The sequence below is a fragment of the Kitasatospora sp. NPDC101176 genome (genome assembly GCF_044768035.1).
GTDB lineage: Bacteria > Actinomycetota > Actinomycetes > Streptomycetales > Streptomycetaceae > Kitasatospora.
The window spans coordinates 17,710-74,088 of record NZ_JBIWPA010000042.1; the positions used below are offsets into that span (position 1 = coordinate 17,710).

Consider the following 56,379-nt stretch of genomic DNA (forward strand, 5'->3'; position numbering starts at 1 on the left):
CCCGGCCCGGGGGCCCCCGGCCGCGGCCGGGGGGGCCCCGCCCGGGGGGGCCCCCCCCCCCGGGGGGCGGCCCCCCGGGGGGGGGGGCGGCGCGGGGGCGGGGGGCCCCGCCGCGCCCGCGCCTCGGTCCGGGCCCGTCGTCCACGGTCGCCCGCCCTGCGCCCGCCACCGCGAGAGCGTCGACAGGAATATGCAGACCGGTCTATTGTTTTCCGCATGGGAGTCAAGGGAGAAGAGACCCGGGCCCGGCTGATCGCCGGTACCCGGACGCTGATCGAGGCACAGGGCTACTTCGGGACCGGCCTCAACCAGATCGTCGCCGCGACCGGCGCACCGCGCGGGTCGCTCTACTTCCACTTCCCCGAGGGGAAGGACCAGTTGGTCACCGCCGCCCTCGTCCAGGCCGGCCAGGAGGTCGAGGACCTGCTCGCCGCCCTGACCGCCGAGGGCGCCGACAGCGGAGCGCTCACCCGCCGCCTCACCGAGGTCTTCGCCGAGCGGCTGGCCGGCTCCGACTACACCAAGGGCTGCCCGATCGCGACCGTCGCCCTGGAGGTCGCGGGCACCAACGAGGCACTGCGCGCCGTCTGCGCCGAGGTGTACGAGGGCTGGCAGCGGGTGCTGGCCGACCGGCTGGAGGCCGAGGGCTTCGAGCCCGCCGCGGCCGCCACGGCCGCCGGGCAGGCGCTCGCCCTGCTGGAGGGCGCCGTCCTGCTGGCGTCCGTCCGGCGCAGCCGCGAACCGCTGGACCACGCCCAGCACGCGGTCCTCCACCTGCTCGGCGCGCGGAATGCGCCCGCGGCGTAGGTCGATCCGGGGTGGAGCCGCCCCCTCGCAGGGTGGCTCCACCCCTCCTTCTCGCCCAAAAAATATGCAGACCGGTCTACAGATTACGGAGCACCCCATGCCGCCCGCCCCGCCACCGCCCCGCACTCTCGTCCTCGGCGCCGGCGGCTTCCTCGGCCGCTGGCTCGTCCTCGAACTCCTCACCCGCGGCGAGCCCGTCGCGGCCGCCGTCCGCGAGCCCGACCGCGGCGGCGAGCTGCGCCGGTGGCTGCGCACCCACGACGCCGACGACGCCGCACTCACCACCGTCACCGCCGACGTCACCCGCCCCGGCCTCGGTCTCTCCCCCGAGGACGACGCCCGGCTCGCCGAGGTCCGCGACGTCCACAACCTCGCCGCCCGCTACCGGTTCGGGCTGACCCGCGCCCAGGCCGAACCCGCCAACCTGCAAGGCGCCCTGCACGCCCTCCACTGGTCCGCCACCCGGCCGCGGCTGCGCCGCCTGGTCCACCTCTCCGGCTACCGCGTCGGCCGCGACCCGCAGCCCCGCTACCCGCTCGACGCCCGCACCACCGCGGCCCGCTACGCCCGCCTCGGCGCCTACGAGGCGTCCAAGCTGCTCGGCGACGCCGCCGTGCGCGTCGCCGCCCCGCGCCTCGGCGTACCGCTCACCACCGTCAACCCCAGCAGCGTCATCGGCCACTCGCTGACCGGCGAGGCCGGGCAGTACCTCGGACTCGCCCAGCTCGTCCGGCAGCTCCACCGCGGCCGGCTCCCGTTGCTGCCCGGCACCCGCCGCACCTTCCTGCCCGTCGTCACGGTCGACCACCTGGCCCGTTTCCTCGCCGCGGCCCCGGCCCACGACGACGCGCCCGTCCGGGCACACACCGTCCTCGACCCGGCGACGCCCGTCCTCCCCGACCTGATCGCCCTCCTCGCCGACCACCTCGACGTCCGCCCGCCGCGCGGCCTGATCCCCGTCCCCCTGGTCCGCCACCTCCCCCGCGCCCTCACCGGGGCGGATCCGGAGACCCTCACCTTCCTCTCCGAGGACCGCTACGACACCGACTCCGCCGACCGCCTCGCCACCGCCGCCGGCCTCGCCCACCCACCCCTCCTCCCCGCCCTGCGCCACTGGTCCACCCGCCTCGTCGCCGAAGGCTTCGGCACCGCCTGACCCCGCACGGGAAGTCGACCCGCCCGACTTCCTTCGCAGGCACGAGAGCTGACGACGACTCGGGTCCGGACGATGGGGCGACACGGGTGGGACCCGGGTCTGTCAGACCCCACCCCTAGCATCCCGCCACGGGGCGGCGGCCCCGGGCGAAACGGGGCCGCGGACGGGCCCTTCCGACCCCGAGGGAGTCAGTGTGGAGACATCGCGGCGGCTTCCGCCCAGGTCCCAGCAGTCCTGGGACACCTTCCGGGCCCGCGTGGCCGAACTCGGGGGCGAGGTCCTGGAGACGAGATGGCTCGGCAGTCACCGCCCGCACCGCATCCGCTGCCGGGAGGGGCACGAGGGGAGTCCCTGGCCGCTGGGCGTGCTGAGGGGGCAGGGGATCTGCCGGGCCTGCGCGGGCCGCGATCCGCGCGGGGCCGAGACGTCGTTCCGGGCCCGCGTCGCCGAGTTGGGCGGGGAGGTCCTGGAACCGGCCTGGCTCGGTGTCCACCGGCCGCACCGTATTCGCTGCGGAGCGGGGCACGAGGGCACGCCTCGTCCCGCTGGCGTGTCGCAGGGGCAGGGGATCTGCCGGACGTGCGCGGGGAACGACCCCCGCGCCGCCGAGACCGCCTTCCGGGCCCGGGTCGCCGAACTCGGCGGAGAGGTCCTGGAACCGGCCTGGACCAACACCAAGACGCCCCACCGGGTCCGCTGCCGGGAGGGGCACGTGAACGCGCCGCGCCCCGACGGCGTCCTGCAGGGGCAGGGAATCTGTCGCACCTGCGCGGGGAACGACCCCCGCGCCGCCGAGACCGCCTTCCGGGCCCGGGTCGCCGAACTCGGCGGAGAGGTCCTGGAACCGGCCTGGCTCGGCTCCGCCACGCCCCACCGGATCCGCTGCAAGGAAGGGCACCACAGCTCGCCCCGCCCCCGGGACGTGGCGAGCGGGCAGGGGATCTGCCGGGCCTGCGCCGGCCGGGACCCGCGCGTGGCGGAGGCCGCCTTCCGGGCCCGGGTCGCCGAACTCGGCGGAGAGGTCCTGGAACCGGCCTGGCTCGGCGCGGACTCCCCGCACCGCATCCGGTGCGGGGAGGGACACGAGAACGCGCCGCACCCCAACGCCGTGGCGAACGGGCAGGGGATCTGTCGCACCTGCGCGGGGCGCGATCCGCGCGCCGCCGAGGCCGCCTTCCGGGCCCGGACCGCCGAGTTGGGCGGGGAGGTCCTGGAACCGGCCTGGCTCGGCTCCGCCACGCCCCACCGGATCCGCTGCAAGGAAGGGCACCACAGCTCGCCCCGCCCCAACGACGTGACGAGGGGGAGAGGGATCTGCCGCATCTGCGCGGGGCGCTCGTGGGACGCGTTCTACGTCGTCGTCGACGACGCGGGCGACCGGATCAAGTTCGGGATCACGTCCGGGGATCCACGGCCCCGGCTCGGCAACCACGCCCGGGACGGCTTCGAGCGGGTGGTGCGCCTGCTGACCGAGCTCCCGGAGTCGTTCGCCCCCGATCTGGAACGCGAGGTGAAGGCGGTGCTCGCACGGGCGGGGATCGAACCGGTACGGGGGCGCGAGTACTTCGACCGCAGCTCGGCCGAGGCGGTGATCCTCGACGTGGTGGACCACCACCCGGATCCGGCCCCGGCGGAGCAGTCGGCGGCCCCGGCTGCTGCCGAGCCGTCCTGACCCGACGCCGATCACCGCCCAGCGGGGCGGTGATCGGCGTCGAGGTGCTCCCGTCCTGCCCGTCCTGCCCGTCCTGCCGTGCCTGCCGGCCGCCGGGGCACCGTCGGAGGGGTGTGCCAGGATCCCGGGCATGAGCATCGTCGGACACTACGTGCGGCTGAAACAGGCCGAGTTGCTCCGGGCCGCCGAGGAGCCCGGCTGGTTGTCGGAGTTCGTGGAGGAGCTGGCGGAACGGGAGGCCGGGCGTGCCCTGACACCGGGTGAGCGGCGGTGCCACGACACCGGCAAGGCGTGGGACGCACTGCGGTTCCTGCTGGAGCGGCGGGGCTTCCCGGTGGACGTGGTCCACGGCGAGGAGGAGCTGCCCGGGGAGGGCGACCGGGGCTACGGCCCGCCGCGCACCCTGGCACCGGAACGGGTCGAGCAGGCCGCCCGGGAGCTGGCCGGCCTGCCATTCGACGAGCTCGTCACCGGCGGCACGGCGGCGGGCCTCGACACGGCGGCCGCGCTCGCCGCGGCCGGCGTCTACCCGGTCGGCCTCTGGGCGGACCCATCCGGCCTGGAGTACGTGTCCGCCCACTACGCGGGCCTGGTCGGGTTCCTGCGCGTCACCGCCCGCTACCGGCAGGGCCTGGTGATCCGGCACGGATAGGCCACGGGCGGCGCAGAGCCCGCCGGTCCGCCCGACGGACGGTGCCGACCCGGTAGCCCGGGCGGCGACCGGAGCTCCGGCCCCGGCCCGACGAGACCCTCCCCTACCCGGGTGGCGGACCGCCGACGGACCGACCCGACCTCAATTCGCTGGCTCCGCGGCCGCGCTCCCGGGAAGATCGCCGCATGCAACCCCTCCCGCACGGCTACACCAACCGCACCACGGGCGACGGCCGCGTGGTCGTGAAGCACTACTGCGGCCCGGAGGCCGAAGCCCGGCTGGCGCGCGAGGAGCGGCTGCTGACCGGGCTCCGGGAGCGGCTGCCCGTCCCGCCGGTGCTGGCCGCCGACCGGGCGGCGCTCACGCTCGGGCACCTGCCCGGCGTGCCCGCGCAGGACCTCCTCGACGCCGGGCACGGGCCGCGCGTACTGGCCGCGTGCGGGCTGGTCCTGGGCCGCCTGCAACAGCTCGACCCGGCGGTGTCCGGTGAGCCGGTCACCGCCCCCGGTGCGGTACTGGTGCACGGCGACTTCGGGCCCAACAACCTCCTGCTCGACCCGGACACCTTCGCCGTCACGGCCGTACTGGACTGGGAGTTCGCCCACGCCGGGGACCCGGTCGAGGACCTCGCGTGGTGCGAGTGGATCGTGCGGATGCACCACCCCGACCGGGGCGGGGACCTCGACCACCTCTTCCGCGCCTACGGTCGCCCCGTCCCGCCCTGGCCGGTGCGCCGCCGGGCCATGCTCGCCAAGTGCGCCTGGCTGGAGGATTTCTGCCGCCGCCGGGATCCGGACGGCCCGGGCGTGCGGCAGTGGCGGGACCGGAGCCGGGCCACCGCCGCCTGGGCGGACGCCGGGTAGGGCCCCGGCGGGGCCTACGGGCGGCGGGCCAGCAGGTGGGCGTCGAGGAAGCCCCGTTCGGAGGCCGGATCGTGGAGCAGCCGGGCGAACGGGGCCAGCCCGGCGTCGGCCAGCAGGTCGGCGAGGCGGTCCACCGGCCAGCTGTAGGCGGGCGTCACCTTGTGGTCGAACCGGACCGGCACCGGCCCCTCCGTCCCGAAGAAGGAGAGCAGGAACAGGCCGCCCGGCGCCAGGACGCGCACCAGCTCGGCGAGCAGCGCCGGCAGTTCCCCCGGCGGCGTGTGGATCACCGAGTAGTGGGCCAGCACGCCGCCGAGCGCGCCGTCCCCGACCGGCAGCGACTCCATCCGCGCCTCCTGGAAGCGCAGCGCCGGATGGGCCCGCCGGGCGTGGTCGACCATGCCCGGGGAGAGGTCGAATCCGGAGGCGTCCAGGCCCAGTTCGTGCAGCATGGCCGTCAGGTGCCCGGGCCCGCAGCCGACGTCCGCCGCCCGCCGGTTGCCCGTCGCGCGGACCAGTTCGGCGAAGGTGCCGATCATGGCCCGGCCGAACGGCTGGTCCTCCAGCCCGTTGGCGAACTTCGACGCGTACAGCTCGACGACCCCGTCGTAAGCCGCCCTGGTCTCGCTCTGATGATCCGCCACGGGACGGAGTCTAGAGCCGGTACGACGATCGGACGCAAGGGGCCGTCGTCCCCCACGTGTTCACGGTGCCCCGCGGCCCCGGCGCCGTTCAGTCCGCGGGGTGTTCCAGGACCAGGCCCGTCCATCGGACGTCGGCGCGGCCGTGCAGGTCCGCGCGCTCGGCGCGGTGGACCAGCCGCAGGCCGTGGGCCGCGGCCTGGGCGACGGCCTCCTCCGGCGGGACGTCGAACATCCGGCGCCCGGCCGGGACGGGGCCGTGGCGCAGGGTCAGCGCGAGGCGGCCGCCGGGGGCCAGGAGACGGGCGAGGACGGCCATCCCGGCCGGGCGCTCGGCCGCGTCGAGGTGCATCCAGACGGCGGTCAGCAGCACGAGGTCGAAGCGTTCGCCCCCGGCGCCGAGCCGGGGCAGCCCGGGCAGTGCGTCGGGCACCCAGCGGATGCCCGGTCCGGGGTGCAACCGCTCGCCGTGGGCGCGGAGTTCGGCGGTCGGCTCGGCGGCCACGACGGGGTGGCCGAGGGCGGCGAGCGCGGCCGCGTCCCGGCCGGTTCCCGCGCCCACGTCGAGGACGGCGGCGGGCGGGGCGGGGTAGTGCTGCAGCAGGTCGCGGTGGACCTCGGCGAAGGTCACGCTCTCGTACTGGACGGCGAGTCGCGCCGCTTCGGCGGCGTAGCCGGCACTTCCGGCGTACCCAGCACTTCCGCCGTTGACGGCGCTTCCGCCGTTGACGGCACTCCCCGCGCTGCCACCGCGCCCGTCGGCCGCGCCCTCCCCCGCCCCGCTCACCGTGACTCCCGGACCACGACCGCGTCACCGGCCGCGGCCGCGTCGGCGAAGAAGTCCCGCAGTTCCCGCAGGTCGGCCACCACCCGGGCCGCCCAGGTCTCGGACCACGGCGTCGGGTAGCCGAGGTGGGCGACGGTGCGGGCCAGCACGGTGTTCTGCTGGCGGACGAGCTCGCCGAGCGCGGAGTCCCGGAGGAAGGTGAAGGCGGCCGCGACCTGCTCGGGCCGCAGCACCAGCGGGCCCGCGGCGCCGGGTTCGGGGCGCTCGCCGCCGTAGACGGGCAGGCGCGCGGCCGGGTCGGGGTGCAGGCCGTTCTCGGTGAGTGCGAGTTCCATCAGCCGGGCGGTGCTCCGCACCCCGAGGAGCAGGCCGTCGGCGGCCAGCTGGTCGTACCGGACGTCGTGCCGGTCGGGCACGAGCTCGCCGAGTTCGGTCGGCGAGCACGTGTCGACGGCCGGTCCGGGCAGTCGACGCCAGAAGTGATCCACACTCACCCGGACAGCGTAACGAACTGTGGCTCACGCCTCACCGGGGTGCCAGGCGGGCCACTCCCACGGGCGGTCGGCCCAGTGGACGCGGATCGCGTCGTGCGGGTCGAGGTCGGGGAAAAGCTGGTGGACCCGGGGCTCGAACTCCTCCGGGGCGAGCGGCTCCCAGCCGTGGCCCTCGAAGTGCACCAGGCGGTAGCGGCTGTCGGTCCGGAAGTCGGCAACCTCGACGAGGGGCTTGGACGTGCTGTTGGTCTCCATGCCCCCAGCATGTGCCGCGGCGGCAATCGGCGCCCGTCCAGAACCCTCTTCCGGGTCATGTCCCCGCGTCGGCGCGCTCGTTGAGCTGAGGGGAGGGACGGCGGGGGGTTCGGCGTTGGAAGGACGACGACATGACGGGGCAACCCACCGCAGGACAGTGGCAGTGGCCGCAGGACGCCTGGCAGCCGCCCCCGGTGCCCGTGGCTCCCGCGCCGGGGCCGGTTCCGGGGCCCGTGCCCGCGGCCGGCACCGGTTCGGTCCGCCGCCGCAGGCGGCTGGTCCGGGTGGCCGGGGCCGTCGGGACGCTGGCGGTGCTGGCCGCCGTCCTGGCGATGTGCGGGCCGGGGTCGGGTGACGACCTGGACGTGGTGGCGCTGCCGCACACCTCGCCCTCCGCCTCCCTGCCGGCCGGTGCGGAGCCCGGGCCGGCCGTCACTCCGGCGCCGTCCCCGCTGCCGGCCCCCGTGCCGGAACGCGGCGGCGCGGCGGGCCCGACCGGGTCGGAGCAGAGCGGGTCGGCGTCGGCCGCCTCGGCGACGGCACCCGCGACGACGACCGCGGCGACCGGGGGCGAGTCGGCCGACTCGCAGCGCGCGGCGACCCCGCACCCGCGGCCGGGGCGTACCCCGCGCCCGGGCGCGGCGACCCACGGCACCCCCACTGCGGCAGGGCAGGGCCCCGCCCCGGCGGCCCCGGCCCCGGGCGCGGCGCAGCCCTCCCTGGGCCCGGGCACCCTCTGCGACCAGGCCGAACGCGTCGGCCGCTGGCCGGCCGGCTCCGAGCAGGCCCGGCTCTGCCGCAGCATCTACGGCTGACGGCCCGCCACCCCTGCCGCCCCGGGCACCAGCCCGGCAGGCGCGGGACGACGGGCACAGGACGGCGGGTGAGGGACGGCCGGGAACCAGGACCTCAGGCCCGGCCCGCCCCGCCCCGGCCTCACCCGGCGGCCAGCAGCCCCTTGTCCAGCCGCGGTGCCAGGACCCGGGCCAGGGTGTCGGTGATGTGCCCGGTGTCGCGGTAGAGCACCACGCCCTCCAGGACCGCCGGGCAGTCCGGGCCGCTGCCGGGGCAGAGCAGCGGGCCGAGGTCCAGGGTGCGGACGCCGTAGCGGGCGGCGAGGCCGCCGTCGAGCAGCGGGTCGGGTTCGAAGGCGGTGTCGCGCGGGAAGAAGCAGGCGTCCGACCGGCCGTCCGAGGCCGCGAGGCAGGTCGGGATGTCCTTGCCGGGCATCGGGGTGTCGCCGAGGTAGGCGAGCGGGGCTCCGAGCGCGGCGAGCCGGTCGAGGGTGCGGGTCCAGCCCTGGGCGCGTTCCTCCTGGCTGCCGTAGCGGTTGAGGCCGGCCATCAGGACCAGCCGCGGCCGGGGCCCGGCGGTGAGCCGGGTGAGGGTGTTCTCCCGCCAGCGGTCGCACTCGTCGAAGGTGCGGCCGAGCACGTTGTTGCGCACGGTCAGGGTGGCCAGCGGGCACCCGGGCTTGACCAGGACTTCGAGGGCCCAGTGCCGCTGTTCGGCCATGGCGAGGGCCGCGGAGATCCACTGGCCGGCGTGCGAGTCGCCGAGCAGCACGATCCGGTCGGGGCTGTCCTCGGCGCCGAACAGGCAGCGCGGGCTGCTGTCGGCGTTGAGCGGGATCTCGCAGCCCTTGCCGGGCGGGAAGTCCTCCCGGGCGCGGGCCAGCGACGGGGTCAGGCCGAGCAGCCGGGTACCGGGGGCGAGCAGGGCGGGGCCGTCGGGGGCTCCGGCCGGGGCGGCGACGGGTGCGTCGGCGGTGCCGCCGAGCGCGCGGACGGTGCCGCCGCCGAGGGTGAGGGCGGCGATCAGCGGGATGACCAGGGCGCTGGCGCCGACGGCCAGGCCGCGACGCGGGGCCGGGCTGCTGCCGTACCGCAGGGGCTGTTCGACGAACCGCAGGGTGAGCCAGGCGGGCAGGGCGCTGGCGGCGGTGAGGGCGGCCAGGCTGGTCCAGGGCATTGTGCCGTAGCGGGCCTGGGCGATGGTCAGGACCGGCCAGTGCCAGAGGTACCAGGCGTAGGAGAGCCGCCCGGCGGCGCGCAGCGGTCGGGTGGCGAGGAGGCGTCCGGCGTCGGCGGCGCCGAGCGCCCGGTGGGCGGGGCCGGCGAGCAGGACGGCGGCGGTGCCGAGGACGGGCGGCAGCGCGGCGGTGCCGGGGAAGGGCGTGTTGCGGTCGTAGAGCAGGACCGGAGCGAGCACGGCGGCCGCGCCGGCCCAGCCGAGCAGGCGCAGGGTCCAGGCCGTGCCGGGCCGGTCCGCTCGGGCGGCCAGGGCGCGGCCGAGCAGGGCCGCGCCCGCGCCGGCGGCGAACTCCCAGAGCCGGCTGCCGGTGGAGAAGTAGGCGAGCGGTGCGGAGGTGGCCGTCCACCGGACGCACAGCAGCAGGGAGAGCACGCCGATCGCCCCGGTGGCCAGGCCGATGGCGAGCGTGCGGCGGCGGCCGTGCAGGTACCGGGCGAGGCCGAGCAGCAGCACGCCCCAGAGCAGGTAGAACTGGTTCTCGACGCCGAGGGACCAGAAGTGCTGGAGCGGGCTGGGGTCGCGCTCGGCGGCCAGGTAGTCGGTCTGCTGGCCGACGAACCGCCAGTTGACGAACTGCCCGGCGGCGGCGATCAGGTCGCGGGCGAGGTCGGTGCCGCGCAGCGGGTCGAGCAGGGCGCCGCCGGCGGCCGCGGTGGCGACCAGCACGGTGGCGGCGGCGGGAAGGATCCGGCGGGCGCGGCGGGCGGCGAAGTCCCACAGGCCGAGCGGGCGGCCGACCAGCAGGCCGGTGATGAGGAAGCCGGAGACGACGAAGAAGACGTCGACGCCGACGTAGCCGCCGGAGAGGCCGGGGACGCCGGCGTGGAAAGCGAGGACGGCGAGGACGGCGAGGCCGCGCAGCCCCTCGATGTCGGGGCGGAAGGCGTTGCGGGGGCGGGCCTGCGGCGGTGCGACGGCCTCCGCGGTGGGCCGCCGGTCGGGCGCGGCCTGCCGGTCCACTCGGACGACGCCGGGCAGCAGCTCGACGGCGGACGGGACGGCGGGGGCCGGGGAGTCCGCGGCCCGTGAGCCCGGGGCCCGGGAGTCCGGGGCCGGTGCGGAGGACGACGGATCGGAGGACGAGGACGGTGACGGGACGGCCGTTGACACGGCGGTGCTCCTTGCAGGGCTGGCAGCGGTGGTCTGGGCCGCCGGGCCGATGGGGCGGCCGGGCGGCGAGGTCCGCGCCGGTGGGGCGACGCGCAAGGGAACGCTCGGGTGCGGCACGCGGTGGTGCGCGGCACGGGAGGAGGGACGGTGCGCGACGCTGCGCAACGCTGCGGGTTCGGTACCGCAGGACCAGGGCCAGGACCGGCGGTACGGCGGCGGCCGGGGCCGCCCGGTCCGTCAGAAGACGTACCGTCAGAGGGCCATCGGAAGGCCGTCAGAAGACCAGTGGATCGGCCCAGCCGGAGGCGAGCAGCCCGCAGAGCAGCAGCACGGCGGTGACGGCGACCGCCTCCGCGCGGCCGAAGCCGAGGTCCGAGCGCCGCCGCGACGGTGCGGCGACCTCCCCGACGGTGGCCCCGTTGCCGCCGTGCAGGAGCGGCCGGAGCGACCGGATGAGCGGGATCATGGTGTACGCGGTGAGCGCGAGCAGTGCGGCGAGCGCCCAGTAGGGCTGCCAGCCGTTGAGCGCGGCGGCGCGGACGAGTCCGGCGACGCCGGCGAGGACGACGAACCCGAGCCAGCCGACCCCGATCCGGGCGACCGTCCGGGCGAGGGAGCTGCCGCCCGACACGGCGCCGGTGGGCACCCAGTCGGCACTGCGGCGGCGCAGCGCGTGCGCGATCGCGACCACGTGGCAGAGCCCGCCGAGGAGTTGGACCCGGGTGACCTCGAAGCGCCACCGGGTGCGGGACATCGCCGGCAGCAGGACGAGCGCGACCCAGATCGGCGGCAGGAAGGGCAGGACCTGCCAGGGTTCGATCTCGTCGGGGGCGAAGAACAGCATGATCAGGGCGGGCAGCGGGACGGCGAAGACGTTCACCGCGCTGGTGACGTAGCCGAGGATGCCGTTCCAGAAGCAGAGCCGGGCGGAGCGGGAGAGCGGTCCGCGGCGGAAGCCGGGGTCGCCGACCAGCGCCAGGGAGCCGAGGCACCAGCGGTACTGCTGGCTGATGAAGGCGGGCAGGCCGGTGGGCGACATGCCCTTGGCCACCAGCGCGGGCACGTACCGGGTGGTCCACCCGGCGCGGGCGAGCGAGAGGCCGGTGTAGAGGTCCTCGCTGTGGTCGATCTCGGCGAAGCCGCCGACGCGCATGAGTGCGGCGCGCCGGTAGAGCGCGTTGGTGCCGCAGCAGACGGTGCCGTCCTGCGCGTCCCGGGAGGGCTGGATCCAGCGGTAGAAGATCTCCTGGGTGGCTCCCGCGGCGCGTTCGAGCCAGGACATGTCGGCGTCCGTGTCGAAGCACTGCGGGCTCTGCACGATGCCGACCTCGGGGTTGTCGAGGTAGGGCACCAGGTGGTGCAGGAAGTCGGGGCGGGGGCAGAAGTCGGCGTCCAGGACGGCGACGATCTCGCCGTTGCCCTCGGCCAGGCCGTGGTTGAGGTTGCCGGCCTTCTTGAACCGGCCGCGGTCGGGGCGGGCGCGGTACCGGAAGCCGTAGGACTCGGCGAGTTCGCGCACCTCGGGGCGGGCGGCGTCGTCGAGGACCAGGACGGTCAGTTCGCCGGGCCACCGGACGGCGGCGGTGTGGCGGTAGGCGTTGTCCAGGACGGCCAGCGGTTCGCCCGCGGTCGGCAGCAGCAGGTCGACGCTCGGGTGGCGGGCGGGCTGCCAGGCGCGCATCAGCAGGTCGTGCGAGTCGCGGGTGTAGCGGCGGGCGCGCTGGCCGTCGGTGAGCGAGAGCAGCCAGGTGGCCGCGTTGAGCACGGTGAGCACGAGGAAGGGCCAGAGCAGCGGCCGGCTCAGCGCGAACAGGCCGAGGGTGGCGGTGGCTCCCGCGTAGGAGAGGGTGGCGCAGAGCAGCACCCAGCGGCGCTGCGGGCCGAAGTACCAGTAGAGCTCCTCGTCGCCGGGTGGGCTGGGCAGTCGGAGACCGGGGTCGGCCGGTATCAGGCGCGGACCGGGGTCGGGTGCGGGCATGGCGGTGCCATGGAGTACGGGCATGCGGAGATGGCCCCCCTGGGCATGGGACGGAACGTGGCCGTTCGCCCTCAGCCTCTCACATTGGCCTAGACCAATCATGAACGAGGTATGACATCTCCGCATCGGCCCTGGTCAGTGAGTTGACACGGCATCACGCCCCGACCGCGGGTCGAGCGGACGCCGACCGGGGCCCGAGCCGGCGCCGCCCGCACCCGGCCGCTCAGGCCTGCTTGAGCACCTTCGTCAGCTTCTCGAACCGCAGGTCGGAGCGGAGCGGGATGCCGAACCGCTCGTCGCCGTACGGGAACGGGGTGAAGACGCCGGTCCGGCGGAAGCCGCGCCGCTCGTACCAGGCGATCAGGTCGGCGCGCTGCTCGATCACGCTCATCTCCAGCTCGTCGACGCCCCACTCCTCCCCGGCCAGCCGCTCCGCCTCCGCGAGCACGGCCCGGCCGATGCCGCCGCCCTGCAGACCGGGGCGCACCGAGAACATGCCGAAGTAGGCGCGGTCGCCGCGGTGCTCCAACTGGCAGCAGGCCACCAGCTCGCCGTCGCGCTCGGCCAGCAGCAGCACCCCGTCCGCGTGGCCGATCACCTCGGCGACGCCGTCCGCGTCGGTGCGCTGGCCCTCCAACAGGTCCGCCTCGGTGGTCCAGCCGGCCCGGCTGGCGTCGCCGCGGTAGGCGGACTCGACCAGCCCGACCAGGGCCGGCACGTCGGCGAGGGTGGCGGTGCGGAAGACGGGCCCCCCGGCAGGCCGGGCGGGGCTGGTGGGGATGGTCTCGGACATGTCGGGTCCTCTCCTGCGTGCGGGCGCCGCCCGCCCCTCGTTCCGGGCGGGCGCGGCGCGGGCCGTCCTTGGCGACCGGCCTGCGGGCATCGTGCCACAGCGCCCGGACCGGGCCGCGGGCGCGGGACCTGCGGGAACGGCCGGGAGCGGGAGCGCACCGACCGCTGCCGGGCGGCGACCCGCCCCTCGGACACGCCGGTGGGGGGGGGGGCCCCCGGGGCCCCCCCCCCCCCCCCCCCCCCCCCCCCCCCCCCAACACCCCCCCCCGCCCCCCCCGCGGCCCCCCCCCCCCCCGCGGGGGGGGGCCCCAGAGGGGACGGGGGGGGGGGGGGGGGGGGCGGGGGGGGGGGGGGGCCCCCCCCCCGGGGGGGGCGCCGCCCCCCCCCCCCCGCCCCGGGGGGGGGGGGGGGCCCCCCCGCCCCCCCCCCCCCACCACCCGCCCCCGGATCACCGGATCACCAGGTCACGGGATCAGCAGGTCGTCACCCCTCGATCCGGTGCTGGGTCCAGAAGGAGGTCAGGTCGACGGTCGTGGCGGCCTGCGCGGCGGCCTTGAACTCGGCCGTCGTGGAGACCCCGTACCAGTGCGACTGCGCGTAGCCCTTCAGCAGCCCGGCCATCGCGGTGTCCCCGATGGCGCGGCGCAGGTCGTGCAGGGCGCACTTGCCGTAGCCGTACACCACCGTGGAGTAGCGCGAGGAGTTGGCGTCCCAGTAGGCCATCGAGTTGGTGATCTTCTCGGCCGACGAGGCCCAGGAGACGCTGTTCCAGCACCCGGAGCCGGTCTTGCCGAGCGCGAGGTCGGTGGCGTAGTCGGTGAACGCCTCGTCCAGCCAGGGGCTGTTGTACTCGTCGTCGCCCACGATGCCGTAGAACCACTGGTGGCCGATCTCGTGGGTGAGCGCGGTGGTGCTGACCAGGTCGAGGACGAAGCCGGGGTACTCCATGCCCCCGAACCAGAAGGTGTTGTCGATCACGGCGTCCAACTCGCCGTACGGGTAGGCGCCGAAGCGCTGGGCGTGCGCGTCGACCGCCGAGGTGGCGGTGGAGAGCATCGACTGCGCGTCGGAGGAGCTGATCCCCGCCACCGAGTAGATGTTGACCTTCACCCCGGCCGACGAGGTGCCGGATATCCGGGTGAACGGCCCGGCGCCCCAGGCGAAGTCGCGCACCTTGCTCGCGGTCGCCTTGGTGACGGTCCGTCCGGAGCTGCCGGGGGTGTCCACCGAGGTGCCGGTGGCGGGTACCAGCAGGCTCGACGGGTGGTCGAGCGTGACGGTGAAGTCGGAGGCCAGCGAGTAGAAGGCCTCGCCGTTGTTGGTGTACGGGTCGAGGTGCCAGCCGGCCGCGTCCCGGACGGCCAGCACCGGCAGCGCGTTGCCCAGGAAGTTGAAGGCACCGTCGCGGCCGAAGCGGTCCGCGCCGCTGGGCACGGTGATGCCCAGGTCGAAGCCGACCGTGCCGCTCTGGCCCTGGGCGAGCGGGGCCGGCAGGGTGATCTTCAGGGCGGTGCAGTTCACCGACAGCGGGGCGGCCGTGCCGCCGGTCACGTTGCTCACGGTGATCGGGGTGCTCGGGCAGCTGCCGTGCCAGTTGTCCCACAGCCGCAGGTAGACCTCGTTCAGCGGGGCGGCCGAGGCGTTGCTGAAGGAGACGCTCTCGTGCCCGGTCCAGCCGGCGCCGGTGGCGTCACTGGTGAGGTCGACGGTGTAGGCGGGCGCGGCCGGGGTCCGGGTCGGGTCGCCGGGCTGCGGCGGCGTGGTGCCGCCGGAGACGTCGAGGGTGACGTCGTCCAGGACGAAGCTGGTCTGCAGGCTGGAGTCCTCGGCGCCGGTGAAGGCGAGGGTGACGGTCTTGCCCGCGAAGGAGGAGACGTCGACGGTCTTGTGCACGTACCCGCTCTGGGCGTCCAGGTTCGAGTAGGTGGCCAGGGTGGTGGAGCCGAGCTTGACGGTCAGTTTGTCGTAGGCCGTGGTGGTGGTCGTCTCGGCCGTGTCGACGTGCAGCCAGAAGCCGAGCGAGGCGGTGCCGCACCCGGAGGGGAGGGTGACGGACTGGGACAGCGTCTCGGTGTGGGTGGACCCGTACCCGTCGAGCCAGGCGAAGGAACTTCCGGAGTGCGCGGTCTGGCCGCCACCGCTGGTGATCGCGCCGCTCGGCGCCGTCCAGGGCGAAGTCCCGGACTCGAAGCCGCCGTTGGCCACGACCTGGGCGGGCGTGCAGTCCGCGGCACTCGCCACGTTGGGGGTGGCGAGGGCCGTGGTGCCGGCGGCGAGGAACAGGGCGGCGCCGGTGAGGGTGCGCAGGAGTCTTTTCATCGAAACCTCTCGAAGGAGCGAACCGGGAGCAGCAGCGTGACAGCAAAGCCCCTCATTTGAAAGGGGCATGCCAGATCGTGCGTCGCCGATCGATGCCGCGGAGCGGCCGACCCGGGCGGGCCGCGGACGCACGGGCCGCGGACGTCCGGGACTCGCCCGTACGGGACACCGGCCGGCGGCCGTCGGAAAACCGGTTGCCGCGCCGCCGCCCCGACCGCCACCATCCCGGCATGACCGACCACACCGCCCGCCCGCTGCCCGTGACCGCCGCCGCCCGTCCGGCCCCGGTCCAGCAGCAGCCCGGCCGCCCCCGGAGGCCCGACCGCGCGCACGCGTGAGCACCGCCCTGGTCGCGGGCCTGCTCGCCGGGTACGGCGTCGCCGTGCCGGTGGGGGCCGTCGGGGCCTACCTGGTGGCGCTGACCGCCCGGACGACGCTGCGCACCGGCGTCTGCGCCGCGCTCGGCGTGGCGGCGGCGGACGGGATCTACGCCGTACTGGCGGCGTTCGGGGGCGGCGCCCTCGCCCCGCTCGTCGGGCCGGTGGCCCGGCCGCTGCGGGTCGGCTCGGCGCTGGTGCTGCTGGCCCTCGCGGCCCGGACGGCCCGCACCGCCCTGCGCGCCCACCGCGGCCGCGCCGGATCCTCCGCCGACGCTTCCGGGGCACCGCCGGGGCCGGGCCGGGCCTTCCTGACGCTGCTCGGGATCACCCTGATGAACCCGCTCACGGTGCTCTACTTCACCGCCCTGGTGCTGGGCGGCCGCCCGGCCCCGGACACCGTCGCCCGGACGGTGTTCACCGCCGGGGCCTTCGCGGCCTCGGCCAGCTGGCAGCTGCTGCTGGCCTCCGGCGGCGCCCTGCTGGGCCGGCTGCTGACCGGGGCCCGGGGGCGCCTGTGCACCGCCCTGGGCTCGGCGGCGCTGGTGGCCGCGCTGGCCGTGCAGCTGCTCGCGGCCTCCTGGTGAGCACGCGCCGACACCGCACCGCGCCGCATCACCCCGCGTCACACCGGACCGCCCCGCAGCGCGCCTCCCCGGCCCCCGGGCGAGGCGCCGGGGCCGACCCCGGACGGCATCCGGCACCACCCCCGGAGGACCCGCGGGCCGTCACGGAGGGACACATCACCCCGAACCGGTGGAAACTTCGCTTGTATCCTGGTGGTGTATCCGCCTGACCTGCCGGACGGGCCCCGGGCGCGGCCCGACGTTGTCGGCACCGACGCGGAGGAGTGCGGACATGGTTGAGCAGGACGGCCCCGAGCGGCGGGCGCGCCTGAGCCGTCCGCTGGTGCTGGCCGCGGCCGTGGCGCTGGTGGACCGCGAGGGCCTGGCCGCGCTCACCATGCGCCGGCTGGCGGCCGAGCTGGGCGTGGAGTCGATGGCCCTCTACCGGTACACCCCCGGCAAGGAGGCCCTGCTGGACGGCCTCATCGAGGCCTACTTCACCGAGCTCAACGAACGGCTGCGCGCCACCGCCGTCCGCGCGCCCGCCGCCGGGCCCTCCCCCGGCCCCGCCTGGCGGGCCGAACTGCGCCGCATCGCCGGGGCGTTCGCCGCCGTGGCGCACGCGCACCCGGAGATCCTGCCGCTGGTGGCGACCAGGCCGCTGAGCGTCCCGGTGGCCCGGCGGCCCGCGTCGGTGCTGCAGCTCACCGAGCACATCCTCGCGGTGCTCGGGCGGGCCGGCTTCGACGACGCCACCGCGCTGACCGTCTACCGCGCGTTCGTCGCGTGGAACCTGGGCTGCCTGCTGGTGGACAAGCGCCAGGTGGTCGACAACCCGGAGGAGCCGGATCCGGTGCTGCGGCTCGGCCTGCACCGGCTGCCGGCCGCCGAGTACCCGCGGCTGCGCGCACTGGTCCCCCGGTTCGCCGACTTCGACGACGCGGGAGAGCTGCTGAACGGCCTGGACGCCCTGCTGGACGGACTGCCGGCGGCCCCCCTTGACGCGTTCTACGGCGGCGGCGCATCCTGAGGATACGAGGTACACGTCGGACATATCCGCTCACCAGCACGGCACCGCCGCCACACCGCGATCCGCGATCGCCGAGGCGTGACCGGCGCGGAGCGCCCCCGACGGCGCCCGGAAGAGGTCGCCATGTCCGCTGGACCCTCCACTCCCTCCCGACCCGACATCCTGAGGCTCCGCGTCACCGCCAAGGACGCGGACACCCTGCGCACGCTGCTGCGCGAGACCCGTCCCGACGTCGGCGGCCGTCCGTACGTCGAGGCCGACGGGCGCGTCAGCATCGACGCCTACGTCCCGGACGACCGGGTCGCCGCACTGCAACGCGACGGCGTCTCGGTGACCCGGATCGGCAACGCCAGCGAGGCCGGGCGCGCCGCCCAGGCCGAGGTCGGCGAGGGCGACCGCTTCGCCCCGGCCGACGCCGTCCCGCGCGGCCTGGCCGCCAAGCTCGCCGGCTGACCCGGGAGGACCGTCATGCCGTACCTGAACACCACCGAGGTCGAGTCCGCCCTGGCCAGCCTGGCCACCGCCTACCCCGGCACCACCCAACTGATCACCCTGCCCGAGGACTCCGTCGAGGGCCGCACCGCCCACGCGCTGCACATCGGCGGCCCCGCCCCGATCCCCAAGGCCTGCGTGATGATGATCGGCGGCGTCCACGCCCGCGAGTGGGGCAGCTGCGAGATCCTCGTCCACCTGGCCGCCGACCTGCTGGAGGCCGACCACAACGGCACCGGCCTCGGCTACGGCGCCACCGTCGTCACCGCCGCGGAGGTCCACGACCTGCTCCGGCGGCTGGACCTGGTGCTCTTCCCGCTGGTCAACCCCGACGGCCGGCGGTACAGCCAGAAGGTCGACCCGATGTGGCGCAAGAACCGCAACCCGGCCAACTCCGGCATCAGCCTGGACCCGGACTGCGTGGGCGTCGACCTCAACCGCAACTACGACTTCCTGTTCGACTTCGGCACCGCCTTCGCCCCGACCGCGAACCCCCAGGTGTCGACCGACCCGTGCGACCCGCAGGTCTACCAGGGCCCGAGGCCGTTCTCGGAGCCGGAGACCCGCAACGTCCGCTGGCTGCTGGACCAGTTCCCGCGGACCAGGTGGTTCGTCGACGTGCACAGCTACTCGGAGGACATGCTCTACAACTGGGGCGACGACGACAACCAGTCGGTCGACCCGGCGATGAACTACCGCAACGCGCAGTTCGACGGCCTCCGCGGGCTGCCGAACGACGTCGCGTACGCCGAGTACATCCCCAAGACGGACGAGGACGGCGCCGTCCTGCTCGCCGAACGGTTCTGCCAGGGCGTCAAGGGCGTGCGCGGCCGCACCTACAAGCCGATGAGCGGGTTCCACCTGTACCCGACCAGCGGGACCAGTGACGACTACGTCTACGCCCGCCACTTCGACGATCCCGACCAGGGCAAGGTGCTCGGCTTCACCGTCGAGTGGGGCACCAGCTTCCACCCGCCGTGGGCCGAGATGAGCCGCATCATCCTCGACGTGGACGCGGGACTCGTGGAGTTCTGCCTGGCCACCGCCTGAACCATCGTGCCCGACAGCAGGGTGCCCGCCACGACCGGTCGTGGCGGGCACCCGACGTGTGCGGGTGGGGGGCGTGGAATCAGGCGGCCCGGTGGAAGAAGAACGGGTCCAGCGAGGGCGGCACCCGGCTGACGCCGTCCAGGTCCAGCAGCTGGTGCGTGGTGAAGTTGGCGTTGCGCTGGTACGTCACGCCGACCGGGAAGTTGGCCCGGTCGGGGGTGTTGTTCCCGGCGAAGATCCCGTAGAAGTCCCGGCCGACGGCGACCATCCGGATGTAGTCGCCCAGGTAGGGCAGGGCGCCGGGCGGGGCCTTCGGCACGTCGCCCGGGGCCTGGTGCAGGACGTGGGCCTCGGCCGTCGCACCGCCGTCGGCGGTCAGCTCCAGCGCCGTCGTCCACTGGTCGTGCGCCAGCTGCTGGTAGACCAGCCCGACCAGCCCGTCCGCGTTGATCGCCAGCGCCGGGTTCTTGGCGTTGACGAGGTCCGCGCGCGCCGGGGCCCAGGTCTGCCCCCGGTCGGTCGAGCGCCGCACGTGCAGGACGTAGTCGGTGGGCACGGTGCCGCCGGTGCCGTCGCACCAGGCGATCCAGACGGTTCCGGAGTCGGTCGGGTCGACGGCGATCGACAGGTCGGCGCCGGTGCGTTCCTGCCCCAGCGTCGCCGCCTTGACGTTGAACCGCACCCTCCGCCCGGCGGCCACCCGCTGGCCGGCGACGCCGTCGTCGGAGTCCCGCAGGTCCTGGAACGGGCTCGCGACCAGGGCGCCCTTGTCGTCGCGGGTCACCACGACGTCGAAGGTGACGACCAGCCCGGAGAAGTCGCTCCAGCTCTCGAACGCGGTGTACACCGTGCCGTCGGGGTGCAGCGCGATCCGCACCGGCGGGCCGTCGAACACCCGGTGGGCCCGCTGGTCGACCTGGACGGACCGGAAGGCGCCGTGGCCGTGCCGGGCGTCGGCGGAGACGTCCACCGTGGCGCTGTGCGGCTGGTGGTCGCCGTCGTTGTTGCCGACGTACACCACGTCCCGGCCGGAGCCGTTCACGACGGTGCCGCCGGCGACGACCCACGGCTGGTCCGGGTTGTGGACCGCGGCGCGGTCGACGAGGACCTCCATCGGCGCATCCGACGTGACGTCCGCGGCCCGCAGGACCTGGAGGTCGCCGTCCTCCCCGTTGAGGATGCCGGTGTACAGGGTGCCGCCCTGCGGCGCGAAGCCGACGCTGATGTCGCCGGTGCCGCTCGGGTCGGCGTTGCCGGGGACGACGCTGCGCAGCACCCAGGTGTCGCCGCCGTCCGCCGAGACGTAGACCGGGGCGAGCGGCCCGCCCATCGGATCCGGCGTGAAGGCGGTCGCCACCAGCTGGTTCGGGTTCTCGGGGTTGACGGCGAGGTTGGGCTCGCTGTCCAGGCTGGTGTCGCCGCTCAGCGCCCTGGGGGTGATGTCGACGACCTTGATGGCGGGCATCCCGGCTCACCTCCCTTCCCGCAGCACGGCGAGTCGCTGCACCGGCTGACGGTCGTCGGGGTGGAGCAGCTGGAACGGCGCCTCCGCGGCGAGCTCGCCCGTCGTGGCGTGCAACAGCCACAGGGCCTCCTGCCCGGGCGCCGGTTTGGGGACGTGCAGCCAGCGCCTGTCCCCGCTGCTGGGGTAGAGGACGGTGATCCGTCCGGGGGCGACGTCACCGGCCTCGACGATCGAGACGTCGAGGGCGGCGCGCCACCAGTGCGGGGCGTGCTCCGAGTACGACGCCCGGTCGGCGTCCTCCAGGCCGACCACGGTGGCGACGACCACGGCGTCCGCCTGACCGGCGTGCGCCGCGAGGTCCTCCTCGCGGATGGTGCGCTGCACCGGCGACAAGGGCATCTCGTCGGCGGTGGTGGCCGCCATCGAGACGTGCTGCTGGACGGCGTCGGCGGGCAGTCGGCCCAGCTCGACGACGCCGAGGGCCTCGCCGTAGACCAGGCCCCGGGTGAAGAACGCGGCCGTGTCGCCGACAGCGAGCGGGGCCGCGTCGGCCGCCAGGCGGACGGTGACCTCGCTGCCGGCGAGCCGCCGGAAGCCGTTCGGCGCGTGCAGCACCTCGGTCACCGCGACGACGGCCGTGCGCGCGTCGTCCGCACCGGGCGGGACGGCCGCCAGCGAGGTGCCGCCGACCCTGGTGACCGTGCCCCGGAAGCCGAGCGGGGCCCGGCGCACGAGTGCGGCCAGGTCACCGGCCGCGGCGGCGGGTGTCGAGTCGCTCATGACGATCCTCCTCTCCGATCGTCGGTGGCCGGGTCACCGCGCCGCACGGGCGGTGGAGGGGTGGGCCCGGCGCCACTCGGTCCGCGCGCCCAGCGCGCAGACCGCGGTGAGGGCCGCCGCGAGCGCGACGACCAGCCACTCGGCCGCGCCGCTGCCGGCGTCCGGGTCGAGCCCGAGCAGGGTCTCGATCCACTGCGGCCACACCAGGGTGATCAGGAACAGCAGCCCGGACAGGGTGCCGAGGGTGGTCTCCAGCCAGAAACGGGGCCGGACCGGACGGGATTGCTGGAGGGGCATCGCTGCGCCTCCCGTCTCCCCGGAGCCCGGGCCGCGCACGGCGCGCCGGGCGCGCCGTCCTGGTGCCGTCGTGCCCGTGGGCACGGCGGCACGACCGGCCGGGCCGGTCCGGGCCGGGGGTCGCCTCCCGTCGGCGCCGCCGGTCGGGGGGCGTGGCCGCCGCGGGAGGGGTTCTGCTGGGACGCGCGGTGTCGGGCCGCGCGGGGCACGGTGTCGGGACCGTGCCCGGGGTCCGTCGGGTCGGGCCGACGGGCACCGGTGGGGGGCGGGCGCCGGAGTCGGCGCCGTACGCCTACGAGGCACACGTACTGCGTATACGAGTCTGCGCGCACGCCCGGGGCAGGTCAAGGGCGGGCCGGCCGGCCCGCCCGGACGCGCCCGTCTCAGATCCGGGCGCCGAGCATCCGGAGCACCAACTCGCCGTAGCGGCGGCCGAGTTCCTCGGGGGTCTCGGTGGAGCGGTCGGTGTACCAGCGGGAGACGTCGATGCCCAGCGAGGTCACCGCGCGGGCCGCCGTGCGGACCTCGGACACCTCGAAGGCGCCGGCCGCCACGCCCGCCGCGATCAGCGCGCTGACCTCGCGTTCGATGTCCAGGCGCAGTGCCGCGACGACGGCGTAGGCGTCCTCAGGCAGCGCGTGCAGCTCGTAGTTGACCACCCGGCCTACGGTGCGGGCCCGGGCGTGCCAGGCGGTGAACTGCTCGACCAGCCGCCGCATCCGCACCACCGGGTCCCCGCCGCCCGTCACCGCGTCGCGCACCAGCGCCAGCGTGGCCGCGTGGCCGGCCTGGCTGATCTCGGCCAGCAGCGCGGCCTTGGACTGGTAGTGGATGTACAGCGCCGCCGGGCTCATCCCGGCCGCGGTGGCGATGTCCCGGGTGGTGGTGGCGTGGAAGCCGCGCTCCGCGAAGGACTCGACGGCCGCCTGGAGCAGCCGGTGCGCCGCCTCGGGGCGGCTGTCGGCGCCGCCGGGCAGGACGGGCCAGAGGTCGGCGATGGGCGTGCTGGTCATGGCGCCATCCTCCCAGAGAACTCGTACACGCATTCCCCGCCGGGCGGTCGGCGGCTGTTGACAGGCTCCCGCACCACCACCATGCTGAGCAAGCGCTTAGTCACCGGTCGTGGCCGGGCCCATCCGGACTCCGCCGGCCCCCACGAGGACTTGCGACACCCATGGCACCCGTCGAAGTCCGTCGCAGCAAGTCCCCGTCACAGCAAGTCCGTCGACGTAAGCCGTCGAAGCAGATCCGTCGAAGCAAGTCCGTCGAACCGCGCGAAAGGCAGGACCCCTCCGTGGCGCACTCCTTCAAGGGCCGGGTGGCCGTCGTCACCGGATCGAGCCGGGGCATCGGCCTCGGCATCGCGCGCGAGCTGGTCGACCGCGGGGCGAAGGTCTGCCTGACCGCCCGCAACCCCGAGCCGCTCGCCGAGGCCGTCCGCGACCTGGGCGGGCCGGACAACGTCATCGCCGTCGCCGGCAAGTCCGACGACCCGGCCCACCAGGAGGAGGCCGTCACCCGCACCCTGGAGGCCTTCGGGCGGCTCGACCACCTCGTCAACAACACCGGCATCAACCCGGTCTACGGGCCGGTCCTCGACACCGACGAGGCCGCGGCGGCCAAGATCTTCGCCGTCAACGTGCTGGCCCCGCTCGCCTGGACCCGCCGCGCCCACGCCGCCTGGATGGGCGAGCACGGCGGCTCGGTGGTCAACGTGGCCTCCATCGCGGGCATCCGCGCCTCGCTCGGGATCGGCATGTACGGCATCAGCAAGGCCGCGCTGATCCGGCTCACCACCGAACTCGGCGCCGAGCTGGGCGGCCAGGGCATCCGGGTCAACGCCGTCGCGCCCGCCGTCGTCAAGACCAGGTTCGCCGAGGCCCTGTACGAGGGCCGGGAGGAGCAGGTCGCCGCCGCGTACCCGCTGGGCCGGCTCGGCGTCCCGGAGGACGTCGCGGGCGCGGTCGCCTTCCTGCTCTCCCCGGACTCCGCCTGGATCACCGGCCAGACCCTGGTGGTCGACGGCGGGGTCACCCTCGGCGGTGGGCTGTGAGCGCGGCGGGCGTCGGCCCGGGCTCCCGGACCGGCGGGGCGGCCTCCCCGGACGGCGGCGGCGCGGCCGCGCGGACCGGCGCGGGCGGTGACCTCGCCGGGCAGGGCCTCGCCGGGCAGGGCGTCGTGGTGACCGGTGGCGGGCGCGGCATCGGCGCCGCGCTGGCCCGGGCCTTCGCCGCGGCCGGTGCCAGGGTCGTGGTCAACGACCTGGACGCCGGGGCGGCCCACGCCGTGGCGCGCGACTGCGGCGGGAGCGCCGCCCCCGGCGACGCCGCCTCCGTCGAGGGGCTGACCGAGCTGGTCGGCCGGGCCCGGGCCGAGCTCGGCGAGATCGACGTGTGGTGCGCCAACGCGGGCGTCGCCCCGGTCGGCGGGGCCGACGCGCCCGCCGCCGCCTGGGCCGGCGCGTGGGAGGTCAACGTCCTCGCCCACGTCCGGGCCGCCGACCTGCTCCTCCCCCGCTGGCTGGAGCGCGGCGAGGGCCGCTTCCTCGCCACCGTCTCCGCCGCCGGACTGCTCACCATGCTCGGCTCGGCCCCGTACGCGGTGAGCAAGCACGGCGCGTTCGCCTTCGCCGAGTGGCTCTCCGCGACGTACCGCCACCGCGGCGTCCGGGTGCACGCGCTCTGCCCCCAGGGCGTGCGCACCGACATGCTCGCCTCCACCGGCGCGGTCGGCGAGGCCCTGCTCGCGCCCACCGCGCTGGAGGCCGAGGAGGTCGCCGCGGCCACCCTGGCGGCGCTGGCCGAGGACCGCTTCCTGGTCCTGCCGCACCCCGAGGTCGCGGACTACTACCGGGCCCGGGCCACCGACCCGGACCGCTGGATCACCGCGATGAACCGGCTCCAGCAGGGGCTGGAAGAGAGCGAGGCGCTGTGAGGGCCTGGCAGGTGCCCGAGCTCGGCGAGCCGGGCGCGGTGATGCGGCTGGTCGACGGGCTGCCCCGGCCGGTGCCCGGCCCGGGCCAGCTGCTGGTCCGGGTGCGGGCCGCGGCGGTCAACTTCCCGGACGCGCTGATGGTGCGCGGCGAGTACCAGGTGCGCCCGCCGCTGCCGTTCACGCCCGGCGTGGAGCTGTGCGGCGAGGTCGCGGACGGGCCGCGGCGGGGCGAACGGCTGATCGGCAACCCGGTGCTGCCGCACGGCGCCTTCGCCGAGTACGCGCTGCTGGACGCGGCGGCCGCGCACCCGGCGCCCGCGGCACTGGACGACGCCGAGGCGGCCGCGCTGCACATCGGCTACCAGACCGCCTGGTTCGCCCTGCACCGCCGGGCCCGGCTGCGGGCCGGCGAGACCCTGCTGGTGCACGCCGCGGCGGGCGGGGTGGGCAGCGCGGCGGTGCAGCTCGGCCGCGCCGCCGGGGCCCGGGTGGTCGCCGTGGTCGGCGGCCCCGCGAAGGCGGAGGCGGCCCGGGCGCTCGGCGCCGACCTGGTCGTCGACCGGACGGCCGCGGACTTCGTCGGCGCCGTCAAGGAGTTCACCGGCGGGCGCGGCGCCGACGTGGTGTTCGACCCGGTCGGCGGCGACGCCTACACCGGCTCCACCAAGTGCGTGGCCTTCGAGGGCCGGATCGTGGTGGTCGGCTTCGCCGCCGGGCGGATCCCGGCGCCCGCGCTCAACCACGCCCTGGTGAAGAACTACGCCATCCTCGGCCTGCACTGGGGGCTCTACAACACCCACGACCCGCGGGCCGTCGCCGCCGCGCACGAGGCGCTGACCGGGCTCGCCGAGCAGGGCGCGGTGCGCCCGCTGGTGAGCGCCCGGGTGCCGCTGGCCGACGCGGCCGGAGCCGTCCAGCTGGTCGCCGACGGGCGCAGCACCGGCCGGATCGCCGTCCTCGGCGACTGACCGGAGCGCCCGCCCGCCAGCACCGCGCCCACGCGGCCGACCCCCGGCGCAGTCGGGCCGCCCGGGGCTCAGCAGGTGGGGGCTCAGCGGGCGCCGGCGATGACGTCGAGGGCCGGGCGGGGCGGGCGGCCGAGCAGTTCCGCGAGGTCGCCCGCCCCGCCCGGCCCGGCCAGGAAGCCGTGGGCGATCGCCGAGTAGGTGCCGACCACCATCGGTACCTGGAAGTCCTGCGCGTCCGAGGCCGCCACCGCTGCCCGCGCCTGCGTCAGCCGGCCGGGCCGGTACTCGGCGCCGAGCGCCCCGGCCACCTCCGCACCCCCCAGCGCCCGCTCCCCCACCAGCTCGTACGTGCGCCCCGCGTGGGCCTCCGGGGCGAGTGCGACGGCGGCCGCCACCTCGGCGAGGTCCGCCCGGGCCACCGCCGCGAGCTTCCCGTCCCCGAGCGGGGCGCGGACCACCCCGTCCGGGCCCGGCGCGGCGATCGCGCCGAGGAACTCGGCGTACAGGCCGTTGCGCAGCACCGTCCAGCGCAGGGAGGACGACGCGCGGAGCCGGCGCTCGGTCCAGCGGTGGGCGAGGGCGTACGGCAGGTGGTCTCCGTCGCCGGAGAGGCTGGTGTAGACGACGTGCTCGACGCCGGCCCGTTCCGCCGCCGTGATCGCCGCGCCGTGCCGGGCGATCACCACGTCGTCCTCGGCGACTCCCGCCGAGATCAGCAGCAGGGTCCGCACGCCGCGGAACGCCTCCGCGAGCGTCTCGGGCCGGTCGAAGTCCACGAGCCGGGACGGCACCTCCGCGGGCACCGTCCCGGGCGTGCGGCTGCCGGCGGCCACGTCGGGGCGCCCGGCGAGCCGTTCCAGGACGAGCGTTCCGAGCGCGCCGTTGACACCGGTGACGAGCAGCATGGTTCCTCCGGGGATGATCGGGGGGCGGATTCCTGACCATCGTCGGCCGCCGGGGCGCCCGGCGTAAGGAGGCACTTCCATGTCAGCAGGGCACACCGCGATAACCACCCCTCGCCCGGTGGTCTGGTGCGAGGACGGCGTGGACTGCGGGATCCAGGACCTGCTGAGCCGGCTCGGCGAGAAGTGGTCCGTCCTGACCGTCGTCGAACTCGCCCAGGGCGTACGGCGGTTCCGCGAGCTGCAGCGCGCCCTGCCGGGCATCTCGCAGCGGATGCTGACGCTGACGGTGCGCCGGCTGGAGCGGGACGGCCTGGTCTCCCGGACGGTCCACCCGACCGTCCCGCCGCAGGTGGAGTACGAGCTGACGCCCCTCGGACACAGCCTGACCCACCTCGTCCGGGCGGTGGCGGACTGGTCCTACGACCACCACGACGCGATCGTGGACTCCCGCCGCCGGTGGGACGCCGCCAACCCCGACTCGGAGGTCCGCTGACCGCCCCACCGGCCCGCGCGCCCCTCCGCTACTTCGCGTACTCCATCTCCGGGAAGCGCGGCGAGGGACCGTCCAGCAGGTGGTCGTCGTGGCCGCGCAGCCAGCGGTCGAAGAAGGACGCCACGTACGTCCGGGTCGCCAGCACCGCGCGCTCCGGGCGGACCTCGCCCAGGTCCTTGCCGAGCTGCTCGGGGGTGATCGCGTCCTGCCGGGCGAGCTGGGGCAGCAGGGACTGCGCGTCGGTGTAGGAGGCGTGCCGGGAGCCGTCGAGGGTGACGTCGGCGTGCCAGCCCGTGCTGTGCTGCCAGAGGGCGTCCCAGCCGGGCTGGTGGTGGTAGTCCCCGGAGTCCTCCTCCCGCGTGCCCATCAGCAGGAACGGGCGGTCCACCCCCTCCGCCGCGACGTTCGCCAGGACCACCCCGGTGTGACCGTCCGGCCCGGGGAAGTGCAGCTGACCGTCCATGTTGACGGCGGCCGCGATCCGCGGGTCGTCGTGCATGGCCTGGAGGGCGGTGGAGCCGCCCGCCGAGTGGCCGACCATGCCGATCCGGCCGAGGTCGAGCGAGGCGGCGAGGCCGGCCGGCAGCTCCGGGTCGCGGCACAGGCCGGGCAGCTGGTCCAGCACGAAGCGGGTGTCGTCCACCCTGGTCTGCAGGGAGGTGCGCAGCACGTCGGCGAGGTCGAGGTCGGGCTTGCCCAGCAGCTCGGGGAAGACGGAGGTGGCGAGGTCCCCGTTCGGGAAGGCGACCTCGGAGGCGTCGTAGGTGTGGTCGACGGTGACGACGACGTAGCCGCGCGAGGCGAGGTCCTCGACCAGGCCGGTGCCCCAGGTGCGCGGGTCGCCGAACCCGGCCGAGTAGAGCACGACCGGGCGCTTGCCGCCGGGCAGGGCGGGCGCGTCGGTGCGGGCGTGGGTGCGGACGCCGGCCCAGTCGGTACGGCCGGGTTCGAAGCCGTAGTCGGACTGGCCGACGCTGCCGGCGCTGCCGAAGTGGTCGGCGGCGGAGCGCTCCATGTACGGGGCGCGGTCCCGGCCGGTGGCGGGCCGGGCGGTCGGGTACCAGAAGCTGATCATCAGCTCGCGGGGCTTCCCCGGCTTCCACCGGAACTCCCGGCTCGGGTCGGTCAGGTGCAGCGTCGTGGTCCCGACGGGGTACGGTCCGGTCGGCTGCGGCAGCCACGCCTGCGCCTGCCGGGCCGCGCCCCCGCCGTCCGGGGCCGCCGCCACCGCCCCGGGCGCGCCGACCACTCCCAGCACCGCCGTCGCCGCCAACAGTGCCGCCGCCACTCCCCGTCCCCGCCTGTGCATCCCGTCTCCTCGCCCTCGATCGGTCGGCCCGCCCGGTTCGCGCGGTCCGTTGAGCAGGACGGTACGGGTGGGGGCGGGGCGAAACCGTCATACCGGGGAGCCAACTCACCCCTGAGTACCAGGGTATGACTCCCTTAGGGGCCGTCAGGCCGTCAGGCCGACGGGGGGCGGGGCTCGGGCTCGGGGCGCGGGGCACCGACGGGAGCAGGGCGCCGGCCGCCGGAGCGGCCCCCGGGCGGCGTCGTCCAGGAAGCCGGTAGTCTCCGCCCGGATCACCGCCACCCGCTGATCGCCGGCCTCGACGACGCACGAGAACAGGAGGCGCCGTGCCGCGCCCCGAAGCGCTGCCCCGCACCGTCCGCCTGCTGTTGCTCGCCCGGGTCGTCAACCGGCTCGGGGCCTTCTCGCTGCCCTTCCTCACCGCGCTGATCAGCGCCGACCACGGCGCGAGCCTCACCTCCGCCGGGCTCGTCAGCGCCGCCTTCGGGCTCGCGACGATCCCCTCCCGGCTGGCCGGGGGGTACCTGGCCGACCGGATCGGCCGGCGCACCACCATCGTGCTCGGGCTCTGCGGATGCGCCGTCGCGCAGCTGGCGATCGCCGCGTCCGCGTCGCTGACCTGGGCGGTCGCCGGGGCGGTGCTGCTCGGGCTGGCCTTCGAGCTCTACGAGCCCCCGAGCCAGGCGATCATCGGCGAGTCCGTCCCCGAGCAGCACCGGGTGCGCGCGTTCAGCCTGTTCAGCGCCGCGCTCGCGGCGGGCGGCATGGGCGCCGGGCTGCTGGCCGCCCTGCTCGGGCGCTGGGACCTGCGCTGGCTCTTCGTCACCGACGCCGTCACCTGCCTGGCCTGCGCCCTGCTGATCCGGCTCGCCCTGCCCCACGACCGTCCCGAACCACCCGGCGCCGACCGGGACCGCGCCGCCGTACGCCCGCTGCGCGACCGGGCCCTGCTGAGCGTCCTGGCCACCGGCACCGCGTACGCCCTGATCAACCAGCAGGCCGTGGTCACCCTGCCGCTCGCCCTCACCCGGCACGGCCTGCCCGCCGCCGACGCCGGGCTGCTGTTCACCGCCGCCGCGGCCACCACCGTGCTCGCGCAGCCGCTGGTCCGGCTGCCCTGGACGACCCGGCTCGGCACGCCCGTCGCGCTCGCCCTCGCCCACCTCCTCCTGGCCGCAGGGCTGACCGGCTACGCCCTCGCCGGGGCCCTGCCGGGGATGCTCGCCGCGGCCGCGGTGCTGAGCCTCGGCGACCTCCTGGTGATCGGCCGCATCTACGCGCTCGTCACCGAGCTCGCGCCACCCGGTGCCGGCGGCCGCTACCTGGCCGTCTTCGGCACCAGCTGGGGCATCGCCGCGACGCTCGCGCCCGTCCTCGGCACCCAGCTGCTCGCCCGCGCGGGGACGACCGTGCTGTGGTCCGCCATGGCCGTGTTCTGCCTGCTGCTCGGCGCCCTGCACCTCCGGGTGACACCGGAGTCCGCCGGGTCCCCCCGCCACCGCACCGCCGGGAGGCCCGGACCGGCCGAGCCCGCGGCCGCCCCCGGCCCGTGACCCGCCGGCGGCGTGGCGCGGGCGCACCGGACCCTCCGGCGGGGTCGGTGCGCCCGCGCCACGCGCCGCAGTCGGTCAGGAGCCGCCCGCGTGGCGGCGGAGCTCGCGGCGGGCCAGCGAGCGCTTGTGGACCTCGTCCGGGCCGTCGGCGAGGCGCAGGGTGCGGTTGCCGGCCCAGAGCTGGGCGAGCGGGGTGTCCTGGCTGACGCCGGCCGCGCCGAACGCCTGGACGGCCTTGTCCAGGATCCACTCCACGGTGCGCGGCGTCGCGATCTTGATCGCCTGGATCTCGGTGTGCGCGCCCCGGTTGCCGACGGTGTCCATCAGCCAGGCCGTCTTCAGCACCAGCAACCGCAACTGCTCGATCCGCACCCGGGATTCGGCGATCCAGTCCTGGACCACACCCTGCTCGGCCAGCGGGCGGCCGAAGGCGACGCGCTCGCCCACCCGGCGGCACATCAGCTCCAGGGCCCGCTCGGCGATGCCGATCGCCCGCATGCAGTGGTGGATCCGGCCCGGGCCGAGCCGGGCCTGGGCGATGGCGAAGCCGGCGCCCTCCGCCCCGATCAGGTTCCCCGCCGGGACGCGGACGTCCTCGAAGAGCACCTCGGCGTGGCCGCCGTGGTCGGCGTCGTCGTAGCCGAAGACCGTCATGCCGCGCTTCACGGTGACGCCGGGCGTGTCGCGCGGGACGAGCACCATGCTCTGCTGGCGGTGCGGCTCGGCGCCCGGGTCGGTCTTGCCCATGACGATGAGGATCCGGCACTGCGGGTTCATCGCCCCGGTGATGTACCACTTGCGGCCGTTGACCACGTAGTCGTCGCCGTCCCGCTCGATCCGGGTGGCGATGTTGGTGGCGTCCGAGGAGGCCACCTCCGGCTCGGTCATCGCGAAGGCGGAGCGGATCTCGGCGTCCAGCAGCGGGCGCAGCCAGCGCTCGCGCTGCTCGGCCGAGCCGAACTGGGCGAGCAGCTCCATGTTCCCGGTGTCGGGGGCCGCGCAGTTCAGCGCGGGCGGGGCCAGTTGCGGGCTGCGACCGGTGATCTCGGCGAGCGGCGCGTACTGTAGGTTGGTGAGCCCGGCGCCGTGCCCGCCGGGGATGAAGAGGTTCCACAGGCCCTGCTTGCGGGCCTCGGCCTGGAGCTCGGCCACGACCGGCGGGACGGCCCAGGGAGCGCGGTCCGGGGCGGCCAGCTGCTCGGCGAGGACCGCCTCCGCGGGGTACACGTGGGCGTCCATGAAGGCGAGCAGCTGCGCACGGAGTTCGTTCGTCCGGGCGTCGTAGGCGAAGTCCACCGGTCAGTTCTCCTTGAGGGTGCTCAGGCCGTGCCGGGCGAGGACCGGGGCCATCTCGCCGGCCCGTTCGAACCCGGCGCCGAGGGTGCGGCCCTGCTGGAAGCGGTAGTGGATGCCCTCCGCGACGACGGCGAGCTTGAAGGAGGCGAAGGCCACGTACCAGTCCAGGTCCGCGGCCTGCCGGCCGGTCGACTCGGCGTACCGGGCGACGAGTTCGTCGGGCTTCGGGAAACCGGGCGCGGTCGCGGCGGAGGGGATGATGCCGCCGCCGACTCCGGCGAGTTCGGTGTACATCACCAGCAGGCCGATGTCGGTGAGCGGGTCGCCGAGGGTGGACATCTCCCAGTCGAGGACGGCGGTGATGACGTCGGTGCCGTCGGTGCCGTCGACGAGGACGTTGTCGAGGCGGTAGTCGCCGTGGACGAGGGCGGGTGCGGGCGGGACGGGGAGGCGCTCGGCGAGCAGCCCGTGCAGCCGGTCGACTGCGGGCAGGTCGCGGCTGCGGGAGTTGGCCAGCTGGGTGGACCAGCGGCGCAGCTGGCGCTCCAGGTAGCCGTCGGGGCGGCCGAAGTCGGCGAGGCCGACGGCGGCCGGGTCGATCCGGTGCAGGGCGGCGAGGGTGTCGACGAGACGGCGGCCGAGGGCCTGGACGCGCGGGGCGCCGAGGGCGGCGAACGGGGCCGCGTCGCGGTGGGCGGTGCCGGGGACGTGCTCCATGAGGTACCAGGGGGCGCCGAGGACGTCCGTGCCCGAGTCGAGGAGGAGCGTGCGCGGGACGGGGACGTCGGTGTCGCGCAGGGCGGTCATCACGCGGTGCTCCCGGCCCATGTCGTGCGCGGTGGCGAGGACGTGGCCGAGCGGGGGGCGGCGCAGGACCCAGCGGGTGGCGCCGTCCGAGAGGACGTAGGTGAGGTTGGAGCGGCCGCCCTCGATCAGGGAGGCGGTGAGGGGGCCCTGGACGAGGCCGGGCAGCTCCCGGTCGAGGTGGTTCCGCAGGCGGCCCAGGTCGAGCCCGGGCGGATCGGCGGGTGTCTCGGACATCGGGCGGCTCCTCGGAGGGTGGGCGTAGCGTTGACTAAGCGCTTGCTTAGCATTCAGCCGGAGGGCGCACCTGTCAATGGCGGACGGAACGGAACGAGCCCCCGGACCGCAGGGTCCAGGGGCTCGCAGGGTAGGGCGGTGGCCCGTCAGACGGTGCCGAACTCTCCGGCGGCGGCAGCGGCCACGAAGGCCCGCCAGGCGTCGGCCGGGAAGAGCAGGACGGGCCCCTCCGGGTCCTTGGAGTCCCGAACGGGCATCACACCGGGAAACTCGGGGGCGATCTCGACGCAGTTGCCGCCGTTGCCGCTGTAGCGGCTCTTCACCCACCGAACACCGGCCAGGTTAAGGGCCGTCATTGAAGTTCCTTCCGAACAGCGCGAACCATGGCAAGGGACGCCGCTGTGTCCAGCGACTCCACCTTGAGGTGATCGTAGTCCTCTTCCCAACGCGCGACGCTCTCCCTTCCACGCTCCAGATGGCCGCGCGAGTGGGATTCCGCATAGCCCACCACAGACCTGTCCGGGAGGGTCAGCAGCACGACCGGCAACAGAAACGGCCGCTGCTCCCCGAGACTGAACGGCGCCACCTGGATGGTGACGTTGGGACGCTCGGCCAGCATCAGCAAGTGGTCCATCTGGGGAACCATGACCGCCGCTCCACCCACCGTACGGCGGAGACAACTCTCGTCAAGCACTGCGTGGATGACGGGCGGCGGGTTCTGCTCCAGTATCTTCTGCCGGCCAGACAGGAAGGCAACTCGCCCGTCAGCCTGCTCTTGGGTGATGGCGCCGCGACGCACACTTCCGACCTCCAACGCGGCGGCATAGGCGGGAGTCTGCAGCAGACCCGGGATGACACCCAACTCAAAGGTACGGAGCTTTCTGCAACGCGCCTCCGCCTCAGCGAACTCGGAAAACCCCTCCAGCAGACTGGCGTTCGAGATTCGCCGCCACAGCTCCTTGAACACGCCACCCGCCTCGAACACCCGGTCGGCCGCCACCGCGAATTTAAGGGTTACAGGCTTCTTAGCCCGTTCGATGTAAGAGACGAGGCCATGGCTGTAGCCCATGCGCCTGCCGAGTTCCCCCTGGGACCACCCCCTGGAGCGCCGCATCCTGCGAAGTTCATCTCCGAAGCGAATAGCGGGAGATGATGACGGACCATCTCCGATCGACTCCACCACTGCCCCTCCCTGTAACTCAACAAGACTGTGAAAGTTGAGGCCTAGAGATCCTAGGCACATCCACCCCACCATGGCTACGGCAAGTCACACCTCAAGTGCTATGCGCAACCATGGAGATCCCCATGCCCCCGAACTTCCAGGTCGTGATGTACCTGGCCAAGACCGACGCCGGCTTCCCGGAACGCGAGCTGCGCCTCTGCGAGCGGTACGCCGCCGCCTTCGACTGGGGGGTCTCCCTCATCGTCGTGGACGACGAGGTGGACGCGAGGGGTCCGGAGCACCGGCCGATGCTGCGGGCCGCCCTCCAGCGGCTCCTCGACCGCGAGGCGGGAGCCATCCTCGTCCCGACCAAGGCCACCATCTCCCCCATCGACGGCGAGTTCAACGAGTTCGCCGAGCGCGTGGAGAAGGCCTCCGGCTTCATCCAGGTGGCGACCCGCCGATGACGACCGGCCGCTACGCGATCATCCCCGCCGACGACGCCTGCGACGGCTCCTCCTACCCGGTCTGGTTCGTCCGCGACCGCCGCACCGGCGAGCCCGTCCGGGCCCTCCCGCCGTCCGACGCCCCCCTGCGCTTCTACTCCTACGCCCTCGCGCAGGTGTGGGTCCTCCGGAACGCCCCCGCCCCGGAACCCGCGTGACCGCGGAGTCCCGCTACGAGGTCCGCCTGATCCGGCCGAGCAGCCCGCACTTCCTCCTCCTGGAGTGCTGGGGCCTCTGGGACCCCGCCCGGCACGCCTACCTGCGCGTGCCGGGCTCCTCGGGCCGGATCAGGCGCTTCTACACGCCGACCGCGGCGCAGACCTACCTGCGCACCCCACCGGCCCGCCCGCCCGACACAATGACCGCATGAGGTTGATCCACACCGCGCTCGGCGCCCTGCTGCTCCTGCTGGTCATCGGCAGCATCCTGCGCACCCTGGTCGTCCCGCGCGGGCTCTACTCGGCCCTGGTGCACCGGCTCTGGCGGGTCCTGCGGACGGTGCTGCGGCTCTACGCGACACCGTTCCGCACCTACCACGCCCAGGACCGGGCCCTGACCTGGCTGGCCCCGCTCGTCCTGCTCGGCATGCTCGCGGTGTGGCTGGGCGGCATGCTCATCGCGTACACGCTCCTGCTGCACGGCACCTCCGAACTCGACTGGTCGGTGGCGTTCCGGGAGGCCGGGTCGAGCCTCTTCACCCTGGGCTTCGCGAGCGGCGAACGCCTGCACCTGTCCGTCATCGACTTCATGGCGGCCGCCAGCGGGCCGCTGGTGATCGCCCTGCAGATCTCCTACCTGCCGACCATCTACGCCGCCTACCAGCGGCGCGAGACCGAGGTGACGCTGCTGCAGTCCCGGGCCGGGGAGCCCGCCTGGGGGCCGGAGCTGCTCGCCCGGCAGACCCTGGTCGACACCGAGACGGCGCTGCCCCAGCTGTACCGGGACTGGGAGCGCCTGGCCGCAGACATCGGCGAGAGCCACTCCAACTACCCGGTGCTGCTCTCCTTCCGCTCCCCGCAGCCGAACCGCAGCTGGGTGGTCGGCCTGATCGCGGTGATGGACGCCGCCGCGCTCCACCTCGCCCTCTGCCCCCGCACCGCACCGGCCGAGGCCCGGCTGGTCCTGCGGGCCGGTTTCACGGCGCTGCGCGACATCGGGCGCTCCCTGCGGGTCGACTTCGACCCGGACCCGGACCCGGACGTGCCGATCCGCCTCACCTACACCGAGTACATCGGCGCCGTCGCGATGATCGCCGCCGCGGGCTTCCGCAACGAGCGGCCCGTCGAGGACGCCTGGCGGCACTTCCACGGCTGGCGGGTCAACTACGAGGCCCTCGCCTACGAGCTGGCCCGCCGCAGCGACGCCGTGCCCGCGCTGTGGACCGGCCCGCGGGACTTCCACGCCCCGGTCATCCCCCCGGCCCGCCCGACCGACCGCCGCCCGGGCCCGTCCAGCCCCACGCTCCCGCCCGCCTGAGCCGCCGGCCACGCCTCCCCTCGCCGGACGGCCTCCCGGCCTCCGGCGTCCGACCGCCGACGGACGCCGGAGGCCGTCCGGCCGCTCAACCGTTCGCAGCCGCCCGGGCCCCGCGCGGCCGCCTGTCCGGGTGAACGCCGCTTGACACGGCGTCGGCAGCCCGCCCCCGGGGCCGGCCGCGACGACCATACGGCCATGTCCCTCTCTCTGCGCCGAACCAGCGCCGCCGCCGTCGCCGCCTGCGCCGCCCTCCTGCTCCCCCTGCTCCCCGCCCAGGCCCACGCCCTGCCGCAGTCCCCCGGCACCGCCGCCCACAGCCCGGAGGCCCGGGTCTCCGCCCTCCTCGACCGGATCCGCGACCGGCCCGAGGCCCTGCGGGCCTTCCTGCACGAGCTGCCCAAGGGCGGCGACCTGCACAACCACCTCTCCGGCGCGGTCTCCACCGAGCTGCTGATCCGGCTGGCCGCCGACGACGGCCTGTGCATCGACGCCACCCTCACCGCCCAGGTGGCCCCCTGTGCCCCCGGCGCCCGCCCGGCCTCCGACGCCCTCTCGGACCCCGCGTTCCGCCAGGACGTCATCCGCGCCTGGTCCATGCAGGACTTCGCGCCGGGCCCCGAGTCCGGGCACGACCACTTCTTCGCCACCTTCGGCAAGTTCGGCGAGGCCAGCTGGCGCCACCCGGGCCGGATGCTCGCCGAGGTCACCGACTCCATGGCCGACCAGCACCAGGAGTACCTGGAGACGATGATCACCCCGGCCTCCGGCGGGGCGGCCGCGCTCGCCGCCAAGGTCGGCTTCGACCCGGACCTCGCCGCGCTGCGCGCCAAGCTCCTCGCCGACGACGGCATCGCCCGACTCGTCGCCCAGGCCCGCGCGGACGCCGACGCGATGTTCGCCGAGTACCAGGCGACGGCCGGCTGCGGCGGCGGCCACCCGGCGCCCGGCTGCGCCGTGACCGTCCGGATCATCTCCCAGGCCTCCCGGGCCTCCACTCCCGCCCGGGTCTTCACGCAGCTGCTGCTGGGCATGGAACTCGCCAGCCAGGACGACCGGTTCGTCGCCGTCAACCTCGTCCAGCCGGAGGACTACCCGGCCTCGCTGGAGAACTACACCCTGCAGATGCAGATGCTGGACTACCTGCACCCGCTCTACCCGAAGGCCCACATCACCCTCCACGCGGGCGAGTTGGTGCCCGGCCTGGTCAAGCCCGAGGACCTCCGCTTCCACATCCGCGAGGCCGTGCTCACGGGCCACGCCGAGCGCGTCGGCCACGGCGTCGACGTCGTCCACGAGGACGACTCGGCCGACCTCCTGAGGACGCTGGCGCAGCGCCACACGCTGATCGAGGTGCCGCTGACCAGCAACGAGCAGATCCTGCAGGTCTCCGGGCCGGACCACCCGTTCCCGCTGTACCGGCGCAACCACGTGCCGACCGCGCTGGCCACGGACGACCCGGGCGTCTCGCGCGGCGACATCACCGAGGAGTACCAGAAGGCGACCACCCGCTACCAGCTGGGCTACCGCGACCTGAAGGGCCTGGCCCGCACCTCACTCGAGTACGCGTTCCTCCCCGGCCGCAGCCTCTGGCAGGACCGCGACGGCTTCCGCCCGGCACCCGAGTGCGCCGGCGAGACCCTCGGCGCCGCCCACCCCGGCCCGGCCTGCGACGCCCTGCTCGCCGCCAGCCCCAAGGCCCAGGCGCAGTGGCAGGAGGAGTGCGCCTTCACCGACTTCGAGACGGCCGTCCTCCACCGCCGCGACTGACCCCGACCACCCCCGACGGCGCGGGCGGACTCCCCACGACGGAGCCCGCCCGCGCCGTCACTTCGCCGCACCCGGACCACCGACCGCCACCCGGGGCCGGAAGGACGGAGCAGGCACGTGACGCCCGCTCGGCGGTCTGCGACCTGATCCGCGCCAACAGTTAAGGAAATGACTTCCGGCGCCAGGATGGCCTGTCGAAGGCCGCGGCCTTCGCCCTCACCACCAACGAAGTTCTCCGGATGCCGGCCGGCGGAACCAGGCCGCACGGCTGTGGTTGGCGGAGGAAGGAAACGGCATGGCAAGAGTCTTGTCGGCCGGCTGGTGGAGGTGGCGCGGGGGGTGAGCGCCTGGGCCGTTCGCGGGGCGGCTTCACGAGCAAGATTCAGCTGAGTGCGGCCGACCGCTGGCGCCCGCTGTCTCCGATCATCACACCCGGACAGCGGGCTGACTGCACCCAGTTCGTGCCGGTGCTGGAGAAGATCCGGGTTCCTCGCCAGGGTTGGCGGACCTCGGAACAAGCCGGACAGCGTCGCGGCTGATACGGCCTACCGCAAGGGCCCCCGCCGCGAGTGTCTGCGGCGCCGGGGCATCCGGTACACGAGCCCGAGAAGGCTGGTAGCCAGACCCCTCCTTTGCCCAAGGGGTCACGAGGCGGACGGCCACCAGGGTTCGACGAGGAGCGATACAGGAAGCGCAGCACCGCTGGACGGGCCGTCAACCAGCTGAAGGACTCGCGGGCCGTGGCCACCCGTAACGACAAGTGCGCCTACGTCTTCCTCGGCACCGTCATCGCAGCAGCTCCCTGGTCATCTGGCTGCGGGCGCAGCTGTCCTCCTGCGGAGCTACTGGCCGGCGCGGCGGTTGAGCCAGGACTTCTCCAGCTCCGACAGCGCCGGGTCAGGCACCGGCCCGGTCTCGTCATAGACGGCGATGGGGTCATCCGGCGCCGACCACGAGCCGACCGTCACCAGCCGGTACACATATTCGCCGCCCTCCGAGAGCGGGACTGTGATCGTCTCGGGCGCAGGCGGACCGGGCACACACCGGCCCACGTTCTCGCTGTAGGGCCCGGCGCCGAAGAGCGCGTGCATCCAACCACGCGGCGGTCTTTCGGTCACATCGAAGACGTCCTCCAAAGCCCTGCCCTTCTGCCGCAAGGAGCGTATCGGGCGCCAGAACCCGGAGGCACCCCGTCGAGATCGGCCGGACAGCTCCTGGGGGCCGGTCTGCCGCCGCCTCGTAGGACGGCGCCAGTGACCGTGAGCCGGGGCAGGCGTCCCGGTGGCCTGAGCCCGGCGGGTGGCGGGCCCGTCCGTCGCGGTCTGGGGGCCGGGGCGGCGGACGTCACGCGGGTGGGGCGGCGGTCGGTCCGGCGCCGTCCAGGGGCCAGGTGTCGCGGTCCTCGAGGTGGTCGTAGCAGGGGAGTTCGGCGGCGAGGACGTCGAAGTGGGGCAGCGGCGCCCACAGGGCGCGGTCGCCGACGACGTAGAGGCGGCGTTTGGCGCGGCTGGCGGCGACGTTGAGGAGGTGCGGGGTGCGGGCGGCCCAGGCGCGGGCGCCGGGGCGGCCGCCGGCGCCGAGCAGGAGGACGACCACGTCGGCTTCCTTGCCCTGGGCCCGGTGGACGGTGGCGCAGCGCTCGTCGACGTGTTCGGGGGTCCAGCCGGGGAGGGTGCGGCAGGTTTCGCGGGCTTCGCGGACGAGGGCGCGAAACGGGGCGATGATGCGCAGGCGGTCGACGTCGACACCGTGGCGGTCGAGTTGGCGTAGGAGGAAGGTGAGGGCACGGCGGTCGCGTTCGCCCCAGGGCGCGTCGGTGGGGCGGTCGGGGTCGGGGGTGTCGAGCCAGCGGCTGGGCAGGAGGCCGTCGTGGTCGGGGTCGGGGAAGGGCTGGGGGCGGGTGCCGTGGACCATGAGGCCGCCGTAGGCGGTGTCGTTGCTGACGGTGAACATGGGGTCTTCGCAGCGGCGGTGGACGCGCAGGGGTGAGCCGACCCAGACGGTGTCGTGCTCGGCGCCGGCGGGGGCCGGCAGGTAGGTGCCGTAGCGGTTGACGCGGTCGGCGACGGCCTGGGCGGAGGTGGCGCAGGGCAGCCATGCGTCGTCGACGCGGTGGGCGAGCAGGAGGCGGCGCTGCAGGGCGGCGGGCATGGTGACGACGGGTTCGAGTTGGAGGGGGTCGCCGACGAGGACGGCGTGGCGGGCGCGCCACAGGGCGCCGACGGCGGCCTGCGGGGTGGCCTGGCCGGCTTCGTCGACGAGGACCCAGCCGAGGGAGGCGCGGCCGAGGCGGGCGAACATGCTGCCGAGGGAGGAGAAGGTGGTCGAGACGACGGGGACGAGGAGGAAGAGGGTCTGCCAGGCGTGCAGGACCTGTTCGTCGGGGACGGGGCCGTGGTGGCCGGTCATGAGGTCCACGAGGACCTGGAGGTTGCGGCGGATCCGCTGGGCGGTGTGGGCGGCGAGGGCGCGGTGGAGGTCGAGGGCGCGTAGGAAGAGGTCGCTGCGGGCGGTGTTCCAGGCCTCGTCGGACCAGGGGGCGCCGAGTTCCTGGGCGTGGTCGTCGAGGTGGAGCCAGTCCAGGGGCAGGGAGGGGAGGGCGGTGGCGGCTTCGCGCAGGGTGCGGTGGGCGGCGGCGCGGCGGGCGGTGGCGTCCTCCAGGTCGCGGCGGGCGGCCCGGGCCTCCTCGCGGGCCTGCTCGGCGGCGGCGTACGCGGCGGATTCGGCGGCGCGGGCGGTGTCCTCGCGGGCGCGGGCCTGGGCTACTGCGGTGGCGGCTTCGGTGAGGGCGGTGGTGGAGCGGGTGCGCAGTTCGTCGGCGGCGAGGTCCTGGGCGCCGACGCAGCGGGCGATGTGGTCGTAGGCGTCCTCGAGGGCGGTGCGCTGCTGGACGAGCTGGGTGAGGAGTTCGGCGCGACTGCGGTGGCGGTGCTGTTCGGCGGCCTCGCGTTCGGCGCCGCTCTGCAGCAGGCGGCGCAGGCCGGCGCGCAGGCCTGGCTGGGGGGCGGTGGGTTCGTCGTGGAGGGCGGTGAGGGCCTCGACCTGGCGGCGGTGGTGGTCGGCGGCTTCGCGGGCGGCGGCGAGGACGCCCCGGGCGTCGGCGAGGGCCTGGCGGGCCTGGGGGACGCGCTCGGTCGCGGCGCGGTGGGCGGCGTCGGCGGTGCGGACGGCCTCGGTGGCGGTGTCGACGGCGGTGAGGGCTGCGGCGTGGCGGGCCCGGGCGTCCGCCGCGCGGGCGTCGGCGCGGGTGATCGCGGCGCGCAGGGTGTCGAGGCGGGCGTGGGCGTGCTCGGGTCGGGTGTCCGCGAGGGCGGTGGCGAGGCGGGCGCGTTCGGTGCGCAGGCGTTCGACCTCGGCCTGGGCGGTGTGGAAGGCGGCGACGGCCTGGCGCCAGGAGGGGACGGGCTGGGCGGGGGCGGCGACGGGCGCGGTGGTGCCGCTCCGGTCGGTGGCGGCAGGGACGGCGGTGCTCCGGGCGGTGGCGCGCGTGCGGTCGCCGCGCTGGGTGCGGGTGGCGGGCTTGGTGCTGGTGGCGGGCTTGGGCGGGGCCGGCGGGATCCACTCGCCGAGGATCTCGTTCATGCCGCGCAGCGGCGGGAGTCCGGCGGTGGCCCGGGCGGCGGTCTCGTCCTCGGGGAGCCGGCCCCACCAGAACCGCTCGGTGAAGCGGGTGCGGTTGGTCTTGTTGCCGAGGACGGCGGCGACCAGCCCCCAGGCGGGGGCGCCGCCGAGGAGGGCGGAGGCGAGGTCGGAGAAGTGGTCGGGACCGTCGTGCCAGTGCTCGTCGAGGGCGTCGGCGCCGGGCAGTTCGGCGGTGATGTTCTCCACGGCGCCGTTGTTGGAGGAGGCGACGACGATCTCGCGGCCGGTGAGTCGCGGGTCGAGGGCGTAGACGAAGCGTGCGTGGCGGCCCTGGCGGTCCCTGCCGCGCCACTCGGCCCCGGTGAACGCCTGCTCGGGCCGCCGGTAGGTCGCCATCACGGCGGCCCGTTCGACGACGAGGGCGGCGACCAGGTCGCGCAGCATGGTGGTCTTGCCGGTGCCGGGCGGGCCGTTGACGGAGAAGAGGCGGCCGGCATCGGGGTTCGCGTCTGCGGCGCGGTCGTCTCCGGCGCGGTCGGCGAGCATGCGGTTGACCGCGAACTGCTGGCTGAGCGCGAGCGGGTGGCTCGCCTTGGCGGGCCAGCGCCCGGCGGGGACGAGGGCCGGGTCGACGCCCTCGAGGACGGTGAGGCGGTCCTCGCGCAGATCGGTGCGGGCGTCGAGGGAGATGTCCCGGCGGTCGGTCAGGTAGGCCTCCAGGGCGGGTCCGAGGCCGCCAGCCGCGTCGTCGCCGAGCGCGGCGCGGACGCGGGCGAGGTCGGGCGGCAGGAGGCTGTTGAGGAACGGCTGCGGGGCGGCGGGCTTGTCCTTCGGGTCGCGAGGGAGCCGGACCAGCCTGCTCTGGACCCGGATCACCCGCGGGTCCAGGTGCTCCTCGACCCCGCACAGGTGGGCGATCTGGGCGGTCAGGGCGACGAGGTCGGCGAGCGTGACCGGGCGCTTGCCGGTGTCGTCCGCGGCCCCGCCGTCCGGTGAGGGCGCATCGGCGGCTCCCGGCCTCGGCGAGGGCGGGGCGGCGGGCCCGGGGCTTGGAAGGAGACGGTCTTCCGAGCCCTCCCGGGCCGAGCCCCCTCGGTCCGCGTCCTCCCGGTTCGGACGGCGGGCCGCCGACCACTCGGCGACGCGCCGGACCAGCGGCTCCGCCGCCCCCTGCACGGCGGCCCCCGCGACCTCGCCGAACAGCGCCCCGACCGCCGCCACCGCCGCGCCGCCCAGGATCTCCGCGAGCAGCTGCCGCCATCCGCCGTCGGGGGCGTCCTCCTGACGTACGGACACCGTGCCCACGGGCCGCGACAGCAGGGGGTTCGGCAGCGGAGGCGGAACAGGAGCGGCCCCGTACGGCACCGGCGCGGCGGCCAGCCGGCCCACCGCCACCTCGAACGCCTCACCCAACTCCTCGAACCCGTCCAGCCACCCCGGCGCCGACGGCCCCGGGTCGAAGAGCCGCCCCGCCGCCCAGGCACACGCGGACACCACCGAGGTGTCCCCGATCGGCCGCCCGTGCTCGTCCAGGACCAGCGCGAACATCGCGCTCCCGCCCGGCAGCCGCAGCTCCTCGTCCGGCACCCCCGGATCCGGCTCCGTGCCCCTCGGCAGTGCGGCGATCATCGCCTGGCGCAGCCGCTCCAGGTCGAACACCCCGCCGTATACCTCGTGCCGCCACACCATCCCCCGCGGCGCCCGCCACGCCGCCGTCTCCGGGTGCTCCGGCGCCCACGGCAGCACCGGCGCCGCCCCTCCCGCGGCCGGGGTGACGTCGACGACGACCGTGTCCGACGCCCGGGGCCGGCCAGCGCGGCGCTTGCGCGGCACCTCCGGGATCGGCGGCGGGCTGAACAACTCGATCGCCCGCCAGCACTCCAACAGATCCCGGACCCGCCGGCCCCGCCCGTCCCCGGTCCGCACCCCGTTGCCCCCTGCGTCGAACCTGCGGCCCACCGCCGCTTCGTGTGCCGATCAGCCGGCGGCCGAATCTACCGGACGACGGGCAGGCGGGCCGGGTACTCGGGCGGCTTCGTCTCCGCGGATACCCCGTGGGCGCCCACGGCCGGCCGCGACGGTTAACCGTCCAGACGTCATTGGCACGTGGCACGATGTCTCCGGCTCTTTGACACCTCCACAGATCTCCTGGTCCTGACCGACTCAACCGACGCCACATCAGGAATAGCAAAGAAAGGGCAAAGCCACCGCATCACCCCAGGTCGGAAAGAGTCCTCCCCGCACCCGCGGGGGTCAGCCGCCGGCCCCGGCCGGATTCATGTGGGTTGAGGAGTGCTCCCCGCACCCGCGGGGGTCAGCCGCTCCGAGTGACCGGGGACGACAAGCGGGCCGAGTCCTCCCCGCACCCGCGGGGGTCAGCCGCCGTACGTCTGGGGGGGAACCGGGCCGGCGCAGTCCTCCCCGCACCCGCGGGGGTCAGCCGCAGAGCTTTACGGTCAATTCGGGCGCACTGAAGTCCTCCCCGCACCCGCGGGGGTCAGCCGGTGGTGCACGGCCGGTGAGTGCGCCCCTGGATGTCCTCCCCGCACCCGCGGGGGTCAGCCGTTGGTGAGGACGTACAGCGTGTGGGAGCCCGAGTCCTCCCCGCACCCGCGGGGGTCAGCCGTGTCCAGTCTCAGTGGAGGTGGACCACCGCGAGTCCTCCCCGCACCCGCGGGGGTCAGCCGGGCTTGGGCATGACGGCATCGTACGACCAGACGTCCTCCCCGCACCCGCGGGGGTCAGCCGGTCTACCTCCAGCTCTACGACCCCAAGTCCGGGTCCTCCCCACACCCGCGGGGGTCAGCCGGAGGCGGAGGTCCGGCAGATCGACGACCGCATGTCCTCCCCGCACCCGCGGGGGTCAGCCGGCGTAGGGGCTGCCGTCGACGGAGATGATCGCGTCCTCCCCGCACCCGCGGGGGTCAGCCGCCGCAGTAGGCCTTGGTCAGCATTGCCACGTAGTCCTCCCTGCACCCGCGGGGGTCAGCCGGTCCTCACCCCCGACGGCCCGCTCCACCGCGAGTCCTCCCCGCACCCGCGGGGGTCAGCCGACGCTCACCGGCCACCATCCGGCGTGTCGAGAGTCCTCCCCGCACCCGCGGGGGTCAGCCGAGCGGGACGAGCGGCATCAGCTCCTCGTACCAGTCCTCCCCGCACCCGCGGGGGTCAGCCGCGGGGCCGGATCACGCACCGGCCGTCGCAGTAGTCCTCCCCGCACCCGCGGGGGTCAGCCGCACCGTGGCCGCCTGGTCCGGTTCATCGTCCGGTCCTCCCCGCACCCGCGGGGGTCAGCCGTCAGCCGGCGGGTCCGGCCTGGTATTCAGCAGGTCCTCCCCGCACCCGCGGGGGTCAGCCGGTCGACGGCTGTGGCCGTCCCATCTGTGCGGCGTCCTCCCCGCACCCGCGGGGGTCAGCCGATGGTCCGCAGGGCGGTACAAGGTGGGCTTGACCGGGTGCAACCGCTAATGCTCGGCTGCGCCCCTGGCACAACGCAAGCTGTCGATAATCCCGGGTCGATCCATTCGACAGCACCGTTTCACGCTTCGATCGCGATCAGAGCATCCATGGGCTGGAGACCTTTCATCGCGACCAGGGTCAGCCCGTCGAAGTCGACGGGCTGACGTCGCTGCTCGCCGGCGGTCCGCAGCTCGAAGCCCTGTTCGTTGGCCGCGGTGTGGACGAGCACCGCCACGCCCGCCCCGACGCAGCCGCTGACGGCCTGCCAGAGTTCCTCGCGCACCTTGGCGGAGATGGTGCCGACGTACAGCTGGGGCGTGACCTCGATGAGCCAGCGGGTGAGGGCTCCGCGTACGTGGTCGGGGACCGCTGTGGCGGAGAGGACGGTCATGCCTCCCATGGGTGCACCCCGTTCCGGCGGTGTGCGGGCCGGCCGGGCCTCACAGCAGCTCCTCCCCCGCGTAGTTGACCCCGCCCGGGACGGGGCCGGAGACCGGGTCCCACAGGTCGACGAGCTGCTCCTCCGGGTCGGGGAGGGTGATGTCCTGGTCCGGGGCGAGCAGGCGCTGGACGTCGGTGACGATGCGCGGCAGCAGGTGGAACAGCCGCAGGCCGTCACGGAAGCCGCGGCGGGCGTCGGCTTCGGGCCGTGGGGAGGCGTGGAGGGAGAAGGCGAGCGGGATGGTGAATTCGGCCTTGTACAGGTCGGCGACGTCGTAGACGAAGGCCTGCTGGTTGCCGCTGTGGACGAAGCCGAGGGCGGGCGAGCAGCCGAGGGCGAGGACGGCCGCGTGGACGATGCCGTAGAGGCAGGTGTTGGCGGAGGAGAGGGCGAGGTTGACCGGGTCCTGGGTGTCCCAGGAGTTCGGGTCGTAGTTGCGGCGGAAGCGGCCGATGCGGTGCTGCTGGGCGAGGAGGCGGTAGTGGCCCTTGACCCGTTGGCCTTCCAGGCCGCGCAGCTGGGTGAGGCCGCTGCCGGCCGGGACGGTGCCGCGGCCGAAGCGCTGCTCGTACATGGCGGTGGCGACGGCCAGGCGGGTGGTGTCGTCCGCCCAGGCCCGGGCCTGGCGTTCGAGCCAGGTGGTGCTGAGGGATTCGGGGACGGTGGCGGCATAGCAGCGGACGCCGCCGGATCCGGCGATGACGACGGTGGTGCCGTGGCGGGCGAAGGTCGACAGGGCGCGGGCGGTGATGGAGGTGCCGGGGCCGAGGAGGACGCAGCTGAGGGCCGCCGTGGGCAGATAGACCGTTTCGGTGCCGCGGTGGGGGCTGGTGACCTGGGCGCAGACGCCGGTGTCGTCCTGGACGATGCGGACGATGTCGAGGTAGAGGAAGGAAAGGGAGTCGGCGACGCGGGGCAGCATGGCGACGGTGGGGGCCGCGAGTCTGCGCCGGGCGCTGCCGGGGTCGGGGCGGCGGTCGGTCACTGGGGCCCCCGCTGGGGGGCGATGCTGAGGAGACCGCAGCCGTAGGCCTTGCCCTTTCCGATGCCGTCGGTGAGGCGCGTGCGCAGGAGGTCGGCGTCGGTGATGACGGCGGTTCCTTCGAACAGGACGCGGTCGTGCTTGATGGGGCGCTGGTCGCTGCGGCGGTTGCCCTTGGCGGCTTCGAGGGGGCTGGAGTGGAGGGTACCGAGGTCGAGGCCGGAGGACTGGGCCTGGCGGGCCCACCAGTCGTCGGCGGCCGCGCCCTGGAGGGGGACGACGGCTTTGAGCCGGTAGAGCTCTCGGGTGGCTCGGCTGGGCTTGCGGATGGGGTTGGCGGCGATGCGGTAGCGGATGTGGAGGCCGGGGCGCAGGGCGTCCAGGAGCGGGGTGAGGGTCTTGGTCATCGCCTGCCCGTAACCGGTGGGAAGGCGGTCGAGGTCGGGGCGCTCGGCGCTCTGAAGGAGGATCTGGTCCCCGGTGGGCGTCGATTCGGTGCGGAAGAGGACGCCGAGGCGCCGGCGCGGCTCCTCGTCGACCACCTGGTCGGGGAAGAGCGACATCATGCGGTGGTGCAGGTCGACGGCGCCGGCGCTGTCGCGGCGGGCCTCGCGGCTGCGCGGGTCGGGGATGATGCGGGTGAGCCAGAGGGTCATGCGGGGATGCTTTCCGGGCGGGTGGTGTGCCGGGTCAGGTAGTCGCCGAGGGCGGTCAGGTAGTCGGCGGCGAGGCCCTTGCAGCGGTCGGCGGGCAGAGTGAGGGTGCGCTGGTAGCGGGGGCGGGCGCGGTAGGACCGTCGCCGAGGGTGGAAGTCGATCGGGTCGTCGGTGACCTCGCCGGCGGGGGTGCTGCCGTCGTCGTCCCCGGGTTGGGGGTGGTCGCCGAGGCGGTCGAGCGGCTGGTCGCCGTGGAAGACGATGTCGACGGTCCTGCTGCCCGCGCGGGCCCGTCGGGCGATCGGCAGGTGGACGAGGTGGTGCAGGGGGTAGTCGACGAGGCCGAGCAGCAGGGGGCCTTCGGGCGGGCAGGAGCGGCGTCCCAGGTAGGGGGGCCAGTGCGGGTTGCGCAACGCCTGCGCCCACTCGTCGAGGTGGTAGGGGGGCGCGGTGATGACGGCGGTGAAGGCGGCGTCGGCGAGGTAGTAGCGGTGGGACAGCAGCGTGGCGGTGGCGCCGGTGCGCTTCTTGCCCTCGGCGGTGGTGACCGTGCGGGCCGCGGGCAGGCCGCCGCCGACGGTGTGCAGGTCGCGCAGGATCACGCCCGCCCGGTCGGTACGGACGGTCAGCGAGAGGGCGGCGAGGTCGTTGATGTCCTCGCCCCGTTTGCGGCCGAGGGCCGCGGCGAGCAGGCCGATGACGCCGGAGCGGGTGGGGAACGGCGCGGTGTCGCGCTCGTTGAACTGGCCGGTCTCGCCCCAGGACTGCAGTGGCGCGGCCAGGCGCAGCAGCAGTCCTCGGGTGGGGACGGGGGTGCTCATGCGCTGGCCCCGGCGATCTCGGAAGCGGACGCGGAGCCGGTGGTGAAGGCCTCGTCGATGGCGGTGTCGATGAGCTGGGGGAAGGAGTCGACGCGGGTGCCGAGGCCCTCGAGGTCCTTGTCCTCCAGGCTGGCCCAGGCGGCGGCGACGGTGCCGCGCTTGCCGAGGAGCTTGTGGGCGGCCGTGGCGTATCGAGCCAGGGCCGTGCGGGAGGCGGGGCTGTATCCGCCGCTCTCGTGGGAGGCGACGGGCTGTTCGAACGCGGCGGCGTAGGAAAGCGGGCGGTCGCTGCGGACGGCGATGTGGACGAGGTCGGGGATGGTGTGCGGGGCGGTGGCGGTCCTCTTGGCACGTGGCAGGGAGAGGATGAACGCCTCGGCGAACCCGGCGGCGAGTTCACGGGCGGCCTCGCGGTCGCCGCCGAGGTTGGCCGCCAGGTCGGCGAGGTCGACGGTGGCGTAGCGGTAGAAGACGCCGGCGCTGAACTCGGCGTGGCCCATGTGGGCGCTACCGGTGGTGTCGCCCCAGTCGGAGGTGACGTCGTCGACCGCGGAGAAGTAGTCCAGTTCGACGTCGGTGCCGTGGGTGGTCATGGCGTGGGCGACCTGCACAGCGCCGTCGACACCGGCGTCGTCGACCTCGGCGAGCATGCGGCCGAAGAGGTTGATAACGCCGTTGCGGCCGCGCAGGATGGCGTCGATCGGCTCCTTGGGCAGGACGCTCTTGTCACCGGCCTTCTTGATGTCCTTGGCGCTCTCGAGTTCGGCACGGTGTTCCTCGGCGAGGGCGGCGAGTTCGGCGACGGCCGTCTCGGGCACGTAGACCATGGCGTTGGTGGTGACGACGGGTGAGTCCTTGGCCGTCTCGAACTTGATGCTGCTGCCGGCGGCGACGTGCTGGCCGGCACGTTGGGCGAGCTCGGCGGGCCAGCCGTGCTGGTCCTCGAGGAGACGGGTGACGCGGGCGCCGATGCGGCGGGTGCGCAGGGCCTGCTCGCCGAAGCTGTGCTGGAAGTACTCGCGAACGGCGCGCTTCCAGGACTGGCTGCTGACACGGGTGCGTTCGGTGTCGCCGTAGCGGACGGTCTTGACGGAGTTGTTGTCGTCGCGGTTGAGGTTGGCGAACGGGACGCTCTGGACGACGTGGATGTCGAGAAAACGGGCGGTGGTGCGGTCGGGGCCGGGCATGCTCTGCTCCTTGGGGTCGGTGTGTGCGGTGGTCTGTACGGGGTCGGGGCTCTCAGGCCTCCGGCGCGGCGCCGTCCGTGGCATCGGCGTCGGGGGTGCCGGCGTCGGGGGTGTCCGGGACGTCGCTCTGCTCGTCGTCGTGCTCGCGGGCCCGGCGCTCGCCGTCCTTCTGCAGGGCCCGGTGGTAGTCCTGGAGCCAGATCCGCTTGACCGTGCCGGAGCGTCGCCGCCACTGGCAGAGGTCGATGAGCAGCTGGGCCCAGTCGATCTCGACGTCGCTGCCGCGAAGCTGGCGGATGGCTCCGGGCAGGTGGCGGTGCAGGCCGTCTACGCTCTGCCGGCTCAGGAGGTTGAGGCGGGTCTCGGCCGAGGTCTCGCGCAGACCGCCCGCTTGGCCGCCCTTGATGACGCCGTCGGCGAAGGCGTGGCCGAGGCTGCGCGGGGGGATCCGCTTGCCGGTGCCGGACTCCGCGTCACCCGGGTGGGCGGGCGCGTCCGGCGCCGCTTCGGCGGCCGGTGTCTCCTCACCCGCCGGCTGGTCCTTCGACCCGTTCGTCTTCGAGGTCTCGGCCTTCGCGGCGGCGTACTGGTCGCGGCGCTGCGCGGCGATCAGGGAGGCGACGGTGTAGAAGGCGCGCTGGACGTCGCGGCTGCGCGTCTGCTCCTCGGTGAGCCAGGAGGCCACGTAGCGGTGCATGAACGGCACGGCGTCCAGGTCCTTGCCGACGCCGCGACGCAGGGCCGCGCGGACGCCGGGGTCCTCGTGGCTGCGCTTGTCGATCCTGCCGGTGAAGGCGCGGGCCCGCCCCAGCGAGGGGACGAGGGAGGGCTGCTTCGGCGCGGTGACCGCGTCGTCCGCCGGTTTGGCGGGCCCGGGGATGGTGCTGGTCGTGCTCATGCTTCCTCCGTACTGGTGGTGCGGCCACCGGTGGCGCCGGTCTTGGCGGGGCGTTTCACCGGCCCGCCGTACAGCTCGAGGCGGGCGGTGGTGCAGGCCTTGGATCCGCGCATGGTGCCGAGCGCGCCATAGGTGACGGTGTCGTAGGCCTGCTCGGCGAGGGTGCGGAACGCCGCGGCGGCGCCGTCGAAGTCGCGTGCGTTCAGGCGCTTCCAGAACTCAGCCTCGGCGGCGGGCCAGTAGCGGGCGGCGGCGACGACGGCCCAGGTGCAGTCGCGGATCTTGGGGGCGGTGGTGAAGGCGGCCCAGGCCTTCTTGACGGCCCGGTCGAGCCGGTTGCCGTACCGCTCCCCCAGGACGCGCAGGCGGCCGATCTCGACCGCGACCGTAAGGTCCTTGCCCTCGGCCTCGGCGAGCCCGAGGACCGGTGGGGTGACCGCGTCGACGAACTGAGTGTCCTTGGCCTGTCCGTCCTGCTCGAATCCCAGCGCACGCACCCTCAGGTCCTCCGAGACCTCCAGCGCGGTGCGGAACACGCCCGGACGGCGTGGGCGGGTGCTGCCTGCGGGATTGTTGAGCAGCAAGGCGTCCAGATCGCGCCAGAGCGCGCGCTGGGAGTCGGCGGGACGGGGGTAGGGGTTGCCCTCCTTGCTGGTCTGCCAGATCAGGTACGGGTCACCCTCGCGGGAGATCTTGATCTGGTTCGCCCAGGTGATGAACGCGTCCCGAACGTGCCGGCCGGTGGCGTCGGGCACGAGCAGCAGCGCGTGCTGGGAGCGGGCCGTGAGCGCGGAGCACGGGCCTTGCAGGGGCGGCGGGGCGGCCACGGGGTCGGGCAGCTCGTCCCGCTCCCACGGGCACAGGTCACTGTCGCGGGAGACACCCTGGGCGGGCTCGGGAAGTCCGGCCAGCAGCGTCTCGAACAGGGTCTCGCCCTCCGGGTGGTAGGAGAGCGTGCTTCGCAGGGGTCCGGCCTTGCTGCTGGCCGCCTTGATACCGCCGACGGTACGGCTGGAGCAGCGTCCGGAGGGGCCGTAGTAGTGCCAGACGAGCAGGTGCAGAACGGCCTGGTCCGGAGTCGGCAGCTCGGGGGCGGCGCTGTTGACGTGCTGGAACCAGGAGTGGTTGTTGCCCGAGGGGCGGGTGGTGATGAGCTTGTCGACGCCGGCGGTGTTCGCCGGGTCGCACTGCTCCGCCAGCCTCGGGTCCTGTAGGAACGGACGCCCGGGGTCGAAGAGGTCGAAGCGGCCGCAGATCGGCGTGAGGTAGCGGGCGACCTGTTCTTCGTTGAAGCTTCCCTGGGTGACCAGATCCTCGCGGCGAGTGGACCAGTCGCCCGGACCGGCTTCGTCGAGCTCCGCAACGCGGGCGGTGATCGCGTATAGGACACGGTACAGCGCGGAGAGTGCCGGTGGATCGGCGATCGTGATCTGCGCGATCCCGTGGGCGCGCAGGAGGAGTTCACGCAGACCGACCTCGGGCGGACGGGCCGTGCTGGCGTCCACCGTGTCGTTCTCCTCCTGACAGGGGATCCACCGGACGGGGATCCACGGTTCGTCGAGGAGGTTGTAGGCGGGGGGTGCGGATGGCATGCGGCCTCCGGCGAGGCGAGTGCGGGTGATCACAGGGTGGGTAGGCTCTGCCCGGTCCCCGCGAACGAGCGGGGGTGAGCCGTGCGGCGCCTAGCAAACGGCCGTGTCGGCAGGCCTGTCCCCGCGCAAGCGGGGGTCACGCCGGTCCCTAGATGGGCGACAACCCCTGCCTGGGACCGGCGTAGCCAACGTATCGTCAAGTGCGGTGCCTAAGAAGCTAGTTCTCGGAAATTCCCACGTTCGAGTACGCGATCCGCCGCTCCCCCAGCCAGCCCGTCCACCGGTCACCATCCGGGCGCATGCGCAGCAGCGCCAGCTCGGCGAGCAGGGGCCGGTCGCCCCAGGCCTTCGGCACGGCGTTCTCCTCCGTGCGGCCGGCGAGCCAGCGACCGGGCAGCGGCACGGTGTGCCGCATGATCAGCGCAATCTCGCCCCGGTCCGCCGCACCTGCGGGCAGCGGAACATAGCGGTCGGGATCGAGGCTCCATCCGCCCACCCGTTCGAAGACGCACACGGCGCGGCCGCTGTCCGCGCCGAGGCGGGTGGTCAGCAGGTCGTCCGAGACGACGAAGCTACGCTCGCTGAGTGGGGAGAGATCGTCGACCACGTCGTACGGTGCGGGGATGACGGTGATCTCCGCCAGCTGCTCCTCGGCCGCAGCCGAGGCGATGCGTTCGGCGTCCATCCGGTCGAGTTCCGCCGAGGCGGCCTTGTCCAGGCTGACCCCGAAGTCGTCCGCGTAGACCTCGTCCACGAGCTCCTGGACGTCTCCCGGGACCTCGACCGCACCGCCCGACCGCTTTTCGAGCAGCAGACTGGTGCGGCGCAGCAGGGACGCGTCGTAGACGCTGCCCCAGGAGCGGGGTGCAGCAGCGCGGCCTTTGTCGTCGAGCGGCTCCAGCACGATCATGCGCGGCTCGGCGGGCAGGCCCGTCCACGCCGGACGGTTGGGGCGGTCGTGGCGCTTGCCTCGACCCGCCCGCTGAAGGAGCTGCGCCAGCGGGGCGAGGTCCGAGACGATCAGGTCGAAGTCCAGGTCGAGTGACTGTTCGACGATCTGGGTGGCCACCAGGATCGAGCCCTCGCGCGGGGCGGCCGCCGCCGCGACGGTCGCGGGCTTCCCGTACACGGCCTCGCACTCGGTGGTGATGCGCTGCCGCTCGTGGGCAGGGTAGCGGGAGTGGAGCAGCCGCAGCCCGCCCTCGCGCGCGGCGAGCTCGGGCAGGACCGACGCCAGGTAGCGGTAGGTGCGCTGGGCTTCGTCCACGGTGGTGCAGCAGACGAGGACGCAGCCGCCCTCGGCAGTGACCGGCGCGAGGATCTCGTGCAGGGCGTCACGTCGCCCCTGCGCGTCCGACTTCTTGACGACGCCATGGTCACGGACGTCCCAGTGCACCCTCCGGGTCTCCACACGCAGGGTCCGCCTACGACTGCTACCGACCTCGCGCGGCGTGGACACCTCCCCGCTACCCGCGTCCACGAAGAGCCATCCCGGGTAGCAGGGCTCCACCGCGGAGGGCTCGCGGAAGCCCGCGCCGCGCCGGTAGGCGTCGACGAGCGACGAGGCCGCCTTGCCGGTCAGGGTCGCCGACAACAGCACGACCGATGCTCCGAACGCGCCGAGCCACTCCAGCAGCCGCACCAGCAGGCTGTGCATCCACGGGCCGTAGGCGTGCGCCTCATCCACCACCAGCACCTTGTTCGACAGGCCGAACAGCCGCAGGAAGCCGTAGCGGACCGGCAGAACGCCGGTGAGCGCCTGGTCGACGGTGCCGTTGGCGAGCGGCGCGAGCAGACCCCGCCGCCCCGTCCGCAGCCACTGACCCGCCTCGGTGTCCGCGAGAACGGCCGACCCGTCCGTCGCCCCCTCCCCCGGGGCGTAGTCCGGGCTCAGCCAGGCCATGCTGTGCAGCAGCGTGAGCGCGCGATCGCCCTCGACGTTGTCCTTCGCGAACCTGCGGAACCTGGTGAACATCGCGTCCGCCGTGGCCATCGTCGGCAGCGCGAAGTAGACGCCGGAAGCGCCTGAGGCCCGCGCGATCACGGAGGCCGCGTGCAGGGCGGTCTCGGTCTTGCCGTCCCCGGTCGGGGCGGTGACCAGCAGCAGGCCGGGCCCCTTCACCACCCCCGGCAGGTGCTCCGCGACGTCGGCCTGGAGCTTGTTCGGGGGGAACGGGAACTGCTGTGTGAAGGGCCTGTCCGGGAACGCCGCCCGCCCGAGGCCCGCGTCACGGACCCACTGCGGCACGGCCTTGGCCGCCGCCTCGAAGTGCTCGGCGAGCTCCGCGTCCCCGGTCTTCCAGTCCTCACCGGGCCTTCGCGGCTCGATGACGTCGACCTGGCTCGCCAGCCAGTCGGCCACCACGACCAGCCCGGTGACCACCACCGCCAGCTCACCGGGCAGCACGGACTCCAGGGGCTCGTCGGCCCCGACCGTCCGACGGACCGCGTGGGCGTGCGCGAGCCGCTGCTCCCGCCAGCCAGCGGCGGTGCCGAGAGCCGGCTGGTAGCCCGACGGATTGTTGATCTCCTTCACCTGCAGCGTGGGGGCGAAGCATCCGTGATGACCGCCGAGCAGCTGGGCGATCTGGTGCGCCGGCGACTTCCTGACGGGCTTGTGGAGCGGATAGCCGCACTGCTTGAAGAACTCGACCAGCCCCCAGTGCGTGGCCGTCTCGTGCCTCAAGTTCCCGCTGCGCTTCGCCGCCGGGTTGTCCTCCGTGTACGCCGGATCCCCCGCCAGCTTCGCGAACTCCCCAGCCACCTGCTGCTGGAAGTGCAACGAGATCTTTCCGATGTCATGGAGCCCGGCCCACAACATCACCATCTTCCGGGCCTCACCCTCGCCGGCACCCATGGCCCCGGCGACCCGCGCCCGCACCCGCTCACTCAGGACCGCGTCCCACAGCGCACCGGCGACGGCGGCCGTGTCCAGAAGGTGGCAGATCACGGGGTACGGACCGGGCAGACCGGCGTCCTTGCCCCACAGGCGGGAGTCGGGATCGACCGACTCGAATCCCCCAACGGGCGTGCTTTCGCTCATGACTGAGGATCTATCAGCAGCCACCGACAATCCTCATGGCCCTCACACCGGGTTCAGAGGCAGGCGAGGGCCTGGCCGGCGGCATCCTCGACGCATCGCCCGAGGTCACTGGCATCAGACGAGCGTGCGCGGTAGTTCGTGTAACGATTCAGACGCCGCCGGCCAGGCCCAACCACCCTTTAGGTTAGAGCTTTTGGCCACTCACGGGTCCGGCAGAAGAATGGGGAACATCCGCGATCATGCCGGCCCCCCACGCTGTGCGAGGCCGCCGCCCGGCACCGGCCCCTGCCCGCTCACCGCCTGGCAAAAGGGCGCCCCTGTGACCCGAGCCGCCGCCTTTGAACAGCCACCACCCCCCATTGGCACCGGCCTGCGACCTTCGTCACCCCCAGTACCCATGGCATCATGTAAGCGCTCCTTGACACCTCGACACTGGGCATCAGACGCACCGCCCGCATAGTCAAGAAATCGCAAAGCCTCCACAACGCCGCAGGTCACGAAGTGTCCTCCCCGCACCCGCGGGGGTCAGCCGGTCGGCTGGATGTGCAGCCGGAGCACGCCCTCGTCCTCCCCGCACCCGCGGGGGTCAGCCGCGCTTCTCCTCGGGGCATCGCCCGAGGCGGTGGTCCTCCCCGCACCCGCGGGGGTCAGCCGTCGGCGACGGACAGCAGGTGGGCGCCGGGTGCGTCCTCCCCGCACCCGCGGGGGTCAGCCGTCCTGCACCGCGGCGTCGACCTCCAGGCGCGGGTCCTCCCCGCACCCGCGGGGGTCAGCCGCGCGGCTCGACCCCGACCGAGGACCAGCCGTAGTCCTCCCCGCACCCGCGGGGGTCAGCCGATCGACGCCGTCTCGGCGCTGGTCACCGCTCTGTCCTCCCCGCACCCGCGGGGGTCAGCCGTAGTCGAGTCGGCCTCGGCGGAGGTGCTTGACGTCCTCCCCGCACCCGCGGGGGTCAGCCGGCCGACGGCGCCGTCCGGCAGGCCATCGCCGAGTCCTCCCCGCACCCGCGGGGGTCAGCCGTCGGTGACGGTGAGCATGGGTTGAGCTCCTGTGTCCTCCCCGCACCCGCGGGGGTCAGCCGGACCTGGTCCCGTTCCCCGAGGGGGCGCCCGGGTCCTCCCCGCACCCGCGGGGGTCAGCCGTCGGTCACGGTGGTCTCCTCAGGCGGCGGGTTGTCCTCCCCGCACCCGCGGGGGTCAGCCGCGTGTTCATGTCCACACCTGCGTGTTTCCGGAGTCCTCCCCGCACCCGCGGGGGTCAGCCGCGCGGCTCTCGAGGCCGGCCGGGACACCGCGTGTCCTCCCCGCACCCGCGGGGGTCAGCCGAATTCGGCCATGGCCATCACCGCGCTGCGCACGTCCTCCCCGCACCCGCGGGGGTCAGCCACCTGATCCGCTGGCAGAACACCCTGCTGGTGCGTCCTCCCCGCACCCGCGGGGGTCAGCCGCTCGTCGGAGCCACCGTGCGCATCGCCGGCCTGTCCTCCCCGCACCCGCGGGGGTCAGCCGGCGCCCACCAGCGAGACCCGCGACCTCAGCGAGTCCTCCCCGCACCCGCGGGGGTCAGCCATCCGGGTAGCCGTGGGTCTGGGCGTAGGTGACGTCCTCCCCGCACCCGCGGGGGTCAGCCACCCGGTGTCGCCTGTCAGGGCTGGCACCCACAGTCCTCCCCGCACCCGCGGGGGTCAGCCGGCCGTCGAGCAGCTCGCCACCAGCACCCCGGCGTCCTCCCCGCACCCGCGGGGGTCAGCCGTAGTGCCGCCGGGCCGGGCCCGGTGGCACCCGGTCCTCCCCGCACCCGCGGGGGTCAGCCGGCATCCCCATGACCACCGAGCTGTTCACCGTGGTCCTCCCCGCACCCGCGGGGGTCAGCCGGAGGGCCGGCGATGAGGGCGAGCGACGTGCACGTCCTCCCCGCACCCGCGGGGGTCAGCCGGCGGCCTTGTCCAGGGTTAGCTGGCGGATCGCGTCCTCCCCGCACCCGCGGGGGTCAGCCGGCGGCCTTGTCCAGGGTTAGCTGGCGGATCGCGTCCTCCCCGCACCCGCGGGGGTCAGCCGAACGCGCCCGCCCCCGAACCGGTGGTCGAGGAGTCCTCCCCGCACCCGCGGGGGTCAGCCGGGATAACACTCCATCGCCCACCGACTGCCCGGGTCCTCCCCGCACCCGCGGGGGTCAGCCGAGGACGGTGAGGCTGAGCGTGACGGCCATGAGGTCCTCCCCGCACCCGCAGGGGTCAGCCGCCGCTGCCGCCCCAGCCGCAGTCCTGGCCGTGGTCGTCCCCGACCCACAGGGGGCAGCCGGCCCAGCGACAGGTATCGAACCCCCACCGAGGAGGAATGGGACGTCTTCCTCGCGCACTTCGAGAAGCGCAACGTCTCCATCGGCACCTGCGCTCGTGCCTTTTCAAGCCGGGCCCACCGAATGGTGGGGCCCGGCTCTTTCCTGTTCAGTCATCAGCCTCTGGCAGTCCCAGCCCGCCCAGGCCGGGCACGGACGATCGCTCCATGCCCTCTGACAGAGCCCCCGACGGAGTTCCAGGGCCGTCTCTTGACCTCGGCCCCGAGATGACCGCAGTAGGCAGGGCCTACCGAGACCTCGATCGGAATGCCGGTGGCGAGGGACTGGTGGGCGGCGGGAGGATCTCGATGACGCGCAAGCCGAAGGGCTGTTCGCAAGGGTGCGGCTGGGCC

Annotated in this window: 48 protein-coding genes and 2 CRISPR repeat arrays; of the genes, 20 read left to right on the plus strand and 28 right to left on the minus strand. The window is 74.6% G+C overall.

All coding sequences use genetic code 11. The annotated features are described in order from the left end of the window. Positions 1–216 precede the first annotated feature (216 nt). The 5 genes from ACIRS1_RS35390 to ACIRS1_RS35410 all read left to right on the plus strand — a co-directional run bounded on the left by ACIRS1_RS35390 (position 217) and on the right by ACIRS1_RS35410 (position 5,150). Positions 217–807 (plus strand): TetR/AcrR family transcriptional regulator, encoded by a 591-nt coding sequence (locus ACIRS1_RS35390; protein ID WP_402846529.1) that lies wholly within the window; start codon positions 217–219, stop codon positions 805–807. Positions 808–904: 97 nt separating this feature from the next. Continuing rightward, entirely contained in the window at positions 905–1,963 is a 1,059-nt protein-coding gene (locus ACIRS1_RS35395; protein ID WP_402846531.1) for an SDR family oxidoreductase, read from the plus strand. A gap of 550 nt (positions 1,964–2,513) precedes the next feature. Beyond that, positions 2,514–3,635 (plus strand): hypothetical protein, encoded by a 1,122-nt coding sequence (locus tag ACIRS1_RS35400; protein ID WP_402846533.1) that lies wholly within the window; start codon positions 2,514–2,516, stop codon positions 3,633–3,635. A 130-nt stretch (positions 3,636–3,765) separates the two neighbouring features. Further along, entirely contained in the window at positions 3,766–4,287 is a 522-nt protein-coding gene (locus tag ACIRS1_RS35405; RefSeq protein ID WP_402846535.1) for a DUF1877 family protein, read from the plus strand. Between the two features lie 185 nt (positions 4,288–4,472). After that, complete coding sequence (locus ACIRS1_RS35410) at positions 4,473–5,150, plus strand: phosphotransferase family protein (protein ID WP_402846537.1); 678 nt, start codon at positions 4,473–4,475, stop codon at positions 5,148–5,150. A 14-nt stretch (positions 5,151–5,164) separates the two neighbouring features. Here the strand turns inward: ACIRS1_RS35410 and ACIRS1_RS35415 are convergent, their stop codons facing one another. The 4 genes from ACIRS1_RS35415 to ACIRS1_RS35430 all read right to left on the minus strand — a co-directional run bounded on the left by ACIRS1_RS35415 (position 5,165) and on the right by ACIRS1_RS35430 (position 7,327). Then, entirely contained in the window at positions 5,165–5,794 is a 630-nt protein-coding gene (locus tag ACIRS1_RS35415) for a class I SAM-dependent methyltransferase (protein ID WP_402846539.1), read from the minus strand. A gap of 88 nt (positions 5,795–5,882) precedes the next feature. Further along, complete coding sequence (locus ACIRS1_RS35420; RefSeq protein ID WP_402846541.1) at positions 5,883–6,578, minus strand: class I SAM-dependent methyltransferase; 696 nt, start codon at positions 6,576–6,578, stop codon at positions 5,883–5,885. Next, complete coding sequence (locus ACIRS1_RS35425) at positions 6,575–7,072, minus strand: hypothetical protein (RefSeq protein WP_402846543.1); 498 nt, start codon at positions 7,070–7,072, stop codon at positions 6,575–6,577. Before ACIRS1_RS35425 ends, ACIRS1_RS35420 begins: the two co-directional genes overlap by 4 nt. A gap of 24 nt (positions 7,073–7,096) precedes the next feature. Then, complete coding sequence (locus ACIRS1_RS35430) at positions 7,097–7,327, minus strand: hypothetical protein (protein WP_360212159.1); 231 nt, start codon at positions 7,325–7,327, stop codon at positions 7,097–7,099. Between the two features lie 131 nt (positions 7,328–7,458). Here ACIRS1_RS35430 and ACIRS1_RS35435 point away from each other — a divergent pair, with 131 nt between their 5' ends. Next, positions 7,459–8,142, plus strand: a complete 684-nt coding sequence (locus ACIRS1_RS35435) for a hypothetical protein (RefSeq protein WP_402846545.1) — start codon at positions 7,459–7,461, stop codon at positions 8,140–8,142. A gap of 121 nt (positions 8,143–8,263) precedes the next feature. Here ACIRS1_RS35435 and ACIRS1_RS35440 read toward each other — a convergent pair whose 3' ends face one another. The 4 genes from ACIRS1_RS35440 to ACIRS1_RS35455 all read right to left on the minus strand — a co-directional run bounded on the left by ACIRS1_RS35440 (position 8,264) and on the right by ACIRS1_RS35455 (position 15,560). Beyond that, complete coding sequence (locus ACIRS1_RS35440) at positions 8,264–10,471, minus strand: acyltransferase family protein (protein ID WP_402846547.1); 2,208 nt, start codon at positions 10,469–10,471, stop codon at positions 8,264–8,266. 274 nt (positions 10,472–10,745) lie between these two features. Next, positions 10,746–12,473 (minus strand): glycosyltransferase family 2 protein, encoded by a 1,728-nt coding sequence (locus ACIRS1_RS35445; protein WP_402846549.1) that lies wholly within the window; start codon positions 12,471–12,473, stop codon positions 10,746–10,748. A 199-nt stretch (positions 12,474–12,672) separates the two neighbouring features. Beyond that, positions 12,673–13,242 (minus strand): GNAT family N-acetyltransferase, encoded by a 570-nt coding sequence (locus ACIRS1_RS35450; RefSeq protein ID WP_402846551.1) that lies wholly within the window; start codon positions 13,240–13,242, stop codon positions 12,673–12,675. Positions 13,243–13,724: 482 nt separating this feature from the next. Then, positions 13,725–15,560, minus strand: coding sequence for a M1 family aminopeptidase (locus tag ACIRS1_RS35455; protein WP_402846553.1), 1,836 nt, complete (start codon positions 15,558–15,560; stop codon positions 13,725–13,727). Between the two features lie 334 nt (positions 15,561–15,894). Between ACIRS1_RS35455 and ACIRS1_RS35460 the strand changes: the two genes are divergently transcribed. From ACIRS1_RS35460 to ACIRS1_RS35475, 4 genes are all read left to right on the plus strand, one after another. Then, the gene (locus ACIRS1_RS35460) at positions 15,895–16,524 is read left to right on the plus strand and encodes a LysE family transporter (protein ID WP_402846555.1); all 630 of its coding nucleotides are present in this window, start codon (positions 15,895–15,897) and stop codon (positions 16,522–16,524) included. Positions 16,525–16,795: 271 nt separating this feature from the next. Further along, positions 16,796–17,533: a TetR/AcrR family transcriptional regulator gene (locus tag ACIRS1_RS35465; RefSeq protein ID WP_387905209.1), complete on the plus strand. Its 738-nt coding sequence runs from the start codon at positions 16,796–16,798 to the stop codon at positions 17,531–17,533. Between the two features lie 123 nt (positions 17,534–17,656). Continuing rightward, positions 17,657–17,986 (plus strand): hypothetical protein, encoded by a 330-nt coding sequence (locus ACIRS1_RS35470; protein ID WP_360222907.1) that lies wholly within the window; start codon positions 17,657–17,659, stop codon positions 17,984–17,986. 15 nt (positions 17,987–18,001) lie between these two features. After that, a complete protein-coding gene (locus ACIRS1_RS35475; protein WP_360222904.1) occupies positions 18,002–19,075 on the plus strand; it encodes a M14 family metallopeptidase in 1,074 nt (357 codons plus the stop codon). Positions 19,076–19,154: 79 nt separating this feature from the next. Here ACIRS1_RS35475 and ACIRS1_RS35480 read toward each other — a convergent pair whose 3' ends face one another. From ACIRS1_RS35480 to ACIRS1_RS35495, 4 genes are all read right to left on the minus strand, one after another. Continuing rightward, a complete protein-coding gene (locus ACIRS1_RS35480) occupies positions 19,155–20,540 on the minus strand; it encodes a hypothetical protein (protein WP_402846558.1) in 1,386 nt (461 codons plus the stop codon). A gap of 6 nt (positions 20,541–20,546) precedes the next feature. Next, a complete protein-coding gene (locus ACIRS1_RS35485) occupies positions 20,547–21,320 on the minus strand; it encodes a hypothetical protein (protein ID WP_402846560.1) in 774 nt (257 codons plus the stop codon). Between the two features lie 33 nt (positions 21,321–21,353). Continuing rightward, positions 21,354–21,617 (minus strand): ABC transporter permease, encoded by a 264-nt coding sequence (locus ACIRS1_RS35490; protein WP_402846562.1) that lies wholly within the window; start codon positions 21,615–21,617, stop codon positions 21,354–21,356. Positions 21,618–22,000: 383 nt separating this feature from the next. Continuing rightward, entirely contained in the window at positions 22,001–22,630 is a 630-nt protein-coding gene (locus ACIRS1_RS35495; protein ID WP_402846564.1) for a TetR/AcrR family transcriptional regulator, read from the minus strand. Between the two features lie 281 nt (positions 22,631–22,911). On the opposite strand from ACIRS1_RS35495, the gene ACIRS1_RS35500 reads away from it, so the two are divergent. From ACIRS1_RS35500 to ACIRS1_RS35510, 3 genes are all read left to right on the plus strand, one after another. Next, positions 22,912–23,670, plus strand: a complete 759-nt coding sequence (locus ACIRS1_RS35500; RefSeq protein WP_402846565.1) for an SDR family oxidoreductase — start codon at positions 22,912–22,914, stop codon at positions 23,668–23,670. A 125-nt stretch (positions 23,671–23,795) separates the two neighbouring features. Next, positions 23,796–24,551 (plus strand): SDR family oxidoreductase, encoded by a 756-nt coding sequence (locus ACIRS1_RS35505; RefSeq protein ID WP_402846606.1) that lies wholly within the window; start codon positions 23,796–23,798, stop codon positions 24,549–24,551. Continuing rightward, positions 24,548–25,519: an NADPH:quinone oxidoreductase family protein gene (locus ACIRS1_RS35510; RefSeq protein WP_360222886.1), complete on the plus strand. Its 972-nt coding sequence runs from the start codon at positions 24,548–24,550 to the stop codon at positions 25,517–25,519. Before ACIRS1_RS35505 ends, ACIRS1_RS35510 begins: the two co-directional genes overlap by 4 nt. An 83-nt stretch (positions 25,520–25,602) precedes the next feature. On the opposite strand, the gene ACIRS1_RS35515 is transcribed toward ACIRS1_RS35510, so the two are convergent. After that, positions 25,603–26,424 carry an NAD(P)H-binding protein gene (locus ACIRS1_RS35515; RefSeq protein WP_363365644.1) on the minus strand — a complete coding sequence of 274 codons (822 nt, stop codon included), beginning with the start codon at positions 26,422–26,424 and terminating at the stop codon, positions 25,603–25,605. A 79-nt stretch (positions 26,425–26,503) separates the two neighbouring features. Here ACIRS1_RS35515 and ACIRS1_RS35520 point away from each other — a divergent pair, with 79 nt between their 5' ends. After that, positions 26,504–26,917, plus strand: a complete 414-nt coding sequence (locus ACIRS1_RS35520) for a helix-turn-helix domain-containing protein (protein ID WP_360220368.1) — start codon at positions 26,504–26,506, stop codon at positions 26,915–26,917. Between the two features lie 28 nt (positions 26,918–26,945). Here ACIRS1_RS35520 and ACIRS1_RS35525 read toward each other — a convergent pair whose 3' ends face one another. Next, complete coding sequence (locus tag ACIRS1_RS35525; RefSeq protein WP_402846568.1) at positions 26,946–28,226, minus strand: alpha/beta hydrolase family protein; 1,281 nt, start codon at positions 28,224–28,226, stop codon at positions 26,946–26,948. Positions 28,227–28,552: 326 nt separating this feature from the next. Between ACIRS1_RS35525 and ACIRS1_RS35530 the strand changes: the two genes are divergently transcribed. Continuing rightward, on the plus strand, positions 28,553–29,779 hold the full coding sequence (locus tag ACIRS1_RS35530) for an MFS transporter (RefSeq protein ID WP_402846570.1): 1,227 nt from the start codon (positions 28,553–28,555) through the stop codon (positions 29,777–29,779). A gap of 75 nt (positions 29,780–29,854) precedes the next feature. Here the strand turns inward: ACIRS1_RS35530 and ACIRS1_RS35535 are convergent, their stop codons facing one another. The 4 genes from ACIRS1_RS35535 to ACIRS1_RS35550 form a co-directional block, all read right to left on the minus strand. Next, entirely contained in the window at positions 29,855–31,075 is a 1,221-nt protein-coding gene (locus ACIRS1_RS35535) for an acyl-CoA dehydrogenase family protein (RefSeq protein ID WP_402846572.1), read from the minus strand. Between the two features lie 3 nt (positions 31,076–31,078). Beyond that, complete coding sequence (locus ACIRS1_RS35540; protein ID WP_402846574.1) at positions 31,079–32,116, minus strand: phosphotransferase family protein; 1,038 nt, start codon at positions 32,114–32,116, stop codon at positions 31,079–31,081. 146 nt (positions 32,117–32,262) lie between these two features. After that, entirely contained in the window at positions 32,263–32,472 is a 210-nt protein-coding gene (locus ACIRS1_RS35545; RefSeq protein WP_402846576.1) for a DUF397 domain-containing protein, read from the minus strand. Then, the gene (locus ACIRS1_RS35550) at positions 32,469–33,299 is read right to left on the minus strand and encodes a Scr1 family TA system antitoxin-like transcriptional regulator (protein WP_402846577.1); all 831 of its coding nucleotides are present in this window, start codon (positions 33,297–33,299) and stop codon (positions 32,469–32,471) included. Before ACIRS1_RS35550 ends, ACIRS1_RS35545 begins: the two co-directional genes overlap by 4 nt. 122 nt (positions 33,300–33,421) lie before the next feature. Between ACIRS1_RS35550 and ACIRS1_RS35555 the strand changes: the two genes are divergently transcribed. The 5 genes from ACIRS1_RS35555 to ACIRS1_RS35575 all read left to right on the plus strand — a co-directional run bounded on the left by ACIRS1_RS35555 (position 33,422) and on the right by ACIRS1_RS35575 (position 37,027). Further along, on the plus strand, positions 33,422–33,745 hold the full coding sequence (locus ACIRS1_RS35555; RefSeq protein WP_402846579.1) for a recombinase family protein: 324 nt from the start codon (positions 33,422–33,424) through the stop codon (positions 33,743–33,745). Next, complete coding sequence (locus tag ACIRS1_RS35560; protein ID WP_402846581.1) at positions 33,742–33,942, plus strand: hypothetical protein; 201 nt, start codon at positions 33,742–33,744, stop codon at positions 33,940–33,942. The genes ACIRS1_RS35555 and ACIRS1_RS35560 overlap by 4 nt, the downstream gene beginning before the upstream one ends. Continuing rightward, a complete protein-coding gene (locus ACIRS1_RS35565) occupies positions 33,939–34,154 on the plus strand; it encodes a hypothetical protein (RefSeq protein ID WP_402846582.1) in 216 nt (71 codons plus the stop codon). The genes ACIRS1_RS35560 and ACIRS1_RS35565 overlap by 4 nt, the downstream gene beginning before the upstream one ends. Further along, complete coding sequence (locus ACIRS1_RS35570) at positions 34,151–35,260, plus strand: hypothetical protein (RefSeq protein ID WP_360220330.1); 1,110 nt, start codon at positions 34,151–34,153, stop codon at positions 35,258–35,260. Before ACIRS1_RS35565 ends, ACIRS1_RS35570 begins: the two co-directional genes overlap by 4 nt. Positions 35,261–35,455: 195 nt before the next feature. Further along, positions 35,456–37,027, plus strand: coding sequence for an adenosine deaminase (locus ACIRS1_RS35575; RefSeq protein WP_402846584.1), 1,572 nt, complete (start codon positions 35,456–35,458; stop codon positions 37,025–37,027). An 842-nt stretch (positions 37,028–37,869) separates the two neighbouring features. Here the strand turns inward: ACIRS1_RS35575 and ACIRS1_RS35580 are convergent. From ACIRS1_RS35580 to cas3, 10 genes are all read right to left on the minus strand, one after another. After that, entirely contained in the window at positions 37,870–38,163 is a 294-nt protein-coding gene (locus tag ACIRS1_RS35580) for a hypothetical protein (RefSeq protein WP_402846585.1), read from the minus strand. Positions 38,164–38,371: 208 nt separating this feature from the next. Then, a complete protein-coding gene (locus ACIRS1_RS35585) occupies positions 38,372–42,493 on the minus strand; it encodes an AAA domain-containing protein (RefSeq protein ID WP_402846587.1) in 4,122 nt (1,373 codons plus the stop codon). Positions 42,494–42,839: 346 nt separating this feature from the next. Then, a CRISPR array of direct repeats spans positions 42,840–44,028; the repeat unit is 29 nt; unit sequence GTCCTCCCCGCACCCGCGGGGGTCAGCCG. Positions 44,029–44,147: 119 nt separating this feature from the next. Continuing rightward, positions 44,148–44,468: a type I-E CRISPR-associated endoribonuclease Cas2e gene (gene cas2e, locus ACIRS1_RS35590; protein ID WP_402846589.1), complete on the minus strand. Its 321-nt coding sequence runs from the start codon at positions 44,466–44,468 to the stop codon at positions 44,148–44,150. A 40-nt stretch (positions 44,469–44,508) separates the two neighbouring features. Next, complete coding sequence (gene cas1e / locus ACIRS1_RS35595; RefSeq protein WP_402846608.1) at positions 44,509–45,432, minus strand: type I-E CRISPR-associated endonuclease Cas1e; 924 nt, start codon at positions 45,430–45,432, stop codon at positions 44,509–44,511. A gap of 59 nt (positions 45,433–45,491) precedes the next feature. Beyond that, a complete protein-coding gene (gene cas6e / locus ACIRS1_RS35600; protein ID WP_402846590.1) occupies positions 45,492–46,148 on the minus strand; it encodes a type I-E CRISPR-associated protein Cas6/Cse3/CasE in 657 nt (218 codons plus the stop codon). Next, positions 46,145–46,969, minus strand: a complete 825-nt coding sequence (gene cas5e / locus ACIRS1_RS35605; protein ID WP_402846592.1) for a type I-E CRISPR-associated protein Cas5/CasD — start codon at positions 46,967–46,969, stop codon at positions 46,145–46,147. The genes cas6e and cas5e overlap by 4 nt, the downstream gene beginning before the upstream one ends. Next, positions 46,966–48,156: a type I-E CRISPR-associated protein Cas7/Cse4/CasC gene (gene cas7e / locus ACIRS1_RS35610; protein ID WP_402846594.1), complete on the minus strand. Its 1,191-nt coding sequence runs from the start codon at positions 48,154–48,156 to the stop codon at positions 46,966–46,968. Before cas7e ends, cas5e begins: the two co-directional genes overlap by 4 nt. Positions 48,157–48,208: 52 nt before the next feature. Beyond that, entirely contained in the window at positions 48,209–49,054 is an 846-nt protein-coding gene (gene casB, locus ACIRS1_RS35615) for a type I-E CRISPR-associated protein Cse2/CasB (RefSeq protein ID WP_402846596.1), read from the minus strand. After that, positions 49,051–50,646, minus strand: a complete 1,596-nt coding sequence (gene casA, locus ACIRS1_RS35620) for a type I-E CRISPR-associated protein Cse1/CasA (RefSeq protein WP_402846598.1) — start codon at positions 50,644–50,646, stop codon at positions 49,051–49,053. Before casA ends, casB begins: the two co-directional genes overlap by 4 nt. Positions 50,647–50,863: 217 nt before the next feature. Beyond that, positions 50,864–53,689 carry a CRISPR-associated helicase Cas3' gene (cas3, locus tag ACIRS1_RS35625; RefSeq protein ID WP_402846600.1) on the minus strand — a complete coding sequence of 942 codons (2,826 nt, stop codon included), beginning with the start codon at positions 53,687–53,689 and terminating at the stop codon, positions 50,864–50,866. A gap of 503 nt (positions 53,690–54,192) precedes the next feature. Next, a CRISPR array of direct repeats spans positions 54,193–55,989; the repeat unit is 29 nt; unit sequence GTCCTCCCCGCACCCGCGGGGGTCAGCCG. The last annotated feature ends 390 nt before the right edge of the window (positions 55,990–56,379 follow it).

Bases quoted from the DNA above. Each gene is read 5' to 3' on its own strand.
- ACIRS1_RS35540 (WP_402846574.1), bottom strand. From the start codon at position 32,116: ATGTCCGAGACACCCGCCGATCCGCCCGGGCTCGACCTGGGCCGCCTG.
- ACIRS1_RS35575 (WP_402846584.1), top strand. From the start codon at position 35,456: ATGTCCCTCTCTCTGCGCCGAACCAGCGCCGCCGCCGTCGCCGCCTGC.
- ACIRS1_RS35455 (WP_402846553.1), bottom strand. From the start codon at position 15,560: ATGAAAAGACTCCTGCGCACCCTCACCGGCGCCGCCCTGTTCCTCGCC.
- ACIRS1_RS35405 (WP_402846535.1), top strand. From the start codon at position 3,766: ATGAGCATCGTCGGACACTACGTGCGGCTGAAACAGGCCGAGTTGCTC.
- ACIRS1_RS35480 (WP_402846558.1), bottom strand. From the start codon at position 20,540: ATGCCCGCCATCAAGGTCGTCGACATCACCCCCAGGGCGCTGAGCGGC.
- ACIRS1_RS35490 (WP_402846562.1), bottom strand. From the start codon at position 21,617: ATGCCCCTCCAGCAATCCCGTCCGGTCCGGCCCCGTTTCTGGCTGGAG.
- ACIRS1_RS35390 (WP_402846529.1), top strand. From the start codon at position 217: ATGGGAGTCAAGGGAGAAGAGACCCGGGCCCGGCTGATCGCCGGTACC.
- cas6e (WP_402846590.1), bottom strand. From the start codon at position 46,148: ATGACCCTCTGGCTCACCCGCATCATCCCCGACCCGCGCAGCCGCGAG.
- ACIRS1_RS35470 (WP_360222907.1), top strand. From the start codon at position 17,657: ATGTCCGCTGGACCCTCCACTCCCTCCCGACCCGACATCCTGAGGCTC.
- cas3 (WP_402846600.1), bottom strand. From the start codon at position 53,689: ATGAGCGAAAGCACGCCCGTTGGGGGATTCGAGTCGGTCGATCCCGAC.
- ACIRS1_RS35475 (WP_360222904.1), top strand. From the start codon at position 18,002: ATGCCGTACCTGAACACCACCGAGGTCGAGTCCGCCCTGGCCAGCCTG.
- ACIRS1_RS35560 (WP_402846581.1), top strand. From the start codon at position 33,742: ATGACGACCGGCCGCTACGCGATCATCCCCGCCGACGACGCCTGCGAC.
- ACIRS1_RS35450 (WP_402846551.1), bottom strand. From the start codon at position 13,242: ATGTCCGAGACCATCCCCACCAGCCCCGCCCGGCCTGCCGGGGGGCCC.
- ACIRS1_RS35495 (WP_402846564.1), bottom strand. From the start codon at position 22,630: ATGACCAGCACGCCCATCGCCGACCTCTGGCCCGTCCTGCCCGGCGGC.
- ACIRS1_RS35445 (WP_402846549.1), bottom strand. From the start codon at position 12,473: ATGCCCGTACTCCATGGCACCGCCATGCCCGCACCCGACCCCGGTCCG.
- ACIRS1_RS35570 (WP_360220330.1), top strand. From the start codon at position 34,151: ATGAGGTTGATCCACACCGCGCTCGGCGCCCTGCTGCTCCTGCTGGTC.
- ACIRS1_RS35430 (WP_360212159.1), bottom strand. From the start codon at position 7,327: ATGGAGACCAACAGCACGTCCAAGCCCCTCGTCGAGGTTGCCGACTTC.
- ACIRS1_RS35435 (WP_402846545.1), top strand. From the start codon at position 7,459: ATGACGGGGCAACCCACCGCAGGACAGTGGCAGTGGCCGCAGGACGCC.
- casA (WP_402846598.1), bottom strand. From the start codon at position 50,646: ATGCCATCCGCACCCCCCGCCTACAACCTCCTCGACGAACCGTGGATC.
- ACIRS1_RS35515 (WP_363365644.1), bottom strand. From the start codon at position 26,424: ATGCTGCTCGTCACCGGTGTCAACGGCGCGCTCGGAACGCTCGTCCTG.
- cas2e (WP_402846589.1), bottom strand. From the start codon at position 44,468: ATGGGAGGCATGACCGTCCTCTCCGCCACAGCGGTCCCCGACCACGTA.
- ACIRS1_RS35545 (WP_402846576.1), bottom strand. From the start codon at position 32,472: ATGACGGCCCTTAACCTGGCCGGTGTTCGGTGGGTGAAGAGCCGCTAC.
- ACIRS1_RS35555 (WP_402846579.1), top strand. From the start codon at position 33,422: ATGCCCCCGAACTTCCAGGTCGTGATGTACCTGGCCAAGACCGACGCC.
- ACIRS1_RS35395 (WP_402846531.1), top strand. From the start codon at position 905: ATGCCGCCCGCCCCGCCACCGCCCCGCACTCTCGTCCTCGGCGCCGGC.
- ACIRS1_RS35520 (WP_360220368.1), top strand. From the start codon at position 26,504: ATGTCAGCAGGGCACACCGCGATAACCACCCCTCGCCCGGTGGTCTGG.
- cas7e (WP_402846594.1), bottom strand. From the start codon at position 48,156: ATGCCCGGCCCCGACCGCACCACCGCCCGTTTTCTCGACATCCACGTC.
- ACIRS1_RS35485 (WP_402846560.1), bottom strand. From the start codon at position 21,320: ATGAGCGACTCGACACCCGCCGCCGCGGCCGGTGACCTGGCCGCACTC.
- ACIRS1_RS35410 (WP_402846537.1), top strand. From the start codon at position 4,473: ATGCAACCCCTCCCGCACGGCTACACCAACCGCACCACGGGCGACGGC.
- cas5e (WP_402846592.1), bottom strand. From the start codon at position 46,969: ATGAGCACCCCCGTCCCCACCCGAGGACTGCTGCTGCGCCTGGCCGCG.
- ACIRS1_RS35525 (WP_402846568.1), bottom strand. From the start codon at position 28,226: ATGCACAGGCGGGGACGGGGAGTGGCGGCGGCACTGTTGGCGGCGACG.
- cas1e (WP_402846608.1), bottom strand. From the start codon at position 45,432: ATGCTGCCCCGCGTCGCCGACTCCCTTTCCTTCCTCTACCTCGACATC.
- casB (WP_402846596.1), bottom strand. From the start codon at position 49,054: ATGAGCACGACCAGCACCATCCCCGGGCCCGCCAAACCGGCGGACGAC.
- ACIRS1_RS35465 (WP_387905209.1), top strand. From the start codon at position 16,796: ATGGTTGAGCAGGACGGCCCCGAGCGGCGGGCGCGCCTGAGCCGTCCG.